Here is a 57,316-nt window from a genome sequence, read left to right on the forward strand (position 1 = left end):
GGATGTGATCCTGATGGATCTGGTCCTACCGGGTATCGACGGGATACAGGTCGGCAGCCTGATCACCGCGCGGTATCCCACCGTGAAGATCCTGATCATGACCAGCTTCAGCGAGACGGGGAACGTCCGGCGGGCCATCGACGCCGGCTTGTCCGGTTACCTCCTCAAAGACGCGGGTTCCGACGAGATCGTCGCGGCGGTTCGAGCCGCGACTCGCGGCGAGCTTTATCTGGACTCCGCGATCACCCGCTGCCTGACCGGCCCGGCCGAACGAGGCGGCACAGGTCTCGACGGGCTGACGCCGCGCGAGCGTGAGGTGCTGATCCACATCGCGACGGGGCTGTCCAACATCCAGATCGCGAACAAGCTGCAGATCAGTGAACGCACGGCCCGCACCCACGTCAGCAACCTGTTCGCCAAGTTGGGCGTCGCCTCACGGACCCAGGCCGCGCTGCTCGCCGTCCGCGAGGGTCTCACCTCGGAGTCGACCTGACCTGACCCGATGGGCTGGGCCGTCCGCTCCGGCGAACCTGAATGTCGGTCACCGTGCCGGCAGTGCACCGGTCGTGCCGGCGTGGGGATTGCGGGCGGCGAGGACGGTGAACACGGTGGCGATGAGGGCCAGGCCGCCGTACCCGAGAGCGATCTGCGGTAGCGACAAGGACGCGGAGAGCCGGCCGGCGATGAGGGCGGGGATCGTCGCGCCGCAGTAGGAGAGGATGTAGACGACCGTGAAGATCGGTGCCCGGTCGGCCACGTCGCTGCCCTCCAGCAGGCCGCGGGTGGCGGAACTGATGGCGATGCCTTGGCTGGCGCCGGCAACGATCGTCGCGGCGAAGAACAGCACCAGCGCACCGGCCGCGATCGCCGTGATGATGCCGATCATCCCCACCAGAAACCCGATCATGCCGACGCGCTGGGCCACCGCCGGCGTGAACCGGCCACCCAGCGGAGCGCCGAGAACACTCGGACCCATGTACGCGGCGAACACCAGCCCCAAAATGAGGGGGCTCTGACTGTGGAGCTGGTCTTCGACCAACGCCGGCACGAAGGCTTGAAAGAAGGCCCCGGTCGCCCAGGTGGCGAGGAGCACCGCCGCCGCGACGGGGAGCAGGTGCCTCACCCTGGCCGGAACGCGGACCCGGGGCCGCAGCGACCGCCAGGCACCCGGCGTCGGAGTGACGGTTTCCGGGCTCACGATGATGAGCGCGGCAGAGACGAGAAGCAGGCCGATCACCACCAGGTAGACGAGATCACGCGGCCACGGACCGAACTGGACCAGCGCGCCGGAACCGATGGCACCGACGGCGAGGCCGAGCATCACTGTCTGGCTGGAGGCGACGGACGCCAACCAAGCGGGCCTGGCCGGTGCGGCGTCGACGATGTAGGACGTGAGGCTGCTGCTGGCCACGCCGGCACCGAAGCCCATCAGGAGCCGACCGGCGATCAAGACGCCGACGTGATGCACGTTCAGCAACAGCACACACCCCAGCAGGAGCAGACCGAGGCTGGCGACGGAAGTGGGCCGTCGCCCCAGGTGGTTCGACACCCGTCCCAGCACCAGCAGTGTGCTGAGGGTGGCGACGGAGTAGGCGACGACGGTGATCGAGATGTCGGCGTTGGTGAACCCGTCCTCGGCCCGGTAGATGTTGAACAGCGGGATCGTCGAGCCCACCGCGGCGAACGACGCCACGAGCGCGACCATCGCGGACAAGAACGCCAGGGTGCGTGTTGTCCCCCGTCGCGCGACGCCGGTCTTTGGTGACACGTTGGACATCGAGCCACGCCTTTCTCTTCGTCTGATGTTCTGAACCACGCCGCGGCTTCACCAGGAGTCTCGCTGTGTCTCGATCCAGGAGGGGACGTGCTTCCGGCAACGTCCGTCCATCACACATTGGACTATACAGTCCTCTTGACTGAGGCGGATCGGGCCGCGATGCGCATGTGGCGCACTGTCCCCGAACTCCATTGCCCGGAGGGAACGCGTGTGGTCGGCCGCGGCCGTGCTCGCACGCCTCGCGTTGGCCGCCGGATTCCTCTCGGCCGTCGCCGATCGGTTCGGCGGGTGGGGCCTGCCGCACACCGGACAGATCGCGTGGGGCAATTTCGCCGCGTACACCGCCTATACGCACAGTCTTTCACCGTACGTGCCCGACGGGCTCACCGGCGCGGCCGCGTGGGGCGCGACGGCCGCGGAATCGGTACTGGGCCTGACGTTGCTGGCCGGCGTCCTCGTGCGCTGGTCCGCCTGGGCGGCAACGGCGCTACTGGCGGTGTTCGGTGTGTCGATGGGGTTGTTCCTGGGCTGGGAAGCTCCGCTGAGCGCCTCGGTCTTCGCCGCCGCGGCGGCTCTGCTGCTGGCTCTCTCCCCCGTCGACACGTTCACCTTCAGCTTCGACCGGCTTTTCCAGCGGAAGCGAACCGATTAGGGGACTATGCAGTCCAGTCATCCTTGGTAGGTTCGGATCGCGGCCGATTCACACACTGAGGGTGGCACCCATGCCTGAGACCAAGACGAACATCTCCGTCGTAGACGACTTCTTTCGAGCAGTCGAACGTGGCGACATCGACACCGCGCGTGCCCTCTACGCCCAGGATGCCGTGATCTGGCACAACGACGGTGCCGGCGAACAAGACCGCGAAGCCAATCTCGCCGTCCTCCGGCTGTTCAGCACGGCCATCCGCGGCCTGCGCTTCGACGTGTCACGCCGTGTCGACGTCGGAGACGGGGTCTTCCAACAGCACGTCCTGCGCGGGCAGCTGCCCAACGGCGAGGAGTCCGCTCTCGACATCGCGATGTACCTCGCCGTCAGCGGCGGCAAGATCACCCGAATCGAAGAGTACTTCGACGTCGCCGGCGTGACCCACATCATCGCTATTGCCGGCGAATCCGGAGGGGCGTGAAACCGGCCTCCTTGGCAGCGCTCCAGAGTGCTCCCCAGCGCACTTGGCCGATGCCCTAGGTGTATTTGGCCAGGACGTTGGTAGCGGAAGGTTCTGGTTGACGTGGGGAGAGCCTCCGGTTGAGGTGTGGCTTGTCTAGGACCCACGTCAACCGGAGGCTCTCGTGTCTCACTGTAACGCCCGGACCACGTTCCTGGGCAGGTTGCTGATCGTCCAACGTCACCACGCGGGATGGCCCCAAGCCCACATCGCCGCCGCGATGGGTATCTCCCGTAAATGCGTGAAGACCTGGCTGGAGCGTTACGCCACCGAAGGCGAACCCGGGCTGCGGGACCGATCCTCACGCCCACACACCTCTCCCCGGCAAACCTCCAGCGAGCTCGAACAGCAGATCATCACCTTGCGGCAGCGTGAACGCCGCGGCCCGGCCTGGCTAGGCCACGAACTCGGTGTCCCGACACGGACGGTGTCACGGGTGCTGGCCCGCCACCAGATCCCGCGGCTGGCCGCATTGGACCCGATCACCGGACTGGTGATCCGGGCCAGCAAGACCACCGCCGTGCGCTACGAACGCGACCGGCCCGGCGAGCTGGTCCACATGGACGTCAAGAAGATCGGCCGCATCCCCGACGGCGGTGGCTGGCGAGCCCACGGCCGCGTGAACCGGGAAGCCACCCGCGACCGCAGCACCAAGATCGGATACGACTACGTCCATTCCCTGGTCGATGACCACTCCCGCCTGGCCTACTCCGAAATCCTCCCGGACGAGAAAGGGCCAACCTGCGCCGGCTTCCTCGACCGGGCGATCACCTACTTCGCCGGCCACGGCATCACCCGCATCGAGCGGCTGATGACCGACAACGCCTGGGCCTACCGCTGGTCCCTGCGCCAGGTCTGCGCCGAGCACAACATCCGGCAGAAGTTCATCAAACCCCACTGCCCCTGGCAGAACGGCAAAGTCGAGCGCCTCAACCGCACCCTGCAAACCGAATGGGCCTACCGCCAGGCCTTCACCAGCAACACCGACCGCACCGCAGCCCTTGCACCCTGGCTCGAGCACTACAACACTCAACGCCGCCACAGCGCACTCGGCGGACACCCACCCACCAGCCGACTGCCACCAACCTAATGGCCAAATACACCTAGGTGGGGCAGATTCTGCTCAACGTCGCTGCGCCCGGTCGAAGCCGGCCGCAGCGACGTTGAGCAGATCCTCCAGTACCCCTGGCCGTCTCGGCGCATGCTCGAAGCAGCATCCACCTCCCGGCCTGCGTTCAGGACAGCAGCGCCCGTACCGCGCCGGCGATGTGCGACGCGGAGATCCCCGCCGCGTCCAGCAGTTCGTGCGCCGCGCCCGAGCCGGGCATTTCCCGCACTGCGAGGTGTTTCATCCGCAGCGGTGCCGGCCCGCTCGCCAAGAGCGCGTCGGCGACGGCGGACCCGAGCCCGCCCTCCGGGTGGTGGTCCTCGGAGACCACGATCCGTCCGCCGGTGACGTCGGCCGCGGCAATCAGGGTCTCGGTGTCCACCGGTTTGACCGAGTAGAGGTCGATCACCCGCGCGGCGATGTTCTCTCGTGCCAGCTCGTCGGCCGCGGCCAGGCATTCGTGCAGGGTCACGCCGGCGCCGATCAACGTCACCACGTCGTCGTCGGTGGAACGCAGCACTTTGGCGCCACCGATCGGAAACTCCTCGTCCTCCGAGTACAGCGTCGGGTATCCGCCGCGCGTCGTGCGCAGGTAGCAGACGCCGGGACGATCGGCCATCTCCTTGGTCAGTGCCACGGTGCTCGGCCCGTCGCTGGGGTACAGGACCGTCGAGCCCTGAACCGCGCGCATCATCGCGAGGTCCTCGAGCCCCATCTGCGAGGGGCCATCGGCGCCGATCTCGACGCCGGCGTGCGAGCCGACCAGCCGGATGTCCGCGGCGGAGATGGCCGCCATCCGGATGAAGTCGTACGCCCTGGTGAAGAACGCGGCGAACGTCGACGCGAACGGCACGTAGTGCCGCACGCTCAGCCCGACAGCTGCCGCGATGAGCTGCTGCTCGGCGATGTACATCTCGAAGTAGCGGTCCGGGTAGGCGTGGGCGAACTCGTCGGTGTGCGTCGAGTTACTGACCTCGCAGTCCATCGCGACGACCCGGGGATGGATGCCGCCCAGCCACTTCAGTGCGTCGCCGTACGCCTTCCGGGTGGCCACCTTCTCGCCCAGTGAGTAAGCAGGTCTCGGTGTAGCAGCGCCCGCCGACCGCAATTCGGGTCCACGGTCGAAGGCCGGCACCGGGCCACGGACCAGCAGATTCCGCTCACCGCCCAGTTCGACGAGCGCGCGCTCGGCCATCTCGGCCGGCAGCGCCTTGCCGTGCCAGCCCTCCTGGTCCTCGACTTCGGAGAAGCCCTTGCCCTTGACGGTCTTGGCAAGGATCACTGTCGGCCGGTCGCCGCCCGCCCCCGCGGCGTGGAGCGCCTGGTCGATCGCCGGCAAGTCGTGGCCGTCCACGGAGATCACCGTCGCGCCGAACGACTCGGCGCGACGGGCGTAGGCGTCGAGGTTCCAGCCGAGTTCCGTAGGCCCGCGCTGGCCGAGCCGGTTGACGTCGACCATCGCCACGAGGTTGCCGAGCCCGTAATGACTCGCCTTGTCCAGCGCTTCCCAGATCGACCCTTCCGCCATCTCGCTGTCGCCGCACAACACCCATACGCGATAAGGCAGCTTGTCCAGGTACTTGCCGGCCAGGGCCACACCGACGGCGTCAGGCAGGCCCTGCCCGAGCGAGCCGGTGGCGACGTCGACCCACGGCAGGATCGGCGTGGGGTGGCCTTGCAGACGTGAGCCGAAGCGCCGGTAACCGGACATCAGCTCGTCGTCGGCGATGGCCCCGACAGCCTTGTACACCGAGTACAGCAGCGGGGAAGCGTGCCCCTTCGAGAAGATCAGGTGGTCGTTGGTGTCCGCTTCGGGACGATCCCAGTCGTAGCGCAGATGCCGGCCCACCAGCACCGCGAGCAGATCCGCCGCGGACATGCTGGAAGTGGGATGGCCGGAGCCCGCACTGGTGCTGCTGCGGATCGAGTCGACTCGCAGCTGCGCGGACAGCTCGGCGACCTCGTCCAGGCTGAGGTCAGTGGCGGGTTGCCGGGTGTCGGTCACGATTCTCTCCCCTCTCCGGGCGGCGACTCGTCACCGACTGTACTGCCGGTCGCCATCCCGTGCTGACACACGAAGTCCTCCGTTAGCCGCACGGAGTGGGCAGATCTTCCTGCCTCTGGCGGCTCGCGTCGGGGCGGCACCGACGCCTACTGGTGGGGATCGTTGGCCTGGAGCGCGTCTCCGGTGGTGGAAACGTAGACGACCAGCAGCTTGGCGGGCTCGGTCGTGCTCGGATTCGCCGCGACGACGTGGTGGGCGCCGGGCAGTTCGAACCAGGTTTGACCCTGGTGGTACGTGGTCGCTGCCTGGTCGTCGACCTGGCTTCGCACATCGCCTTCCAGCACGTAGGCGTACACGAAAGCCTGACCGTGGCGATGAGGCGGAGCGGCCGAGCCCGGCGGGAAGTCCACGATCTGCGACGTGAACGTCTTGCCCTCAGCGTTCGGAAGGGCCTGTTGCAGCAACACACTCACCTGGGGCGACGAAGCTGCCGTGCTTGTCACCGCGGTGGTGCCCGTCACCGCGGCCGGCGTGCTCTGGGCAGCAGAGCTGCAAGCTGTCGCGCCGGCCAGCGCGGCGACAACCAAAAACCGACCTACGATCTGCGAGGGAACCATGAAAAACCTCCTAAGGGATGTCTCGTAACCCGGTGTGGGTCGGTTGCCGGTGATCGTTGATCATGGTGTGGTGCAGGTGATCTCGGCGTCGCGGTCGGAGTGGATTGCCCCGTTCACGGGGTTGGAACCGGGTCAGTTCCGCACGTTGGTGCGGGTCGTGGCGAAACGTGGCGGTGACGAGATCGCCGATGGCCGTCCTGGTCGTCAGTGGCGTCTTGACCTGGCTGATCGTGTGCTGCTGGTGGCGACGTACTGGCGGACGAACCTGACGATGCGCCAGATCGGGCCGCTGTTCGGAGTGTCGCATTCCGCGGCGCATCGAGTGATCGACACGATCGGCCCGCTGCTGGCGCTGGCCCCGGTCCGCAAGCGGCGGATCGACGCGATCGCGATCGTGGACGGCACCTTGGTGCCGACGCGGGATCACCGGTTGGCAGCGCCGTCGAAGAACTACCGGTATTCGGCGAATGTGCAGGTCGCGATCGATGCCGACACCCGGTTGGTGATCGCGACCGGCGACGCGCATCCGGGCAACCGCAACGACTGCACTGTCTACCGCGACTCCGGCATCGAGCAGGAGTTGGCAGGTCGGCCGGTGATGGCCGACGGGGGCTACCAAGGAAATCCCGAGGTGATCATGCCCTACCGCAAGCCTCGTGACGGCAGTGATCTGCCGAACTGGAAGGAAGACCTCAACGCCGGCCATCGCAAAATCCGTGCCCGTGTCGAACACGCCCTGGCGCGGATGAAGTGCTGGAAGATCCTGCGCGACTACCGCCGCGCAGCCAGCACCTTGAACGACACAGTGTCCGGCATCGCGCACCTGCACAACATCCTCCTCGCAGACTGATCCGCAACACCAGCACCATCAACCACAAGACCAGTTACGAGACATCCCTTAGTGCCGAATTTTCTGCTTCCGCGGTTCAGTTGCGCCCGGCCATGACACCGCCGTCGACGTCGACGATCGCGCCGGTCATCCAGCTCGCTTTTTCCGAGAGCAGAAATGACGCCATGTTCGCGACGTCTTCCACGGTTCCGACCCGGCCCAGCGGATGCATGCTCGCGAAACTGTTCACGGGGTCCTCGAGGTGCGCCTCGGGAACCAGCCGGTAGTACGGCGGGGTCCGCACCGCTGCGGGTGAGACCGCGTTGACCCGAATGGCATGCGGTGCCAGCTCGATCGCGAGTGCCTTCGTCAGAGAGTGCAGGCCGCCCTTCTGCACGGAGAAACCGGTGTGCGGCGTTGCCGCGATCCCCTGGTGCGCCCACATCGCGCCGATGTTGACGATCGACCCTCCGTTGCCCGCGGAGAGCATGCCGGCGACGACGGTTTGGGTGATGAAAAACATCGCACGGTTCAGTTCGTTGAATGAGTCGTAGAATTCTTCGTCGTACTCGGTGAAGGGTTTGGGGACGAAGATTCCGGCCCCGTTGACCAGCAAGCTGGCGTCGGCATGTTCATCGGCGATCCGCTTTCGCACTTCGGGAATCCGGGCGCGGTCGGTCAGCTCCGCGGCGATGCCCCATGCCTTACCGTGCTGCGACAGCGCTTCCACCGCCGCTTGCAGCTTCTCCGGATTCCGACCGGTGATCACGGCGCTGCCGCCGCCGGCGATCACCTGTTCGGCCGTGGCGTAACCTATTCCACTACTACCGCCGACAACAACAATCTTGCGGCCTTCGAAGTCGTCGCTCACGAAATTTCTCCTTCATTGTCAAGACGCAGCATTGCGTTTACAGAGAGTCCGAAGCCGACGGTTCGGATGAACCGGAACAAGACCGGCCGACGACTGGGCGGCAGACCTGCACCAAGCGAAATCGAAGGCAACCGTCCACTCGAGACGGAGAAGGTTTCAACGCGGACGGTCATCTCACCGTGCCGGGTACCGCCTGCCCGGAGGTCGACCGACGCCAAAGATGCCCGCACACTGGCGTCGCAGCCATCAATCGTGGTGACGCCGGCACCGAGCCAGGCGGCAAGCACAGCTTCGCAGCTGCGGGCCGGCAGAGGCTGTTGATCACAGTGTGGACTATACAGTCCGCTCTGGCGCGTGTCATCGAGGTTGTTTTTTTCTCACCGGTTCGGATGGCCGGCAGGTCGGCACGCACGTCGAGCGGACGACGTCAACTACCCACAGATCGTTCGCTTCCGCGGTATCCCGTTACCGGCGACTCACACTTCGAGAGTACGGATGTAGTCGATGGCCATGTCGAGCGCGATGCGCATGGACTTGATGTCCCCCTCGGTCTGCGCGAGCAAGTACCCGCCTTCGAGGGCGCCCATCAAGCCGATGGCGAGCCGTTCGGGATCGGCGTCACAGCGCAGTTTGCCCGTGTCACGCATCCGCCGCAGACCATCCGCGATCAGGCCGAGCCAGGTTTCGAAGTGGCCGGCCAGAGCAGATCGAGCCCGCTGGTTCTGATCGGAAAGCTCACACGCCAGCGAGCCGAGTTGGCATCCATAAGCCCTGTTGCGCACAGTGTTCCGCTGGATGATCGCATCACGCCACCGCTCGAGCCCACTGACCGAGTCCAGCCGGCGCAGCTGTTCCCCCTGCGCGGTCAGCAGGTCTTCGGCCTGATGTTCGATCACATCCTGGACCAGCGCGTCCTTGTCGGCATAGTGACGGTAGAGCTGTGACTTGCTGGTACTGCTCGCCGCACGAACATCGTCGAGCGTGGTGGCGGCCACCCCCTTGACCGTCATCACGTCCACGGCAGCGCGGACGATCCGAGCCCGGGTCGCCTCACCCCGCGCCGTCAGCCGGACAGGCTTCATTGTGCTCTCCGGTTCCACCACCGCGACAGATTATCGCACCTGCCTGGGCCTGCGTGCCCCGCGATGCAATTCGGCCATCCGCGCCGAAGTCAATCCACTTCGTCACGCCGCAACCGTTAACCGCCGGAAAACGGACGTGGCGGAGATGTCCTGCATCCGCGACCGACTTACGACATCAGAGTCCGGTCGAGAAGCGCCGCCTGACTGACTCGTCGAGTGAAGACATCGCCGCATTGTCATTTCCACGAGATCGGTCTGACCCGCCGCATCGGAGTCAATCCCCGCTGTCGCCGTCGTCGGAAAGTGCCTTGCGGAGCTGGTTGACCGCCTGGCTCCTGGCCGCATCCGGAATCAGCCGGTCGTCGGCCTCGTGGGCGCGGTAGGCGTAGAGCCACGCCCGCGCTCCGTACACCTTCAGCCCGATGCCACCGCCTTCGTCGCCCGGTCTCCCGGACTCCTCCCGAAGCTGCGGGTCGAGGTGGTACCGAGACCTACTCAGCACGTCGGCCGCGTCGTCGAGCTCGGTGTCTTCCATCTCGGCCCACTCACCTCGGACCAACCCCGGCACTGCCACGACGGCATCAGCGAAATTGATCAGGCCCGGCGGCGACGCCTCGACACCCCACGGTCCCTGGTGGTATCGGCTGCACGCGGCATCGATCGACCGCACGGCCGCCACGGATTCGGCAGACCATTCGAGGTCGTCGGTGCCGGGCACTCGGAACAGGTTGTCAACCAACTGCTGCGCAAGCGGCACGAGCGAAGCCACGAACGCGTCGCCTTGTTCGCGAGTCAGGTACACCCACGCGGGCGTCGACGGACGCCCCGCAGCGGGGAAATCCACGCGTGTCCAGGTGTCGATGAAGAACATCAGTAACTCCGGAATCGGCCGGGTGGCCGCATTCATGGAGTTGATCGGACTCTCGCCGGGGTACTGCGACTTCCAGACCGCGCGATCCTCATCTCCGAGAACGGGCACGTACACCCGCCAGTCAGCGCAGAAAAACGACATCTCACCGGTGCGGACATTGAGCAGGACACGCTGGTAATGCCCCACCCATGAGTCAGCCTGGGTGGGCAGCGGAGGCAAATCCACATCTTCGGGAACCGGGATGTGCACAATCTCCACCGCATCGGCGTTGCGGGGCACGGTGAGTGCAGGGGTGACGCGCATAGTGGGCTTCCTCCTCCCCGCAGCGGCTCGGGCAATGAGCTTGTCGTGGAACCGAAATGGTGCCAATCTGCTTGTCATCGCTCAGGCAAGACGTCAATTTACTTGACATCCACTGCGTGGCGGAGACAATTCCCGACCGCGAGCAGTGCGCCGTGTCGACTGCCGGCGTCGTGGCGCTCCCTGTGCACGACCGACCGCCCCGCGACGCGGACGGCGCCGCGGGCCTGCGGGACGGTCGCCAGTCCGAAGGTGAAGCTGTTCGGCGGAGCCGGCAGGGCCGGTGGGCCGAAGGGGACGTGCAAGAACATCAGCTGCATGTCGGGCCCGGTGAGGCTCGGGTCGCTGCGCCACACCATCGAGGTCTCGGCGTGGTTGGTGTTGCCGGGCGGAATCGGCTGTGCGACCTCGTAGACGACGTTGCACAGCGGGTGGTCGTGGAGGTTGCGGCCGACGCCGGGCAGGCCATGCGCCGGAAATACGGCAGGACCGAGTCGTAGTCCCAGCCCGTGCAGCCCATCCTCGCCCACTCGTCGAAGTCGTCGCGGTGACCTCGCAGGTGCACCATCGCGTTGATGCTGTGCGACCCGCCGAGGGTGTGACCACGCGGCCAGTCGTGTGCGGCCCCGCCGGTGCCGGCCTGCGGGACGGTGCGGTAGCCGTAGTCGACTTCGGTGCCCCGGAGAGAGGGCCACGCGGGTGGGTCGGAGATTTCCGCCTTGGAATCGGGGCTCCCGGACTCGAGCAGCAGCACGCGACTGTCAGTGTCCTCCGACAGACGTGCGGCCACCACACACCCGGCTGTGCCCCCGCCGACGACCACATAGTCGTAGCGAGCACTCATGAGCCGGCCTCGACCGAGCGGCCGGCGGCCGGTTTCGAGCGTGCTCGAACGAAGATGCTGTCCATGCCGGCTCCTTCATCTGTACGGTGCAGCTCCCACACGTAGCCCCACAGGTACGACGTCGCATACGACCGATACGGCCGCCATGGCTCACTGCGCTGCTCCGCGGCCTTCGGCGTGATCCGCCTGTCCAGTCGATCGAATGTCGTGATCGCCGAGCGCACAGCGAGGTCGCCGGCCGGGAAGATGTCCGGTCGACGCAGGTACCGCATCATGAACATCTTCGCTGTCGAAGGACCGATACCCGCCACGGCCACGAGCTTGGTTTGAATTTCGGCATCCGACATCGCCGCGAGCTTGTCCGGGTCCAGCAGGCCGTCATCGGCGTGTTCTGCAACCTCGCGGATTGCCCTGGCTTTCGGGTGGGACAAGCCCGCTCCGCGCAGAGTCCGTTCGTCGGCCGTGACGACCCGCTCCGTGGTGATGGAGCCGCCCAGCTGCATGACAAGCCGGTTGTAGATCGCCAAGGCGGTTGCCCTGCTGAGCTGCCGCGAGGCGATCGCGAACGACAACCATTCGAGCGGGCCGTGGACCTCGACCGGAAGGTGTGACTCGTAGGCATCGATCGGTCCTGTCGACCGCACCCAGAGGGCGAGCGAGTCGCCGCGCGAGCCCAAGTACTCGTACGCGGCGCGCTGTTCCTTGGTTGCGCGCTTCCCCGTGCGAGTCATGGTCACGTCACCAGGGTCCCAAATATGGCCCGCATAGTCCAGGAACAGGTCGCGCGATCCAGACGTTCGCCCGAGCCCGTAATGGTGGCAGGCCAAGTACGCGCCGCAGGTCGACCGCACGAGTGGACTATATGGTTCTCTTCGGTGCATGATGGATAGGCGGGTAGCCGTCCTCTGGCACCTCGCGACACCGGCTGGGCTCGGCGCCATGTCGTCGAGCTGTCGTGTCAAGAGACCAACTACTGTGGAGTGATCACCATGTCGGCACGTGCAGCCCTGATCACCGGCGGCACCAGCGGGATCGGGAAGGCGACCGCGCAGGTACTGCACAGCCGTGGCTATCGCGTCGCGGTCACCGGACAACGTCCGGAAAGCGTCGCCCGGGCGCGCGAGGAGTTCCCCGAAGACGTTCTGGTCTTGCAAGCCGACGCGCGCTCGCTCGCTGACACCGACAAGGTGGTGTCCGAAGTCGGCGAACGATTCGGGAGTCTGACCACGCTGTACCTGAACGCCGGCGTCAGCCGGCCCGTGACTCTGGACGTCTGCGACGAAGCGGCCTTCGACGAGGTGTTCGCCGTCAACACCAAAGGGCAGTTCTTCACCCTGGTCAAGGCGCTGCCGCTGCTGACCGACGGCGCTTCTGTCATTGTCACGGTGGGAATCGGAGCGACGCGAAGCCTGACCGGCAACAGCATCGCGGCCGGGTCGCACGGCGCGTTGCTGGCCATGATCCCGACGCTGGCCTTGGAGCTCGCCCCGCGCCGCATCCGGGTCAACGCCGTGAGCCCGGGATTCACCGACACCCCCATGACGCGGACCGCTCTCGGCACGGGATCTGACGACGTCCCCGCGACGATGGCGGAGATGGCGGAGAAGAACCCGTTCGGTCGCCTGGGCACGCCTGAGGACATCGCCGGGACCGTCGCGTTCCTGGCTTCGGACGAGGCCGCCTACGTCACAGGGCAGGAGATCGTGGTGTCCGGCGGCGCCGGGTTGGCCATCTGACCGAGCGCACGAGAAGACGAACCTTCAACGGTCGGCAGGATTCCGCATCCTGCCGGCCGTCTCATCACTGCAGCTGACTGACGAGTTTGTCGGCGGCGAGGGTGAGGGCTTCCGTGTAGCTGGGGAACTGGACGATGCCGTCGGCGAGATCGTCGATGGTGAGGTGGTGCCGAATGGCGAGGGCGGCGGTGTTGATCCACTCGCCGGCGAGCGGAGCGACGGCCCAGGCACCGACGAGTGTGCGCTGCCGGCGGTCCGCGATCAGTGTGAAGGTTCCGTAGGGGTCCGTCTCGTAGGTGTAGGGGCGCGCGATCTCGTCGGCCAGCTGCAGGGTGGAGGCCACGATGTCGATCCCCTGGCAGCGGGCTGACGCGGGGGTGAGGCCCACGGCGGCGATCTCGGGCTGGGTGAACACCACGCGGGGGACGGCGGTGTAGTCGGCGACGCGCGGGCGGCCCAAGATGTTGTCGGCCACCACGCGGCCCTGGTAAGTGGCCACGTGGGTGAACAGCGCGACTCCTGTCACGTCTCCGACGGCCCACAGCCCGTCCCCGGCCCGGCAGTTTTCGTCTACTTCGATGTGCCCCCGGGACCCGGGCCGCACGCCGACGGCCTCCAGGTTCAGGGAGGCGGTGTGGGGAGTGCGACCGGTGGCGTTGACGAGGACATCGGTGCCCACAGTGGTGCCGTCATCCAGCTCGACGACGATCTCTTCGCCACGCCGGCCGGAAACGCGCCGGACGGTGTGCGCTCGGACGCCGGTCCGCACGTCGATTCCATCCGCAGTCAACAGCTCGGCGATCAAGTCGCCCAGTGCCGGATCTTCGCGGTCCAGCAAGCGCGAGCCGCGCTGCACGATGGTGACCTGGCTGCCCATGCGAGTCAGGAAATGGCCGAGTTCGATGCCGGTGGCGCCGCCGCCGAGGAAGGTCACCCGTTCCGGGATCCGGGTGAGGGTGGTCGTCTGGCGGTTGGTCCACACCGGCACATCGGCCAGACCGGCGATCGACAGGTGGCTCGGAGCCGCGCCGGTGGCGATGACGACGTGGTCGGCGGTCAGCGTGCGGCCCTGGACCTCGACCTTGCCGGGCCCGACCAGGCGCGCGGTCGCCTTGATCACGGTGGCGCCGAGCTTGCGCAAACCGTCGACCTGGCCGGAGTCGTCGAGGTGGCGGACCATGAAGTCGCGGTAGTCACGCAACGTCGTCCACTCCAGACCCGGCCGCGTGAGCCCGGCGGTGCGCTCGGCTTCGGCGCGAGCTTCGGTGGAACGCAGCAGGGTCTTGGACGGGATGCAGGCCCAGTAGGCACATTCCCCGCCGATCAGCTCCTTTTCGATGACCGCGATCCGTTTCCCGCCGGCCAGGAGCCGGTAAGCGGCGGCTTCACCGCCGGTGCCCATGCCGATCACGATCGCGTCGAAGTGTTCACTCATCAAGACCACCATCCGATGGGTCTGTCCTGTCATTCCGGTCGCGGTCGAGGTCGGCTCCCCCGTCGCACGGACCAGGCCCGAAAAGACTCGCGCTGCGGCGAACGCGCGATCCTCCGAGGAAAGGGAAACCGCTCAACGCGGCGAGGTTCGGTCCTGAGAAGTCGGGTTCAGCAGCGCCGCGGGTTCACCGCCGTCGAGGAAAGCGTCGCGAGGGTGCTGCACCGACGCCAGCGAGAGGATGTCCCGGCCGAACAACCCGGCGGTCAGCCAGATCACGAGCACTCGGACCTTGCGTTCCCAGCTGGGCACGGCCAGCACGTGATAGCCACGATGCATCAGCCAGGCGAGTGGCCCCTTGATCACGAATCGCCGATACTGGAAGATCCCGTGACCGATGCCGAGCTCCGCGATGGAGCCGAGGCTGTGGTGACGGTAGTTCTTCGGCTTTCCGCCGCGCATGGTCGCGACGATGTTGCGGGCGAGCAGCTTTCCCTGGCGCACGGCGTGCTGGGCGTTGGGCACCGTGCGGGTGCCGGGGATCGGCGAGGTGAGGTCTTCGATCGCGGCGTCGTCGCCGGCGGCCCATGCGTCGGGTACTGGTTCGGCGTCGGTGCCGACCCGCAGGTCCGGCCGGGCGACGACGAATCCACGCTCGTCCACCGGGAGGTCGGTGTGCTTTTCCACAACCGGATTCGCCGCGTTGCCTGCCGTCCACACGATGAGCTCCGAATCGAACTCCTCGCCGGTGGAGAGCACCACGTGCCCACCGGTCATCGACCTGATCTGCGTGTCCACGTGCACCTGCGCACCACGTCGTCGCAGGAAACGCACGACCCACCGTCCTGGCGAGTCGGTGACCTCGGGCAAGATCCGGCCCGACGCTTCGACGAGGTGGAACCGAAGCTCGTCGCGATGCAGTTCGGGATAGCGCTTCAGCAGCGCGGTCGCCAGCGACAGCAGCTCGGCGAAGCCCTCGACGCCGGAGAACCCACCCCCGACGAAAGTGGCGGTGAGCAGCTTCTGCCGGTGCGGCCCCGGCGGCAGCACGGCCGCGCGGTCGAACGACGTCAGCAGCCGGTCGCGGATCGCGACCGCTTCCTCCACGTGCTTGAGGCCGATGGCCTGTTCGGCGATGCCTGGCACCGGGAACTTGCGGGTGACCGCGCCGGCGGTGACCACGACGACGTCGTAACCCTGTTCGAACGGGTCCCCGCCGGCGCGCCGGATCGTCACCGAACGGCGTTTGTGGTCGATCGCGTCGACCATCCCGGTGATGATCCGCGTGCGGTGGAGGTGGCGGCGCAGCGACACCGCGGCGTGCCGCGCCTCGATCGACCCGGCCACCACCTCGGGCAAGAACGGCTGATAGGTCATGTACGGCCGCGGGTCGACCACCGTCACTTCGGCCTCGTCCCGGCGCAGCTTCTTTTCGAGTTTCCACGCGGCGTAGAAGCCCGCGTATCCGCCGCCGACGATCAAGATCTTGCGCATGAGGCCTCTGTTTCTCAAGTTCGCGGCCGAAGATGCCCTAGTCGAACTCGCTGCCCGACACCGAATCGAGCCATCGCACCCAGGCCGGGCATCGTGCGCACACCGCTCTGTCCGGGCTCAGTCGTGTTGCCCGATCCTCTGCGCCGTGCCGGCGACGGTTCTTACCCCGGATCTTGGATCTTCCAGCCGTCCTGTGGCGGCACCGCCTGCGACACCTCCCACAGCAGGGCCGCGGCATAGGTGCGGAACGGCGCCCACTGCCTGCCGAACCCTTCGTCGGCGCTGCCACACGCCCAGATCCGCCGGACAACCCGGGCGAGCACCGGGTCGTCGACCGGCAGCACGTCCGGCCGGTGCAGGCGGCGGATCAGGAACAGGTCCGTCACATCACGGGGAATCCCGTACCGCGCAAGGATCTGCCGGACTTGGCAGTCGTTGCGCCCGACGAGGAGGTCCAGGTCGATGTCGCCGGCCAGCTGTGCCTGCGAAAGCCGCACCAGCCGGTCGGCGTCCGCCCGCGGCACACCCAGCGCGGTCAGCCGGTCGGCACCGAGGTCGGCGACCATCGCCGGAGACGGGTGGCCGCACGACGCACGGCAGATCTGCGCGTACACCGTGGAAGTCGAAGGCGCGCGGAACTGCCTCGCACCGAAGTAGCGAACCAGCGCCGGGAAATGGCCGCCGAGACCGGCTTCCTCCCGGTGGCTGAACGGCTCCGGCCGGCCGAACCGGTGAACAAGGCAGCGCAAGACCGGGTCGCGCCCCACCAGGTGGTCATAAGCGAGTTCCGACTCCGTGACAGCGGCACCGACCAAGACAGGAATATCCCGCGCGTGCAAACCGACCTTCATCGGACGCCTCCTGCTCACAGTTCAGTCCGTAGCCGGCGGACGTGGCCTTGTCCCACGCCTCGGCATGCCGAGCTCTGCGTTCCAGTCAGCCGCACGAGCGCCCAGAACGGACCTGTACCGTCCCCGGGTCGCGCGGAACCCGTAAGTCACGCGGGGCGCGAAGGAGTCAGCCAGGTCCACATAGGACTTCAGCACGCCGGCATCGACACCGCGCGCCCGGATCCGCGCACGCCGGATCCGGCGCCTCGCTGATCAACCCGTCATCGCCGGGCTAGCTCCGAACGGTGTCCAGAAGCTCCAGCCACGCCCTGATGAACATCTCGAACCCGTCGTCCTCGGCAGCGCGGTGCGCGGCGCCGGCGGCGGGCTCCTCCCCCGTGTCGCCGCAGCCGCCGATCGCGACCGTTTCCCGGCCGGTGAACCTGTCGGTCATAGCTCTCCGTCGCATGCCGAGAGTCGTTGGTCGTTGATCCCAGGAATTGACGGCAGCAGCTCAGGCGCGGCGGCCGTAGATCTGGGGATCCACGGGCCGCTCGGGCTTCGGAAGCCCGCCGACCACGAGACGGTAGGAATCGATCACGAGCTCCTTCACCAGCTTCGCGCCGATGGTGCCCCCGCCTTCCACCGTAATCCAGTGCTTCTTGTTCATGTGGTAGCCGAGGGTGATGTCCGCGTGCTGCTCACGCAGTGCGGTGGCGTTGTCCGGATCCGCTTTCACGACCACAACCGGGTGTCCCGGCAGATCGGTCATGAGCATGAAGACCTTGCCGCGCACCTTGTAGAGGTCCCAATCGGGGCCGGAACGGTGCTCTAGGTCGGCGCCGGGCAGTGCCACACCGCAGTCGCCCGCGATCTTCTGCAGCTTGTCGCCGTCCAAGGTGACCATCTCCTCTGTCGATTCGGCTTCGATCGCCACGTACTCAGCTACCGCGACAGCGGAGGTTCTTACTGCGGAGGCCATCAACCGGGCAGCACCGCGAACTGGATCGGCCCGAGTCGGAGGTGGGCGGATGCGCTCACCTCCGACTCGGGCGCCGGGTGGTGTCCGAGTCACTCCATCACGACGGTGACTGTGACTCAGGGCTACGGGCAGGACAGTGCTGCGCGACCTCTCGGGCTGTATCGTCCTTCACGTCGCGTGGAAGCGAACCTGGCCGAGGGCCATGTCGAGCGAGGCGCGCAATTGATCGGTGTCCTGGGTGGTGTGCGCCAGCAGATAACCTCCTTGCAGGGCAGCGATGACGCCGACGGCAAGGACTTCCGGCGCCACATCGGAATCGAGCTCGCCGGCGGCCTGGATGCGCGACAAGGCCGAGGCGAGCAACCCCTGCCACCGGGAAAACGCTGTGGCGAGAGCGAGCCGGCCACGATCGTGGCGGTGAGCGAGGTGGTAGATGAGCGAGCCGAGAGGGCAACCGCCTTGCGCCGCGCACGAATCGAGCAGTCGCGACTGCCACTGTTCGAGGTCCGTGAGGCGTTCGACTGCGTTCAGGCTGGGACGCTGCGCCCGCAAGACGACCTCGAGCTGGGCCTCGACGATCGCCTCCACGATCCCGCCGGAGTCGGGAAACAGCTGGTTGAGCTCAGCCTGAGTCACGCGAGCGGCAGCATGAACACGCGCCGCGGTGAGCGAGCCGACGCCTTCGCGCAGCAGGAGCGTCGTCGCCGCTGCCACGACGCGCGCACGGGGTCCCGGCTCGGAAGTGTCGCGACTCGGGCAGGGCCTGTCATACCAGTCGGCCGTCATGGTGGCAACAGTAGCCGCACTCGTTCCGGCGGGGGACTTCCCCCTGAGCAATCAGGGTCTATATGGTCCACTTCTTATCCGCTGAGGGCAAGACAGTAGATTCGAACTCAACCTCGGCGGCGCGGCCCGGACCACCCTGCCGAGTCCGGCCGAGTTCCCCATGATGGACCGTGAAGTCCACAGAGCGTGGACGTGATCACCGCACACAGAGAGAAGAGGTTCCGGATGAAGGCGATTGTGGTGACGGACAAGGCCGCGGGAAGGGCCGGGATGACGCTGGTGGACCGGCCCGACCCCGACGCGGCGATGCTCGCCGACCTCGCCGGGGCGAACTACGGCGATGTCGTCGTCGAGGTTCACGCCTCGGGCTTCACCTGGGATGAGCTGTCGTGGCCCTCGACCTGGGTCGATCGCCGTGGCCGGGACCGGACGCCGTCGATCCCCGGACACGAGGTGGCCGGCGTGGTCACCGCCCTGAGCTACGGCACCGCGGGATTGTCGGTCGGTCAACGGGTGTTCGGTCTCACGGACTGGACTCGCGACGGCACGCTGGCGGAGTACGCGGTCGTTGAAGCGCGCAATCTCGCGGCGCTGCCGGGCGACGTCGACTTCACGACCGGCGCGGGCCTCGTCATGGCGGGCCTCACCGCGTGGCAGGGGTTGTTCGTGCACGGCCGGCTCGAGGCGGGACAGCGGATCCTCGTCCACGGCGCAGCCGGAGCGGTCGGGTCGATGGCAACGCAACTCGCGCGCGAGGCCGGTGCTTACGTTGTGGGTACCGGGCGCAAGGCCGACCGTGAGGCGGCGCGGGATTTCGGTGCGAACGAGTTCGTCGATCTGGAGAACGACGCGCTGGAAGAGGTCGGGAGTGTTGACCTGGTGTTCGATGTCTTCGGTGGTGACATCGGGTCGCGGTCCGCGGGGCTGGTTCGGGCCGGCGGGACACTGGTGACGATCGCCGGCCCTCCGGAGACCCGGCTCGCCGACGGCCTCGCGATCGACTTCATCGTCGAGCCGTCCCGTACTCAGCTGGGTGAAATCGTGCAGCGCGTGCGGGACGGCCGGGTGCGCACCAACATCGGCACCGTGGCGAGCCTCGACGACGCCGTGGCCGCGTTCAACCCGACCCAGCGGAAAAAGGGCAAGACGATCATCCGCGTTCGCCCGTAACAAGCGCCGACGAAACCGGTTCCGACTCCCCTCCCGGCACCGTCAGCGACGCGACCTCGACGGTATGGCCCCACCAGCGTTCCGCAGGACGTCCCGGCGACGGCTCGTGGTGAGACTCGCGGATCCGCCGAGCCTCACCACGAGCCCTGGCGTGCCCCGCTGCCCGCGAGCGAACCACTGAGTGCGGCCTTCAGCTTCCTTCTCGAATCAGCATTTCGGTGTAGTCACGCACTCCGGTAGATATCGGTGCACAGCCGCGCCTCGTCAGTGATCGCTACGCCACGGCCCTTGGCACCGCGACGTGTCGGCAACGGCCGGCTCAGCTGGTCGGACCCCACCTGCTGACGCGGATTCGCTGCACGTCGACTCCGACCTCGAGAAGCAGGTTGGTGGCTCCGTCGCAAAAGCCCGCCGAGCCGCACACATAGACCTCGCGGTCGGACTCGACGAGAGGGCGAACGTCCTCGGCCGTGAGGCGCCCCACGGGACGGGAGCTGCCCGCGGGCGCTTCGCGGGTGTAGACGACCGTGGTCTCCGGACCGGAGATCTCGTCCGGGTAGTACAGATCGGCGGGCGATCGAACGGACACGACAAGCCGCATCAGGTCGGGGCGGTTCGCGCGTCGCGCGAGCCGCAACATGGACATGAGCGGGACCACACCCGAGCCCCCGGCGAGGCCCAGGATCGGCGTGGCACCGTCCCACGAGAAGAACCTGCCCACCGGACCGCGGACCTCCAGGACGTCCCCGACTTCGACGACGTTGTGCAGAAACCCCGATACCTCACCGTCGGGCAGCATCTCGACCGTGATCTCGATGTCGTCCCCACCCGGGGAGCTCGCCACGGAGTAATCGCGCTGGGCGTGGTAGCCATCCGGCGCGGTCAGCCGGACGACGTAGAACTGGCCGGGCCGGTGTGTCCGCGGTTCGGTGAGCCGCAACCGGAAGGTCTTCGCGTGGGAAGCCTCCGGACCGATGGCGGCCACGACGGCGGTCTGCCAGGACGAAGGGGAGGCCATCAGTCCCCCTGGTAACGCTGCTCGAGCCACGGGTCACCGTGGTCGTGGTAGCCGTTTCGTTCCCAGAAGCCCTGCTCGTCCTCGGCCATGAACTTCAGTCCCGACACCCATTTGGCGCTCTTCCAGAAGTACAGGTGCGGCACGAGGAGCCGTGCCGGGCCACCGTGGATGTCGTCCAGTGGCGCGCCGTTGACGTCCCACACCACCCAGGCTCGGCCGTCGACGACGTCCTCGATCGGCAGATTGGTGGTGTACCCGGTGTGCGAGCGCGCCATCACGTACGCCGCGTCGTCGCGCACCCCGGTGATCTCGAGCAGGGTGTCGATGGAGACCCCGTCGAAGGTCATCCCGAACTTGGACCACGTCGTGACGCAGTGGATGGCGCCTTCGTACCGGTCCGGTTCGAGTGCGTGGATCTCGTCCCAGGTCCAGCTGGTCGGTGTGTCGACGAGGCCGTCGACCGTGAAAGTCCAGTTCGCGGTGTCGATCGACGGAGTCGCCTCCGCGTGCAGCACCGGCCACTCGTCACCCGTGTCGTATTGACCGGGTGGCAGCCGCGGGTCTCGGCTGGACCGTTGACGCCCGACGAAGCCTCTCGTCGCTACCATGTCTGTCCACCTTTCTGATGCGTTCAGTGCCGGAGAGCTCCAGCACTCATTCCGGGACGATGTGAATGGCCGCTTCTTCGGCGGACGCCGCGGCGCCGTCCACACCCACGTCGGAGGCGAAGAGGTAGGGATACACCTCGTCGGCGTCCGGGTCTTCGACCAGCCGGCCCGCGCGCGCCTCTCCGACCTGGTCGTCGTACAGCTCCCCGTCCGTGTCGGACGCGTCCCCGAGCCCGTCACCCTCATCCGCGACGGGAAAGACGTCCGGCACTTCACGCCGGAGCCGCTTGCCGAGCTCCTCGTGGCCCGCGGCCTCCCGTGCCGTGAGCCCCCAGTCGAAGACCGCGGAGGGCCGTTCCGGCGGCGTGTACCCCTCGTCCAGGACATCGGACACACCACGATCCACGAGGCTGTCCTCGGGATCCAGAACACCGTCATCCAGGTCGACACCACCGTCGTACTCGTCAGTGTCGTCGCTCATCGAGTTCTCCCATCCGATCGGTCGCGCTGGTCGCGCTACCCGTACTGAAGTGGACCATATAGTCCATATTGGCGAAATGGCCGACTAACCCGTGTGGGTTATCCGACAGCGTGTGGCCGCGTCGAGCACGGCGGTCAGGAGATGAAGTCGTTGTCCACCAGGTAGGCGCGAATGTTGCGCCGGGCGTCGAACATCGCCTTGTAGATGGCGTTGCGGTTGGTTTCCAGTTTCGCGGCGAGGGCGTCCATCGGGATGTTGTCGATGGCCACGGCGACGAAGACGCGGCGTTGGCGTTCGGTCAGTGCGTTCTCGATGGCATGGGCAAGGGCGGCCCGGAGTTCGATGGCCTGCACCTGGTGGGGCGGCTCGTCACCGACGGCGGCCCGAGCGCGCTCGGCCTCGTCGTGGTCGAGAGACACCCGGTGGTCGCGCCAGAAGTGCCGGCCGACTTTCGTCGAGACCTCGAGGATGACGAATTTGAAGGCCCAGGTCTTGAACTGCGCGTCGCCGCGGAACTCACCGATCTTGCGGGTGATCCGCATGAGGGCGTCGGCCGCGGCCTGGTGGGCCAGGTCTTCGAGTTCGGGGCCGGTGAGCCGGAGGACCGGCGACCTGCGCGCGGTCTCCCTCCTGGCGATCTTGATGAGCATCGCGTGCAAGCGGCGACAGGCGTCTTCGAATGCCGGGCTGCCAGGACTCAATTCTTGGACCCAGACGGCGGACGCGGGGTCGAAGCTCCGTCCATCGACCAGGACTCGCTCGTCGACCTCCGAGGTGGTCACGTGAACCGGGGTTTCAGTCCGGTGTCAGCGGGGTATGTCGTCTGCACACGGGATACGGCCGGCGTCATGCCGCCCCACCCCCTCTCTCATGACCGTCATCAGCATCTGGAATCCCCTGCCACGCCGTCACCGCTACTTGTCCGACAGCACCGAAACCGACTCGCACACCACGCACGGAGAGTCGGCAAACCGAGCCATGGCCTCGGTGTTCGAACGGCTTGGCGCGATGCCGTCAAGCCGGGCCGACGCCATGAGCGTTCGGGCAGCTCGTGTTTCGAGGCGCAGCAAGGGCCGCTCCACCTACTCGCGAGCTGTCGGGACTGTCGCTACCTTCATAGCAAAACAGGACCATTAAGTCCAGAAGGTCTCCGACCCCGTGCCGAATGTCCATTGAGAACTGCGCGTTGGGCCTCACGCCGTTCGAAGCGACGACTGGCTGTCGGTGTCCCAGCGACGCGGGACACCGCGGACACGGCGCCGTCGGGCCTCGCGCTTCGTGAGGATGCCGGCGGCGGCGAGCGCGCGGACCACCGACGAACGGCCGGCGTTGAGCCGGAACCGGTACCGGGATTCCGGGGTTCGAGCCGTGTCGAGATGTTCCCGAAGGAGTTGCGTCGCCGCCGTGCCGAGCCCGGTGCAGTCGGTCAGGTCGACGGTGACGATCCCGCGACACAACGCGGTCACGACGTCGAGCTCCGCGCAGAGCACCTCGACGGCCGATCGTTCGATCACGCCGCCGCTGACGAAGAGGGTTATCGAGCCGTCGGAGACCACGGTCCTCAGAAGCTCCTTCGGATGATGAACCGCGATCGCGCTCCCCGTCATCAGTGAAGGCTTCTCCACTACCGTTCCCTCCGGAACGCTGTGCTGGCTTGCGAACACGAGGCCCCTCCCCTGTGGGTGATCACCTGTTGGCGGCGACCCCCGATCTCCCCTTACCGCGGCCCTGGGATCACGTCCGGTCGAATGCCCCTCAGAGGAGACCGGCCACCCGAGCCGGTTGCGGTCTCACGGCGGCCGGCCCCGCGGGGTTCGGCCGCGAAACGGGTTCGGATCCCCGCGCGTAGTGGCAGCCACTCTTTTGGGTCCACCCGTGGGGGTAAGACAGGGCCGATCGCTGCCTCGAACACTGCATGAGCTCACTGACCACGCCGACCATGGGCACGGGCGTGCTTGCGAAGCGTCTCGGGCAGGCCGCGGACAACGCAGATCAGCGGTACAAGCTCGCCAAGAGCCTGCGGCACCAGATGAACAAGGTGTTCCCGACCCATTGGTCCTACCTGATCGGCGAAGTCTCGCTGTACAGCTTCATCGTCGTAATCGCGACCGGCGTGTACCTGACGCTGTTCTTCGATCCCTCGATGCAGGAAGTCACGTACCACGGCAGCTTCCAGAACCTGCAGGGCGTCGAGATGTCGCAGGCCTTCAAGACGACCCTGGACCTCTCGTTCGACGTGCGTGGCGGGCTGTTCGTGCGGCAGCTGCACCACTGGGGGGCGCTGATCTTCATCGCCGCGACGCTCCTGCACATGCTGCGGATCTTCTTCACCGGCGCGTTCCGCAAGCCGCGTGAGGCGAACTGGGTGATCGGCGTGATCCTGCTCCTGATCAGCATGTTCGAGGGGTTCTTCGGTTACTCGCTGCCGGACGACCTGCTTTCTGGCACGGGTGTCCGCGCGACCTTGTCGGGTATCGTCTTGTCGGTGCCGGTCATCGGCACCTGGATCCACTGGGCGCTGTTCGGCGGCGAGTTCCCGGGCGACCAGATCATCCCGCGCCTGTACACACTGCACATCCTCGTGCTGCCGGGGGTCCTGTTCGCCCTGATCGGCGTGCACCTGGTGCTGGTGTGGTTCCAGAAGCACACACAGTTCCCGGGCGTCCGCGCGAAGGAAGACAACGTCGTCGGCATCCGGATCGTGCCCGAGTTCGCGCTTCACGGCGGGGCGCTCGCCGTGCTCACCACGGGGGTCATCGCCTTGATGGCCGGTCTTTTCCAGATCAACCCGGTGTGGAACTTCGGGCCGTACAACCCGTCGATGGTGTCGGCCGGTTCGCAGCCGGACTGGTACATGGCCTGGGCCGACGGCATGCTGCGCATCTGGCCCGCGTGGGAGGTGTACCTCGGGAACTACACGATCCCGGCGGTGTTCTTCTCCGGCGCGATGGGCATGGGGCTGCTGATCACCATGCTGACCGTCTACCCCTGGATCGAGGCGAAGCTGACGAAGGACGCCGTGCAGCACCACAACCTGCTGCAGCGGCCGCGCGACGCACCGGTCCGCACCGCGCTGGGCATGATGGCGCTCGGGTTCTTCCTGGTCATCGAGCTGTCGGGCTTCAACGACATCATCGCCGACCAGTTCGACATCTCCCTGAACGCCACCACGTGGGCCGGCCGCATCGGCGTGCTGATCGTGCCGCCGATCGCCTACTACCTCACCTACCGGATCTGCCTGGGTCTGCAGCGGGCCGACCGCGAGGTGCTGGAGCACGGCGTGGAGACGGGCATCATCAAGCGCCTGCCGACCGGCGGGTTCATCGAGGTCCACCAGCCACTGGGCGGCGTGGACAGCCACGGCCACGCAGTGCCGCTCGAGTACCAGGGTGCGCCGGTGCCGAAGAAGATGAACAAGCTCGGTGCCGCGGGGCGCGCCGTCCCGGGCTCGCTCTGGACGCCGGACCCGCCCGAAGAGACCGCCGCCATGGATCGGGCCGCCGAACAGGGGAAAACGACGTGACCGAAGGCGAGGACAACGGCCGGCTTCGCGCCCTCACCGAGGCCGGCGTGTCGATCTGGCTGGATGAGCTCTCCCGCGACATCCTGGAGAACGGCGAATTCGAACGCCTGGTGCGAAGCAGTTCAGTGGTGGGCGTCACCACGAACCCGACGATCTTCGCCAACGCCATCGCCCGGAGCAGTCGCTACGCCCCACAGCTGAAACGCCTGGCCGGGAACGGAATCGACGTAACGGAGTCCGTCCGGGCGTTGACGATCCGGGACGTTCAGCAGGCGGCGGACGTACTCCGTCCGATCTGGGAGAAGACCGACGGCGTTGATGGCAGGGTGTCACTGGAGGTGAGCCCCGAGCTCGCCGGCGACACCGACGCGACCATCGCGGACGCGATCCAGCTGTGGGAGCTCGTCGACCGGCCCAACCTCATGGTGAAGATTCCCGCCACCCGAGCGGGCGTCCGAGCTGTTTCCGGTGCGCTGGCGGCGGGCGTCAACGTGAATGTCACTCTGGTCTTCTCGCCGCGGCGGTGTGCTGAGGTCGGTGAGGCGTTCGTCGACGGGCTCGAGCGAGCTCGTGAGAACGGCCACGACCTCGCGGCGGTCCACTCGGTCTCTTCGCTGTTCGTGTCCAGGGTGGATACCGAAGTGGACAGACGGCTCGACGTCATGGGCGTCCCCGAAATGCGCGGCCGGGCTGCCCTGGCCAACGCGCGGCTCGCTCATGAAGCCCTGGCTGCGGTGTGGGTATCCCCGCGGTGGCAAAGCCTTGCCGCCGACGGAGCCCGCCCCCAGCGGTTGCTGTGGGCTTCGACCGGTGTCAAGGATCCGTCCTTTCCCGACACCAAGTACGTGACCGGCCTCGTCACGCACGGCACCGTGTCCACGATGCCGCCCACGACCCTCTCGGCGTTCGCCGATCACGGCGAGCTTGCCGGGGACCGAGTCGTCGGGCTCGGCAAGGAAGCCGCGGCCGACCTCGCGGCCGTTGCAGCCGCGGGTATCGATCTCGATGACGTGTACGACACGCTCGAGAGAGAGGGCGTCGCCAAGTTCGCGGCCAGCTGGCGAGCCCTCCACGCGTCAGCAAGTGCGTTCCTCGGCTGAGGCCCGCAGTCCTCGCTCACACCCACGGTTGTCTCGAAGGGAATCTCATGCCTCGATCGCTGGAGTCGCTCAGCCCGGCCGATGGCGAGCAGGTGGCCAAGAAGAACCTGGTGGCCGCACTGACTGCCGGACGGATCGTTTACGACGACGGCGCCGAACAGGTCTTCGACCACGACGGTGCGACCACCTACACCGACCGGGGCCACCCGACACGCGGAGAGTGGTACATCGACGCCGACGGCCGTTTCGCCTCGTTCTGGCCGCCCACTTACCGTGCTTCGTACGACCTTCGCTGGGTTGTCGAGGCCGGCTCGATCGTCGGCCTGAGCTTCACGCATTGCGGAGACGGTTCACAGTTCACCGGGCGATACGCCTGACCGGCCGACCATCATGATCAACCGCCGAGCACCGGCGCGCGGAAAGCAATCCAAGTTGCCGTCTGCGCGCTGGTGTCCATTGTGCTGCCCGTTTCCCTGCACACCAAGACCTACGAGTGTCCACACGGGATTTCCACGGGTGCATTCATGGTGGCGGGTGTAGTTCACTTCAGTCCTCGACAACGAAAGGTGTACGCAATGGTGAAAGCCGTCATCGAGGGAACCGTGATCGCCGAGGCCGAACGGAACGACCTGATCTCCCTCGAAGGAAACCTCTACTTCCCCCCTGCGGCGATCCGGCAGGGAAGCCTCCAACCGAGCTCGACTCAATACACCTGTCCGTGGAAGGGCGCGGCCCGCTACTACGACGTCATCACCGACGGATCACAGACCCACGACGCGGCCTGGTGCTACCCCCACCCACACCAGTCCGCGATCGACCGCGTCGGTACGGATTTCTCCGGCTACGTGGCGTTCGACCCGCGAAAGGCGGATATCCTTGACTGATCCGATCCTCGCCGCAATCCGTCTTCGAAACACCTGGCTGCAGCTGAACAACCTGATCGATTGGCAGGCCACCGCGGCCTGCCGATCGGAAGATCCCGAGGTGTTCTTCCCCTCCCCCGCCGCTGCGCCGCAAATCCGGCACGCCACGGCCATCTGAGCATCGCTGGCCGTCGGAGGCGACCGCCCTGCTATCCCTGAACTCGAGTCACGGACCCGGTCAGCCGGCGGCGACGTTGTGGTTCAGCCGGAACAGGTTGGTGGGATCGTAGGCCTTCTCGACCTCGACCAAGCGCGTGTAGCGCTCAGTGCCGAACACCACGAACGGCACGCCGACCATCTGGTGGCCCAACCGCGGGTTCCAGAGCGGCCGAGAGGTTGTAGTGCCGGCATTCATCCATGTAATCGGCCGATCGACAGAATTGACGTGCGGCGGCGCAACGCGAGTACGCCCAGCAGGACAGTGGCCGCGGCGGCAACCAGGTGGAGCGTCACGGAGGCTTCGAAGACTCGCGCCAAGACGGGCACGCCCGAACGCAGCGCGACCCGGATATTGCCGGGCCCACCGAGCACGAAATGCCACAGGACGCCCAGGATGAGCGCACCGGCGGCCGAGACGATGACGAGGCCTGCCCCGTCTCGCGCGGCAACCCTGAGGTGGCGCGCGATACCGATCGCGGTGCCGATGATGCCGAACAAGACGAGGAACAACGGCTCCAGGAGAGGCACGCCTCCGGCGAGCAACCCCAGCAATACGAAGTCCACCAGCACGAGCGCCGCCTGCACAGCGGCCACGGCCGCCATGACCCGGTCGACTCTCGCGACCAGCCGTGGCAGGCGAAGCACCGCTTTGCCGTTGACTGCGTCAGTCACAGGTTCCTCCTCCAAGAGTCCGGACGGTGAGGGATCGAGACGGTCGAAACAACTTTTGCGCCCCGCAGCTATCGGGACAGCGGGTGCGGCAACGAACGGGCGACCAAAGGGTGCCGGTTGCAGGGGGTGTGGTTGCGGAAAACCGCGGCGGCAATCGCGCCGGCGACAAACAGCGCCGCAGCGCAGATCACGCAAGCCAGGCGATAGCCGGGCTGGAACGCCTCGGATCGCGCGTACGAAGCGCCGGTGAGACCGACGAGCGGCGGAAGCGCCGCGATCCACAGCAAGGCGGCACCGCGCGCGACAGCGTTGTTGACCGCGGACGCGACGCCGACGTGGCCGCCCGGTAGCGACGACAGCGCGACAGACGTCAGAGGTGCCACCATCGTGGCGGTACCGAGGCCGAACACGCACTCGAGCGGGATCACCCAACTCCAGTAACCCGTGTCGGGCTTGATCTGCAAGGCCATCAGCGCCGCTACGCCACACAACACAGGACCGGCGGTCAGTTGCCAACCGGGCCCGACCCGCGCAGCGAGTTTACCGCTGGAGGGAGACAGCGCGAGGCTGATGATCGTGATCGGCAGAAGAGTGCTGCCGGCTTCGGCCGGGCTGTACCCGGCGACAGTCTCCAGGGCGATCGTGAAGATCAGGAAGAACACGCCGAACGCACCGTAGACGATGAACGTGATCACGTTGATCGAGACGAACGATCTGGACTTCCTCAGCAGCGCCGGCAACATCGGCGATGTCGTTCGCCGTTCGTAGCGCACGAACCCGATCCCCGCCGCGACAGCCACGAGCGCACTCGCCAGTGCCCCCGGCCCACTCGGGTTCGCCGGTATCGCGGTCAACGCGTAGGTCGCCGCGGCGAGGGTCACAAGGGCCAGCGCCGAGCCACCCCAGTCCATGCCGGACGACTCGTCGTCGCGGGTCTCCGGAATGTGGCGCACGGTCACCACCAGGACGATGACCGCCACGGGCACGTTGATCAGGAAGATCCACCGCCACGAACCCAGCGACAGCAGCCATCCGCCGACGAACGGGGCGAGAACTCCCGCGATCCCGGCGTACCCGGACCAGGTTCCGATCGCCCGCGGCCGATCACCAGGTACGATCGTCGACTGCAGGATGGCCATGCTCGCCGGTGCCATCAACGCTCCACCGATGCCTTGCAGGATTCGCGCACCGATGAGCGTCCCCACGTCGGGGACGGCCGCGCACAGGACCGAGGCGACCGTGAACCCGGCGACGCCGATGAGGAAGATCCGCTTGCGGCCGTACCGGTCTCCGAGCCCACCCGCCAGCAGGATGAGCGAGGCGAGGCTGAGGGTGTATCCGGTCACGGTCCACTGAAGGGACGCGAAGCTCGCACCCAAGTCCCGGCCGAGGTCGGGAAGAGCGACGGTCACGACGCTCGAGTCGATACCCGCGATACTCGCGCCGAGGACCGTCGCGACCAGGATCCGTCGCCCCTGCGCAGACCGAATCGGAAAACCCACCGGTGGCGGTAGAGCGACGTCTGAACCGCCCACGGTGAGTACCCTCCCTGTACTGACAGCCAGAATTTTCCGAACCAGTTCACCCAGCGCCTTTTCCGGAAGAGATCCCGCTTACGGCCTGGTCGCCAGTCGGTCGAGATCGTCGACTTCGTGTGCCGTCAGGGAAATGTCGACTGCAGACACGTTCTCGTTCAGGTGCTGGATGCTCAGCGTGCCGGGAGTGGGGAGGATCGCGGGTGAGCGATTCAAGAGCCAGGCCAGAGCGAGCTGCGCCGGCGAGACATCGCGCGGCCGCGCCATCTCCGCCAACGGCCCATCCTCCCTGGCAAGCGTGCCGGTCGCCAGCGGAAGCCACGGGACGAAGCCGATGTTCGCCGATTCCGCGTAGTTCAGCAACGGTTCGGCCCCGCGATCGATGAGGTTGTACTCAGCTTGGACTGTGGCGATCTCCGCAAACTTCCTTGCTTCTTCCAGATCGGCCAGTGTCACCTCCGCCAAGCCGATCTTCCCGATCTTTCCTTCACGCTGCATATCCGTGAGAAGTCCGAGTTGATCGGCAATGGGAGCGTGCGGGCTGAATCCGTGCAGCTGGAACAAAGGAACGCGATCGAGCTTCAGGTACCACAAGCGCGTCTCGATCTGTTTACGAAGGAACGAGGGCCGCGGTACCGGTTCCCAGTGCCCGTTCGGCGATCGAAGAAGTCCGCCTTTGATCATCAGCAGCAAGTCTTCAGGGAACGGGCTGAGTGCTCGCACAATGAGTTCTTCGTAGTCGAAGGGTCCCGACGATTCGGCGATGTCGATGAGATTCACCCCGAGATCGACCGCTTCTCGGAGCACTCGTGCCGCTTCAGTGGCGTCCTTCGGATGACTCCAGACGCCGGACTCACTTATCTGAGCGGTCCCAAGACCGAGCCGGGTGATCGCGTGCCCTCCGATCGTGAAGGTACCGCATCGATCAGGAAGGGTTCCAGGCATGGTCTCGTCTCTTTCACTGTCTTGTGGATTTGTGCCGACATGAATCGGTCAGATGTCAGTGAGTTCACCCGGCTGCTCTCCTTCCGGCGGCGCCACCCCCGCCGGCACGTCGAGGTCGTAACGCCGCAACCGGAACACGTCGAGCCTCGTGTCGTAGTACTTGTCGGTTTGGCCGACCCACTCCATCCCCATCCGCCGCACGGCGGCCGCGGCGCGTTGGTTCGCCGGGCGCGACACAGCGAAGATCTCGTCCGTACCGGCATCGAAGGCATAGTGAGCGACCGCGTCACCGACTTCACCGGCATAACCGTTCCCCCACCAGCCACGAGCGATCTGGACACCGATCTCGAAATCGATGTCGTCTGGCGGCAAGGGCAGCAACGAGACCGCACCCACGACGCGTCCGCTCGCGAGATCGGTGACCTTCCACCGACCGACCGGAGGCTCGGTTTCCAAGCCGTCCGCGACCCAACCGGCAACCAGATCCTGCATGGCGGAGATGTCCGCGACTCGATCCATGGCCGGCGCCAGCCACCGAGAAACCTCTTCGTCGCCGAAGATGCCCAGAGCCGCTTCGACGTCGGGCATCGTCCACGGAGCAAGCTCCAGCCGGGTGGTCCGGATCAGTTCTCCGTCGATGTCGACCGAATGCGACCCCGGAATCAACTCTGCACTCCTCTTCCTCACCGATTTCCCCGGCTCCGGGGAAGTTCGAGCTTCCGTTGATCAGCGTTCGCGAGGCGCGCGATCCGGCACGGCCGCCCGGCCGGGGAAGCGGCCGTCGACAAGCTCTTTGTATTCGGGGTGGTCGGCAATGTAGTCGGCCACGAAGGTGCAATAATTCGTGAGCTTCAGATCTCGGGTTCGCAGATCATCCAAAGCGTGTTTCACCAGCCGCGTCGCGACACCTTGACCACGATGTCCAGGATCGACGATCGTGTGGCTGAACGTCACTCGCCGGTCACCGTGCGGGGCGTGGTAGACGATCATGCCGACGACCTGCCCGTCGACCACGGCCTCATACGATCCGCTGTCGACGTTGCGCTGTACATCCATCTCGGAACTCACTTCATTTCTCCTGATGTTTTTCTCGAGCAGCACGGTCTGCACCCTCAGTGCATGAAGACCGTTTCCGCAGCGTCAGACCGAGACGCGGGACGTTGAGGTGCGACGCGCGGAAGGTGTCACGACACGTGGCGAGGGAGCGTGGACGGCGTCAAGGCGTGACTGAACGGCACGGTCAGGCGCCACGTGGAGTCTGCGAGTGGCGAACGCGGAACGTCGAACGTCGTGCTCCACGAGCTCTGGGCTGTGCCCCCATCGGAGAAGGTCAACGTCAGCGTGTACGACTGCGCGTCGGCTCCATTCTGGTGCGTGCCGCCACCGCCGCCGGCGAGGTGAAGGACGTCCGGCATCGAACTCAGCAGGATGGCGTTGATGCGGAGCTCGCGCCCCTGTGCCGCCGAGTATCCCGCCACCCGGTCGGCAGCGCGTTCCCCAGGCCCGTGGGTTGTGGCGAGCATGACTTCGAGCTCGCCCAGCACGTGCGCACTGATCGAGAGCTCCAACCGCAACAGGCCGTCGGACTCGTGGTCGCGGGATCGCCTGCCGTCACCTGTGATGGTGGCGGAGGACAGCCTCAGCGGAAGGCCGGCAACCGGCGACCCCGGCATGAAGCCCAGCTGCTCACTCACCGTAGCTGCACCTTTCGCATTCTTACGACGAAGTCCGCACATTCGGCAGCGTTGAGCACCCGACGCAGCTCCGTCCTCCGGTGCGCTCATCATGCACCAAAGAGAACTATTTAGTCCAGTCAAGGAGGGGGAGCTAGCTTCAGGCTCGCCGCCTTTGTCCAGGCCGGCCGCGCGTCGGAACCCGTCCGATGCGCGTCACCCGGAGGTCGAGATGCCACATGGAACTGCAAAAATTGAAACCGGTTTCTCGCTGTTCACCCGAACGACATCTCAGCGACGACAGCGATCGTGTTGTCGATCACGGGGGGCGATCAAGCCCAGCATGGAACCGGACGGTCCACTCCTGGCGAGGTGAACTTCGCCGGACGCTCACGGCGCGAACCGCCGCGGCTGAGGCGCCGGGTCAGGAGCTCGGCCGCACAGCCGATCGGAGCGCCTGGTAGCTGACTCGGCCTCGGTACGCACGTCCGTCGATGAACAACGTCGGCGTGCCTCGGACAGCCAACTCGGCACCGGAGGTGTAGTCGGCCACGACGGCGGGGCGGAACCGCTGCGCGCCCTCACCGGTGACGTCGCCGGCGCCGATGCGAGCCGCGTATGCCCGCAGGTGGACATCCGTCAGCTCACTCTGGTGGGTCAGCAGCAAGTCGTGCATCTCCCAGAACAGGTCGCCCGACGCCTCGGCGGCAAGAGCTGCAGTGAGTGCGTACGGGTGGATCGTGAAGATCGGAAAATGACGGAACACCAGGCGGATCGTGCCGGCCGAGCTGTCGATCAACCTGCGCAGCTCGGGCGCCGCCGCAGCACAGTACGGGCACTCGAAGTCCCCGTATTCCACTACCGTCACCGAAGCCGATGGATCGCCGTACACGTGCCGGTCCAGATCGAACTCACTGCGCGTCGTCACCTGCGATCCCTCCGTGACAGAACGGTCCACTCCGGACAGTGGCACTGCGAACCGTGGATGCCTCCGGGCCAACGCCCGATCTGATGGACGGTACACAACCGGATCGACTGCACGTCAGGCATACTCGGGCCGTGAAGGCCGACTCGAGCCAGTTCAACGACGGGCTCCTCCCGCACCTGCCGTCGACGACCCGTCAGATGAGCCTGCCGCTGCCGTACGTGACCGCCGGCTTCCGCCGGTTCCTGTTCACCGAAGCCGGCAGCGCTGTCCTGCTCCTCGCCGCCACGGTGGCCGCGCTGGTGTGGGCGAACGTGGCGGGCGCGGACTACGACGCGTTCTGGGGACTGCACGCAGGCGTGGAAGCCGGCGGCGCGCACTTCTCACTGGACCTTCGTGAGTGGGTGAACGACGTCGCCATGGTCGTGTTCTTCACTGTGGTGGGACTGGAGATCAGCCGCGAGGTGTCCGTCGGCGAGCTGCACGACGTGCGCTCGATCGTCGTCCCGGCCTGCGGTGCGCTCGGCGGCCTGGCGTTGCCCGCGGTCCTTTACTTCGTGTTCAACAGTTCCGGCGCGGCTGCAGCCGGCTGGGGCATTCCGATGTCGAGTGACACCGCCTTCCTGATCGGCGTGCTGGCTCTGTTCGGTCCCCGCTGCCCTGATCAATTGCGGCTCTTCTTGCTCACCCTCGCGATCGGCGACGACATCGGCGCGATCACGGTGATGGCGGTGTTCTACACACACCACGTTTCCGTGGTGGCGATCGCGGTGGCGGCAGCACTGGTTCTCGTGCTGTTGGGCCTGCGGAGGCTGGGAGTGTGGCGATTGGCGCCATACCTCTTGGTCGGCGCCGGGTTGTGGGCGGCCGTCGACGCGTCCGGGGTCCACCCGACGCTCGCCGGCGTGCTCATCGGCTTGATCGTGCCGGCCGGCGAGGTCGACAGTCACGCCCGCGAGCGACTCCGCCTCTACGGGCGCGCTGTGATCGAGCGCGCGGACACCATGCGCGTGCGACTCGCCACCACCGCGATGAAGGCGACACTGTCGGCGAACGAGCGACTGCAGGGAATTCTGCACCCGATGAGCGCGTTCGTCATCATCCCCGCCTTCGGCCTGGCGAACGCCGGCGTGCAGCTCGACAGCAGCGCGCTGCGGGCCGCGTCGTCCTCCACCGTGACCCTCGGTGTCGCGGTCGGCCTGATCGCGGGCAACACCTTGGGCATCTCGCTCGGAGCCGGAATCGCGCTGCAGACCGGAATCGGCACTCTGCCCGGCCGCGTCCGCTACAGCCACCTCATCGGCGGAGCCATGCTCGCCGGCATCGGTTTCACGATCGCGTTGTTCATCACCGATCTCGCGTTCGCCGACCCCGGCCTCCAGCAGCAGGCCAAGGTGGGGGTTCTCGGCGGATCACTCTGTTCGGCGATCCTCGGGTCCATTGTGTTGCGATTCCTCGGCGACCGTCTCCCGCTGTGCTCCTTCGACGAGCGGTTCTCACTCCCGGAGCTACCCGAAGGCCCGTGGCTGGACCCGAGCTTGGCCTGAGACGAAGGCACACCTCGGTGCCGTCGACCCCCAGCTTGTTGGACCGCATGGTCCATCTAGACTGTGGTCCCCGAAAGCCGGCGGCCCGGCCTTCCCGGCAACGAACCTGGAGTGCGGTTGATCGACGACTTGTGTGCGGTCGTGGACGAGCTGACGTCCGATCCGTCGAACGCGTGGGCACGCGACCTCGGCTACCGTCCCGTGTGGGCCGGGTCGCCGGCCTCGCGGATCGCGATCATCGGCCAGGCGCCGGGCCGGCGCGCCCAGGAGAGCGGGATCCCGTGGGACGACGCCAGCGGCGTCCGGCTGCGCTCTTGGCTCGGCGTCAGCGACGAGGAATTCTACGACCCCTCGCTGTTCGCCATCGTGCCGATGGATTTCTACTTCCCGGGCAAGGGCAAGACGGGTGACTTGCCTCCCCGCAAGGAATTCGCGCCCCGGTGGCATCCGCAGATCTTGTCGAGGATGCCGCACATCACTCTCCGGGTGCTCATCGGCGCGCACGCCCAGCGGTACTACCTCAAGGGCCGATCCAAGACCAACCTCACCCAGACCGTGCGGTCCTACTGCGACTACCTCCCCGCCGAGTTCCCACTGGTGCACCCGTCTCCACTGAATTACCGGTGGCACGGGAAAAACTCCTGGTTCACCGCCGAGGTCGTCCCTGAGCTGGCGCGCCGAGTGTCGATCGCACTAGGACGCGGATGACGGTGACGGGATGGCCGACCTGGGCTCGGCCGGCCGAGTCGCATCGCGTGACACCTCCGCACACGCAGGTACGATAATCTGTCGAAGTGGTGGAACCGGAGAGCACAGAGAAGCCCGTCCGGCTGACGGCGCGCGGTGAAGCGACCCGGGCCCGGATCCTGCATGCTGCCGTAGATCTGATGACGGTCAAAGGGGTGGCCGCCACCACGCTCGACGATGTCCGCGCGGCAAGCGGCACCAGCAAGTCACAGCTCTACCATCACTACGCTGACAAGGACGCGCTCGTCCAAGACGTGATCGAATACCAGGCCGAAGACCTGCTGGCCTCGCAGGGGGAACGGCTGCGCCGGCTGAACTCGATCCGTGGACTCGAGCGTTGGCGTGACGCGATCATCCAGAGGAACGCTCTCCGCAACGGGGCTTACGGATGCCAGCTCGGCTCCCTCGCGAGCGAGCTCTCGGACCAGAACGAGCGGGCACGCTCCGCCCTGGCCGGCCACTTCGAAACCTGGCTCGGCCTGATCGCGGACGGTCTGCGGCGGATGCGTGACACGGGCAAACTGCGCCGTGACGCCGATCCCGAACGGCTCGCCATCGGCTTGATGGGCGCCCTCGAAGGCGGGTACCTGCTCGCGCAGACGGGGCACGACATCAAGCCGATGCGCATCGCGCTCGACATGGCCATCGACTACATCCGTACCTTCCAGGCGTGAGTCGCGGGTAGCGGAAGACCAAAGTGGACCGCCTCACCGCGCGCGACTATTGCTCGCCCGAGTTGTCCTTGCCGTGGTCACCCGGCATGGTCGCGTCGACCAGCTTCTGCGACGGCGCGGCCTGGTGGCGCGGTTTGCCGAAGAAGCCGATCTCACCTTCGGTTTGCAGGCGTTCCACCATGTGCGGGTAGTGCAGCTCGAACGCGGGGCGCTCGGAGCGGATCCGGGGCAGCTCGGTGAAGTTGTGCCGCGGCGGCGGGCACGACGTGGCCCATTCGAGGGAGTTGCCGTAGCCCCAGGGGTCGTCGACCGTGACGATCTCGCCGTAGCGGTAGCTCTTGAACACGTTCCAGATGAACGGCAGCGTGGACGCACCGAGGATGTACGCGCCGATCGTGGAGATCGTGTTCAGCGTGGTGAACCCGTCGGAGCTCAGGTAGTCGGCGTAGCGGCGGGGCATGCCCTCGGCGCCGAGCCAGTGCTGGACCAGGAACGTGCCGTGGAAGCCGATGAACGTGGTCCAGAAGTGCCACTTGCCGAGCTTCTCGTCCATCATCCGGCCCGTGATCTTCGGGAACCAGAAGTAGATGCCGGCGAAGGTCGCGAAGGCGATCGTGCCGTAGAGCACGTAGTGGAAGTGCGCCACCACGAAGTAGCTGTCCGACACGTGGAAGTCGATGGCCGGCGCGGCCAGCAGGATGCCGGTCAGGCCGCCGAGGAGGAACGTGACGATGAAGCCCATCGAGAAGATCATCGGCGTCTCGAAGGACAGCTGGCCCTTCCACATCGTGCCGATCCAGTTGAAGAACTTCACCCCGGTCGGGACCGCGATCAGGAAGGTCATGAAGGAGAAGAACGGCAGCAGCACGGCGCCGGTGGCATAGAGGTGGTGTGCCCACACGGAGACACTGAGCGCAGCGATGGCCAGGGTCGCGAAGATCAGCCCCTTGTAACCGTAGAGAGGCTTGCGGCTGAAGACCGGGAAGATCTCGGACACGATCCCGAAGAACGGTAGGGCGATGATGTACACCTCTGGGTGACCGAAGAACCAGAACAGGTGTTGCCAGAGGATCACCCCGCCGTTGGCCGGGTCGAACACGTGCGCACCCAACCGACGATCTGCCTCCAGGCCGAAGAGCGCGGCCGTGAGGATCGGGAAGGCGATGAGGATCAGGATGCTCGTGACGAGGATGTTCCAGGTGAAGATGGGCATCCGGTACATCGTCATGCCCGGCGCGCGCAGGCAGACAACGGTGGTGATCATGTTGACCGCGCCGAGAATCGTGCCCAGACCGGACACGATGAGGCCGACGATCCACATGTCGGTGCCGGGGCCTGGAGTGTGGACGGCCTCCGACAGCGGCGTATAAGCAGTCCAGCCGAACTCAGCCGCACCGCCCGGTGTCAGGAAGCCGGATACGACGATCAGGCTGCCGAAGAGGTAGAGCCAGTACGAGAACGCGTTGAGCCGCGGGAACGCGACGTCCGGGGCACCGATCTGCAGCGGTAGCACGAAGTTCGCGAACCCGAACAGCACCGGGGTCGCATACATCAGCAACATGATCGTGCCGTGCATGGTGAACAGCTGGTTGTACTGCTCCTGCGACAGGAACTGGAGCCCGGGCCGGGCCAACTCCGTACGGATCAGCATGGCCATCGCACCGCCGGCCATGAAGAAGGCGAACGCCGTGACCAGGTACATCACGCCGATCTGCTTGTGGTCCGTCGTCCGCATCAGCCGAAGCAGCGCCGTGCCCTTCGGGGCAATGCGCGCGGGATACGGCCGCGTCGCAATCGGCCTGGGCGCGACGGTCCTCATGGTTTCCTCCGGCTGAATGCTGCACTGGCTGGCTTTTCGATCCTGGGCTCGGGCCGGGCACCGTTCGACGGCACCCGCCCCGCCGGATCTCCCGGGAGAACTCACCTTTGTCGAAATCCGGGCAGTCCGTGAGCCCCGGCGCCACTCAGGCGGACCTGCTTCGTCACCGGGGTCACCACGACCTCGACGAGACCCTACGTGGACTATATAGTCCTAATCAAGTCAGGGAGGCGATTCTCGCAGGCCCGGGTTTCTCAGCAGCTGGGCGCGGGCTCGGTCAGAGCACGTCCTTCAGATCCGACAGCAGAGCTGCCTTTGGCTTCGCGCCGACGATCTGCTTCACCGGCTTGCCACCCTGGAACAGGATCAGCGTCGGGATGGACATCACATGGTAGTCACGCGCCGTCTTCGGGTTTTCGTCGATGTCGAGCTTCGCGACGGTCAGCTTCTCGCCGTTCTCGGCCGCGATCTCCTCGAGCACCGGGGCGACCATCTTACAAGGCCCGCACCAGGTCGCCCAGAAGTCGACCAGGACCGGCTTTTCGCTGGTCAGAACGTCGTCCACGAACGACTTGTCGGTCACCTTCACGGTGTTGTTGCCCATGGTTTCTCCTTCGGGTTGTCGGAAACTGGCGAGAGTCAGAAGGCGCCGGCACCGTAGCGGCCACCGAGAGCGGTTCCGAGACGTTCCGTTGTCGCGGTCCCGTGCCGATCAGCCGATCACGTTCGACGACTGCTTGTTGTTGAACCGCGCGACGCGCCCCCTGTTTCCACAAGCCTGCGAGCACCACCTTCGCCGTCCGTGGCCGGACAGGTAGTAGTTCGCGCAGCTCGGTGCGAGGCAGGCCCGCAGGCGCTTCCGCTCTTCGCCGCCGAAAAGCCGCACGGCTTGGAGCGCCACGAGCGAACTCACGGCGATGCCGCCGGGCAGGTCGCCCTGGAGCGCGATCGTCGGCACGCCCGCACCGGGCCACACGAGGGCGGACGACGCAGCCGCACGGGCCGCGGTGGTGTTGAGCGTGTCCACCGCGGCCTGGCGGCCAGGCAAGTCGGACACCACCCCGGCCGGTCGCTCGTCCACTGTTGCGTCGGCAGCGAGCCGTCTCAGCGCATCGCGGAGCCGACGCAGGTCGAATGCCGTCTCCTTCACGCTCAACGGGCTTGCGCAAGGCAACCAGTGGTCGAGAGACCTCGGACGTTGCTCAAGACGGGGAACGATCTCACGAATCCACTCGCGTGCACCGTCCGCGGTCGCGAGCGCGTCCTCGGTACCCTTGCCGCTCCCCCACACGGTGTTCATCAAGTCGACCGGCGGCTCCTGGCCCACGACCCGTTCGCGGCGCGTCACAGCGCCCCGCGCAACGCCGTGGTCGGAGTGTTCGACCGTGAGAACAGCTGTGACGTCTCCACCTTCCACCGCGACAGCAGTGGGTTTTGACGGAGACTCGCTGCACTCGCTGCGAGCAAAGCCTTGCCGGCGGAGCGCAGTCGCGTGTTCGATTTCGCCATACGACTCTCTCCTCTGCGCTGGTCTTCTTGTCGGCGTCAGCCGATCGTCGGCTCTTACCGCCGGCCGACGCCGACACCGGGCGCCGACCATTCCCCGGCCTCGCCCTGATGTCCTCATTCCCTCCGGGCGAGTGTCAGGAACCGTGCCGCCACGGCGGCGAGCACGGCGGAGGCAAGGACGATCAAACCGGCCGTGAGGAACACCGTCTGCAGGGTTGTCGATGAAACGAGGATCGCGCCGACACCGGATCCCACCGCCAGGGCTATCTGAAGGTTCGTCACATTCACCGCCGACGCGGCCTCCGGGGTTTCCGGGGCAGCGTCGAGCATCCAGACCAGCGTTCCCGGGTTCACAATTCCCCAGAACAGGCCCCACATCACGAACAACAGGCCGGCCAGCCAGGGTAAGGTGCCCGCGTTCGCCAGCGCGATCAGCAATGCGGCCACGACCGTCGCCGCCCCGGCGAAGCTGCCGATCACTCCACGCTTGAACAGCGATCCGGCGACGAGTGAGCCGACGATGCCACCGCAGCCGTAGATGACGTACAGCAGCGAGATCACACCGCTGGACAGATGCGTGTGGTCCATCAGGAACGGGGTGATGTAGGTCCAGGCGGTGAACTGTCCGATGAACACCAATGCGCCCGCCGCCATCCCGAACCGGACGGCGCGCTGCGTCACGACTCCCACAAGATCACGCAGGTGCGTGCGCCCGTCCGGCGGAATACCCGGCAGGACGAACCTCTGCGCGACCACGACCAGCAGTGTCGCCGCCGCGGCGGTGGCGAAAGTGAGACGCCAGCCCACGAGGTTGCCGAGGAACTGTCCCGCCGGCAGCCCCACCACTGTCCCACCGGAAATACCTGCCGCGATAATGGTGATGGCGCGAGTGCCGCCGGCGGGGCCTACCAGCTTGGGGCCGACCGGTGAGACCACGGTCCAGAAGGCTCCGAGGGTGGCACCAAAGAACATGCGGGCTATCAGCACCACGACGAAGTTCGGTGCCACCGCGACGATGGCGTTCGACACCAGCACCGTCAAACCTAGGACGAGGATGACCGAGCGCCGGTCAAATCGGCCGGAGCTGAGGAAGAACAGCGGCGCCGACACTGCGGCGCTGAAACCCGGCACGAGCACCATCAACCCCGCAAGGCCCAGTGAAACATGTAATCCGTCGGCGATCCGCGGCAGCAGCCCCACCGGCATCGTTTCCGTCATCACGACTATGAACGCGCCGAGCGCAATGGCGCCGACTGCGGCCCAGCCTCGCTTGCTCCTTGGCTCTGCAATAGTGACGGCAGCGCGCGCGGCCGCAGGCTGAATCGGGACGGCCGCGGCGCACGACGATGTCGAGACCACACGCACGAGCCTTGCGTGACGCCCCGGCGTCTCCCCTTCGGCATCCGTCATGATGTTCCCCTCACTCCTCAGTAGCTCAGCGCAGCTCGACTCCCTATTGGCAATCCCACCGGCGGACGGTCAACGCAACTCTGGAGCCGCACCTGTGCCGCGATCATGGGCTGCGACCGCGCCGCAGCCCATGAAGGAAAAGAGAGCCGTCGTCCTGACTCGACGCCGGAGCCGTTGCCTGGACCCACGGAGTCCCTGTGCACGAGCCTTAGCCACGCCCGTCGCCCAAGATTGTGGGATCGCCGAGGGCCGCCGTGGTCCACACACGTCATGCACGTTCGTCGTCGACGTTGCTGCACAGGCGCTCAGCGTCGAGCCCAAGTGGGGTCTTACCACTTCGAAGGAGAGTTCCGTCGCGAGCGTTGAATAGCGCTGCCAAGGAACCGAGCGACTCCCCCTCGTGGAAACCGCCCGGTTCATCGCGCGCTGTCGGCGCGGATCAGGCGAGGTCGAAGGTGTCGGGGTCTGGGCCGGTGCGCCCGTCGCGGTCGAGGGCCGAGAGGGCGGCGAGGTCGTCGTCGGTGAGGGTGAAGCCGAAGACGTCGAAGTTCTCGGCCACGCGCGAGGGTGTGACGGACTTCGGGATGACCACGTTGCCCAGCTGCAGGTGCCACCGCAGCACCACCTGGGCGGGCGTGCGCCTGTGCCGTGCGGCCACGTCGGTGACGACGGATTCGGCCAGCAGGTCGCCGCCCTTGGCGAGCGGGCTCCAGGCTTCGGTGGCGATGCCGTGCTCGGCGTGGAAGGCGCGCAGTTCCTGCTGGACGAGGTACGGCGACAGCTCGATCTGGTTCACGGCCGGCACCACGGCGCCCTCGTCGAGCACGCGGCGCAGGTGCGCCGGCTGGAAGTTGGAGACGCCGATGGCTCGGACGCGGCCGTCGGCGTAGAGCTTCTCCAGTGCTTTCCAGGTGGCGATGTACTTGTCGCGCGCGGGCAGCGGCCAGTGGATGAGGTAGAGGTCGAGCTGATCGAGCCCGAGGTCGGAGATGCTGGAGTCGAACGCGCGCAGCGTCTGGTCGTAGCCCTGGTCGCTGTTCCACAGCTTGGTGGTGATGAACAGCTCGTCGGCCGCGATGCCCGACTCGGCGAGCGCCTCGCCGACGGCCGCTTCGTTGCCGTACGCGGTGGCGGTGTCGATGCTGCGGTAGCCGGCGTCGAGTGCGGTTTTCACCGCGGCCTTCGTCTCGGCGGGCGGCACCTGGAAGACGCCGAAGCCGAGCTGTGGCATCTCGACGCCGTTGTTCAACTTGGTGACAGGAACGCTGGTCAACTCGATAACCCTTCTGTAGGAACGAACGAAACTCACGGAACAATCGAACTCGCAACCCCACCGCCGACGCGCAGGGCACCGCCGGTGGTCGCCGGCGGCCTGGTCGGAGGCGACGTAGGTGATGAGGTTCGCGACCTCCGCACGAACGAGCGCATACCTTCGGTCAGCGAGACGCCCGGGCAACACGTCGTCCATGGTGACGCCGCTCCTCGCCATTTCTGGCGCCATGCTGCGCACTCGTTCGTTGAACGATTTCGTGCGACGAACCCACCTGGCGCGGCACCACCCGCTGGTTCGCGCTGGCGGCGCTGCAGTCGCCACCAGCGCGAACCTACCGACGTAGATGGTTCTCGCAGGTTGCCGGGATCGTTGTGGTTCGTCCCTTGGCGGTGAAAGCTACTTCTGCAGGAAGGACTGCAGCATAGCCGTCACTTCCTCCGGCCTCTCCTGCGTCACGAAGTGGCCCGAACCCTTCAGGACTCGTCCCTCGACGTTCACGGCGTACTCACGCCACTGATCGGGGATGAGTGAACCGAAGGAACGCTCACCACCGATCGCGAGGATGGGCATCTTCAACTTGCCCTGAGCCAGGAATTCCTTGTTCTGCTGAACATCTGTACGGATCCCACGGTATATACTCATGAAGGCTGTTGTACGGCCGGGCTCCTTCAGGAAGTGGGCGTAGTAGTCAAAGTCCGACGCCGTGAACGGCGACTCATCGCCCGCCACGTACTCAAGCATCATGTCGTGGACGAGGTCGCGCTCGTGACCGGCGATGAGCTTTTCGGCGAGGGGCATCTGGAACAAGCCGAAGTGCCACGCCGCGGGCTGGACCGGGTCGGCGTTGAGCACGGGGTAGCGGTACCAGCTCTCATCCGGGATGGTGGCTTCCATCACGGCCATGCTCCGCACTTCCGACCGAAATTGCGCCCCGTAGGCGTAGGCGACCCACTCACCAAGATCGTGGGCGATTACCTGGACGCCCTTGTTGAGGTTAAGCTGCGTCAGCAGCTGATGCACGTCCTTCGCCAACTGCGCTGTATCATAACCACTCTTGGTGACCTCGGACTCACCAGCACCACGCATGTCGACTGCGATCACAGTGTGGTTCTTGGAGAGCGGGACCATCTGCTGCCGCCACTCGGACCAATTCTCGGGGAACCCGTGGATCATTACCACAGGAGAACCTTTGCCGCCCCGCACGTAGTGCATACGAAAGCCATTTACTTCCGCGTACTTGGACTGAAAACCGGCAGGCGGTCGAGATTGCGGGTAAGGCGATAGTGACTGCGCTGCCAGGGAGGAATTCCCGTTGTTCTCGTCCCGCGCTGCGGAGCTCGAAGTCGCGGAGATCACGAGCAGTAAGGCCGCCAAAGCCGCAATGAACGTGAAGGGTCTGTTGACCTTTCCTATTTTGATGCCCATCATTCTCCTACTTGGAGTCGATACTCGTTACGCGTCACCAGACGCACGGGACGATGAAGCGACCCAGTCGGCCATGCACGTTCGTGCTCGGAATCGGCCGGATGGAAACGTGCTGTTGGACCATGCTCTCCCCTCCCGTCCGTTCGACTGAAGGCTGGAGCCAGCCGCCAGCCGATACCCCGCTTCAACCCGATCGAGCTACAAGACAGCAACCCGATCGAGTTATGGCTCGGTAGATCGCTTCAGACAGTGAGCGCCTGGGGGTAGCGACTTCTTACCCTCAGACCTCGGGCAGCCGAGCGGGCCCGCCTCGGCCCCCATCAGTGGCTCAGCCCGTCACCGCAAGTAAAAGACCACGCCGCCTCTACGGGGGTCGGTGGGAATGAGCGGGAGTTCTTTCGTGGTGAGGCTAGATGCCTCAGCTCCTGGTGCGACAGCGGGAGTCCGGCGGCAGGAGCAGGAGGCACATGAGCCCGCCCCGCGCTGCCGTGGGGGCAGGGCGCAGCGAGGCGGGGTGGCTTGATGCCGGCGCGGGGTCGCCTCTCGGCGGGCGGCGCGACCCGGGGCCGAAGACTCGGCGATCCGGCAGGGCAGTGCGCGGAGCCTGGCGACACCACCGCACCGGCAATCAAAGTAACGCTGCCCCGCCACGGACATTCCACAGTGGACGTTCCCCCTTTCCACAGTTCGCCGTCCCGACGAGTTCGGTGATCACGTTCGCCGCGTTGTCGAGCGCGTCGACGCCCATGGACTCGACCACCATCTCTCGCAGCCGTTAAGGGCAGTGGGCCCGCTCGCATGGGCAATCGGTGCAGCTCAGAGGTCGTTGGCGTCGGCGAAGACGCAGATCACCGGTGCCCGACGGAAATTTCAGGGCAAGTTTTCGGCGAACCCCGAAAGATTCCCCCATGGGTTGACACCAATCGAGGTGACGACGGCGGGCCGACGGTACAAGCCACGGCCCCATGGTGATGGGAGCGTGCTAAGCCAGTGGAGAGCACCGAACGGCGTTTCGACCCTGACGACCCGGAATACTTCATCGCCCAGCTCGCTCGCGACCGCGAAGCCGCGCCCGCTGAAGCGGCCTCGCCGCGGGTCGAGTCGGACGACGCCGGCATCCCCGCTGACGGCGGCCTTTCCCTGGATGAAAGCCGAGCGAATCCGGGCCCGACCCGGCCATGATCATGTCCGAAAACCAGCAATCACGCGGAAACCCGGCTCGGAACTCGGATCGAGGACGACCGGCGCCGACCGGGGCACCGTCTGTCATGCACAGCATCTTTGAAGACGCCGAGCTGCCCGAACAGCGGCCCGTTACCAACCTGGCTGAACGGCTTCGCGGGAACCAGCTCGACACCGATGCCCTCGTAACGGCGGCATGAGTGCCGGCCACTGACCACGCTCACCCACTCCTTCCACGGAGCACCACCATGAACCAGAACACCGCGGACAGCGAGACGATCCTGCGCGGCGTCCTCGACGGCTGGAAGGCCGCCGTCGACAAGCACCAGCCCGACCAGGTCGCCGCCCACTTCACCGACGACGCCATCTTCCAAGGCCTGCACCCCTACAGCGTCGGACGTCCCGGCATCGCCGCCTACTACGAATCCCAACCCCCCGGCCTGACCGCCGGCTACCAGGTCCTGGAGACCAGGCGCCTCTCCGACGACCTCGTCCTCGGATACCTCAACGTCGACTTCTCCTTCACCGACCGCCCCACAATCAACGTCTACCTCAGCACCCTGCTGAAACAGACCGGAACCGGCTGGACCATCACCTTCTACCAGGTCACCAAGCTCGACCAGAACACCACCAGCGAAGACCCCGGCAGCCACTAACAGACCGGACATCGAGCGAGCGGCTATTCGGGCCGGGTGAAAGGACCCCATGGTGGCGGGTGCGCGGCGGGGACCCAGGCTCGCATCGAACGACCGGTCAAACCGCAGAAAGAAGAAAGACCATCACAACGCCTGACACGACGCAACACGCCCGCTACGAACAGTTCCTCGAACTCCATCGCGGCCCCGAGGCGTTCATCATGCCCAACGCCTGGGACGCCCCGTCGGCCCTGCTCTTCAAGGAAGCCGGATTCGCCGCCGTTGCAACCTCCTCGGCGGCCTTCGCGGCGACACTGGGTCGACTCGACGGCATCCACGCCGTCAGCCGCGACAAGCACGTGGCTCATGCCGCGCTCCTCACGTCGGTGAGCGGCCTGCCGATCAACGGTGACTTCGAGGACGGCTACGGCGAGACTCCCGAGGACGTCCGGGCCACCGTTGATGCCGCTATCGCCCGTGGCCTGGCCGGCATCGGTATCGAAGACACCACCGGCGACCCCTCCCAGCCGATTCGCGAATTCGACGACGCGGTTCGCCGCATCGAGGCTGCCGCCGCAGCTGCGCACGGACGGATCGTTCTGACCGGCCGTACGGACAACTTCTTGTGGGGGATTTCCGACATCGGTGACACCATCCGCCCCTCTCCGCCTTCGCGGAGGCGGGAGCGGACGTTCTCTACGCACCGAACCTGCCGGACCGGGCCTCCATCACCGCAGTCATCAAGGCAGTCGCGCCCAAGCCGGTCAACGTCCTCGTCAGCCCCCAGGACACGGCTACCCTCACAGAACTCCAGACGATCGGTGTCCGCCGGATCAGCCTCGGGGTCGACCCCTACACACACGCCCTCGGAGCAACACAGGCGGCTGCGGCGAAGCTAGCGGAGGGAGACCTGACGGCGCTCGCATCGAATCTCAACTTCGGCCACATCATCGACCTCATCAAGGATTGACACGGCCACGCAACCGGGCAGCTGCGCACTTGCCTCATGCGGTCAGATCGCGACGTGACGTGTTCTGACTGCCCGCGTGACTCGCGCGGATACATCCGGGTACCGGGAGAGCAGAGCCCGGTCAGGCGCATTTGATGAGTGGAGAAACACATGACCGAAACCGAGGGGATGTCGACACGCCGCGCACCGCGCACCGCGGACGCATGTGGTCACGGCAACGTCGTGCGCTGCGGCCGTACCAACCCAGCCTGCAGCCGCCCGCGCTCCTGCCGCTGGTGCGGAGCCCGGCAGCAGGCGGGGCCCCGCCTCGCGGACAACCAGCTCGCCGGGCTGCGCCGGGACGCCGCGCGCGTCTCGTCGCCGTTCGCCGATCCCGCCCAGCTGACCCGGGTCCGGAAGTTCGTGGCCGGCCGGTCGAAGTGGGCCGAGCGGTGGCCTGCAACTACTCCGGCCCGCACCACTACGAGCTCCACGTCTCCGGGCTCGGGCCGCATCATCGCGCAGACACCGTTGCACGCCGGCCGTCGCCCAGCACCCGCTCTTCGACCATCACCACGCCCCGACTGCCCGCGTGCCCACCTGCGCGGTGGCTGCGCACCGCCTACCGGATCGCCGGTCTCGAGCCCTCTACATCCTGCTGCACCCCGAGGTCGCGTGATGTCTCGACCACGTCTTGCACGATCAGCAGGCTCCACCGGGCTGTCGCCCCGGCGGCTCGCAACACCGGGCGGATCCGCCGAGCAGGTCGGAGACCATACGTTGCAGACAGTCCACTGGCACACCTTCCCTGACAGTGCCGTAAACCCCTTGATGAGAGACAGTCGTGGCACCTGATCGAATTTCCCATACGCTGCCTGGGCTGACGGCGCCCGCGGAGATCGTGGTCGACCGCTGGGGTGTGCCGCACATCTACGCGGCCAGCACCTACGACGCGTTCCGCGCCCAGGGCTTCAACGCTGCCCGTGACCGGTTGTGGCAGATCGACTTCTGGCGCCGGCGCGGCCTCGGCCGGCTGGCGGAGGTCTTCGGGCCCGAGCACGCCGAGCGGGACCGTGCGGCGCGGCTGTTCCTCTACCGCGGCGACATGCACCGCGAATGGCTCGCGTACGGCTCGGACACGAAACGCGCGACGACGGCGTTCGTCGAAGGCGTCAACGCGTTCGTGGAGCTCACGCGCCAGAACCCCGAGCTGCTGCCCGCCGAGTTCCGGGAGCTCGGTTACGAGCCGGCGCTGTGGGCACCCGAAGACGTGGCTCGCATCCGCAGCCACGGCCTGTTCTACAACGTCCGCGAGGAGGTCGCCCGCGCTCGCACCCTGCGTGACCTGCCGGCGGAGGCCGAGGAGCTGCGAAGGCGGCGCGAACCGTGGCGGCCGGTGGAGATCCCCGAGGGGCTCGACCTCGCCGCGATCCCCGACGACGTGCTGCGCGTCTACGACCTCGCGACGACCGCGCCCGGGTTCGCGCCGCCCGCACCGCAGGACCCGCAGGGCGACGTGTTGCCGGAGGGCAGCAACAACTGGGTCCTCGCCGGTTCGCGGACACGCTCGGGCCGGCCGCTGCTGGCCAACGACCCGCACCGCGCGGCCGCCGCGTTGCCCGGCCTGCGCTACATCGCGCACCTCAACGCGCCGGGCTTCGACGTGATCGGCGGCGGCGAGCCCGCGCTGCCCGGCATTTCGATCGGCCACAACGGCCGGATCGCCTTCGGGCTCACCATCTTCGCGATCGACCAGGAAGACCTCTACGTCTACGACACCGATCCCGCCGACCCGACGAGCTACCGCTACGACGGCCGCTGGGAACCGATGCGGCGCGCCACCGAGACCATCGCCGTACGCGACGGCGAGCCGGTGGAGGCCGAGCTGCTCTTCACCCGCCACGGCCCGGTCGTGTACCAGGATCCGGAGCGGAACACGGCGTACGCGGTCCGCGCGGCCTGGCTCGAGGCCGGCATGGCGCCCTACCTCGGCAGCATGGACTACATGCGCGCCGGGGACTGGGACGAGTTCTCGGCCGCCATGAACCGCTGGGGCGCGCCGCCGGAGAACCAGGTCTACGCCGACCCGTCGGGCCGCATCGCCTGGCAGACCGGCGGTCTCACCCCGATCCGGCCCAACTGGGACGGCACACTGCCCGTGCCGGGCGACGGCCGTTACGAGTGGGCCGGCTTCTACGACACCGACCAGCTGCCCGGCACCCTCGACCCGGAGGCGGGATTCCTGGCCACGGCCAACGAAATGAACCTGCCCGCCGACTACCCGCCCGACCGGCACATCACCTACGACTGGTACGCGCCCTACCGCAAGCACCGCATCGACGAGGTCCTCGCGCAGACCACCGACGCCACCCCGCAGAGCATGGTCGACCTGCAGAGCGACTTCCTGTCCGTGCCCGCGCGCCGGATCGTGGCGCGGCTGCGGGAACTGAGCGTGGCCGTCGACGGGCTGGACCTGCTCACCGGCTGGGACGCCGTGCTCGCCCCCGACAGCGCGGCCGCCGCGCTGTTCGAGGTCTGGTACCGCCGCCACCTGCGGCCCGAGCTGCTGGCACAGGCCCTGGAACCGCTGGTGGGCGCGGAAGCCGCCCACACGACGGCCACCCGCATGTCACCCGCGGACGACCTGCTCGCCGACACCCGCATTACCCTCGAGCTGGTCGAGAACTCCGGCGCATTCGCCGACGTCGTCGCGAAAACCCTGCCCGCCGCCGTCGCCGACCTCGAAGAACTGCTGGGCGCCGACCGGAGTGCGTGGGCGTGGGGCCGGCTGCACGTCGCCCGCGCGCAGCACCCGCTCAAGGCGTTGCTCCCTAACCTGCCCGAAGACCGGCTCGCCACTGAACCGCTTCCGCGCGGCGGCAGCGGCGACACCGTCGGGAGCACCGAGTACGGGCCGAATTTTGTGCAGTCGGCGGGCGCGACGTTCCGGGTCGTCGTCGACGTCGGCGAGTGGGACTCGTCGCTCGCGATGAACGCGCCGGGCCAGTCCGGCCGGCTGGACGACCCGCACCTGACCGACCTGTTCGCACCGTGGGCCCGCGGGGAGGCGTTCCCACTGCTCTACAGCCGGGAACGGATCGACGCCGAGGCCGAAACCGTCATCGAGCTGAACCCGCCCGCCTGACATCCCTACGCGAGGTGCGCGACCCGACAGTCGCAGTTCAGAGGGCAAAGCCCTCCACGCGTTGTGGCACGACGCCGCCCGGCAGTGCGCCCAACTTGCCGCCCCCACGCCGCCAACCTCCACCAACGTGGCCTGCCGGCGCGCGCCGCTACGGCGCTCACGGCCTTCGGCCGGATTGCGCGATCACACCCTCGGACAAGGACGTTCGGCCCACGTGTAGCTAGCTGCCCACAGACCGCAGATCGACCGACACGTCCGCGAAGGCAAGACCAGGCGCGAAGCGATCCACTGCCTCAAACGCTATGTCGCACGCGAGCTCTACGAACTCATCGGCCGCGCCCCACAACGCACCAGACTGCCAACGATCGCTTGACATCCTGTGAGACTGCGCGGGCGGCCTGGTGGTCGCTGTCAGGATGGTCCGGCGGTGCGGGATGACTCGTTGACAAACTGGCCGTTCTTGAACGTGCCTTGCCTATGACTCGTCTCCCAAGCCGTTCGGGCCGGCCTGGCCCACCCAGTGGCTTGATAAGCAGCCCGTCCGCCCGCAGGGCGTGACTCGTCACAGTTTCGCCTGGGTGCCCACCACGGCCGACGCCCATCGACAACGTCGCCTGCTGGAAGGTACCGCGCAACCATGCTGTTCGAGTCGCTCGAAGGCGTCATCGGCGTCGACACCCACCGCGACACGCTTGCTGCTGCCGCAGTCACCGCGGTCGGCGCAACGCTGGAACATGCCGATGCCCCGGCGAGCGCCGAGGGCTATCAGCAACTGCTGGACTTCGCTCGAACGCAGGTGCCGGGCCGGCGGTGCTGGGCCATCGAAGGAACCAGCAGCTACGGCGCCGGGCTCACCGCATACCTCAGCGAACAGGGCGAACGGGTCCTCGAAGTCTGCCGCCCCAAGCGTCCACCGCGGCGCGGTGCCCGCAAGAGCGACGCCCTCGACGCCGTTCGAGCCGCCCGGGAAATCCTCAGCAGCGACCGCCTGACCGAACCGCGCAGCCGCGGGCAGCGCGAAGCCCTGCGCGTCCTGCTGAGCACACGGGCCGGCGCGGTCTCCGCCCGCACCGCCGCGATCAACCACCTCAAAGCGTTGATCGTCTCCGCTCCCGAGAACCTCCGCGCAGAACTGCGAGGGCAGACCAGCGACACCCAGATCACCTACTGCGCGAAACTGCGTGACCGTCCTACCCAGAACCTCGAGCACCGCACCACCATCCGGGCGATGCGCTCCACCGCCCACCGCATCCAAGCACTCAAAGCCGAAGCGAACGAGCTCGAACGCGACATCGCACGCCTGGTCGACGAAATTCACCCAGAGCTGGCACAGCTGCCCGGCGTCGGCTCCCTGAGCGCAGCACAAATCCTGATCAGCTGGTCCCACCACGGCAGGCTTCGCTCCGAAGCCGCGTTCGCCAGCCTCGCCGGCGCCGCACCGATCCCCGCTTCCTCAGGTCTGACCAACCGTCACCGCCTCAACCGAGGCGGCGATCGTCAACTCAACCGGGCCCTCCACACCATCGTGCTGACCCGCAGCCGGATCGACCCCGCGACCCGCGCCTACATCACCCGCCGACTGGCCGAAGGCAAAACCCTCCGAGAAATCAAACGCTGCCTCAAACGGATCATCGCACGCCAACTCTTCCGCACCCTCCAGCAACACCACACACCAACCACGCCGGCAACCCTTGACGCCACATAGCAGCGTCATAGGGCATCGAACTTCCCGTCATCTATCGCTGAGAGGTCGTCCACGTCGTGAACACCCGGAACGAGGCTGTGTCCGACTCGCCCTAGCGGAACGCCCTGTCAGGCGGCCGGGATGTTGTGGTTCAGCCGGAACACGTTGGCCGGGTCGTGGGCTTTTTTGATCTCGACCAGGCGGGCGTAGCGTTCAGGACCGAACGCCTTTTCCATTTCGGCCGGACTGGTGGCCTCGTCTGGCGAAAGAAAGTTGGCCATCCGGCGCTCCGCTGACCAGGGAGCCAGCGCGTCGATCACCGCGGCCAGGCTGCCGCGCATCAGTTCGGCCTGATCAGGCCCGCCGACGCCGAAGCCGAACACGACGAACGGCACACCCCGCGTGGAGACACTGTTGGCGACGGCCGGCTCCCGATCGAAGGCACCCCCCAGGTACCGGATTTCGACATTGACCAGCTGCGAACCAGACTCAGGACCGAGGACCCCCACGAAGGCCTCGACAGCCTCGGCGGAGAACTCCCGCAGTGAGGTCGTCCTGTCCCAGTACGGCATCGGGTCTTCGGGGTCGTTGTGAATCCGCCGCGAAGCCGTGTAGGGCAGCTCTGACATCGCGTCGAGGACCGCCGGTGCGACAGCGCGCATCGGGGCGAGCAGACGCTCGGCGTCCTGTTCGGACCCGAGGTGCGCGTAACGGAGGTGGACCACGTTCGCTCCCCTCAGCGGCCCCGGCAGCTCGGGAAGCAGGGGCAATCGCTGCGCGGCGATCGACGAGGTCGCCTCTACTGGCAAGCCGGTGACCCACACGCGCCACGCGTGCAGGATTTCGGCCAGGTGCGCACCCGCGAAATACAGGGAGCCCCCGTAGAAACGGGTCACGGGGAACAGCTCGAACTCCAGCGCCGTGACCACCCCGAAATTACCCTTGCAACCACGCAGTGCCCAGAACAGGTCGGGTTCGCTCTCGGCAGTCACCGTGCGCAGCTGCCCGTCAGCCGTCACTACGTCGAGCGAATGCACGTGGTCGGCCGCGTAGCCCAGGCTCCGGCCGAGGACTGGGCTTTGCCCTCCGCCCAGCGTGTACCCGGTCACGCCCACGTCCGGCGCCGAACCGCTCAGCGGAGCCAGACCGTGCCGCGCCGCCTCGTCGATGACCTCCTGCCAAATCACACCGGCTGCCACGCGAGCCCTTCGGCGCGCTACGTCGATCGAGATGCCTTTCATCTGTCGCGTCGTGACGAGCACAGAGCCACGCGCAGAGGAAACCATCTGATGGCCCGAGTTCTTCACCGCAACAGGCAACCCACGGGCCCCGGCGAACCTCACCGCGGCCGTGACATCCGCCGCGCGGGCCGCGCTGACCACAACCTCGGGCTCCAGGGTGGCCAACAAGTTGTACTGCCGACATTCGTCCGCATAGCGCGGCTGCCCCGGGACGAGTACCTCACCGATGACTTCTCGGCGAAGGACGGCCAGCTCCTCAGCTCGCGCGGACGAAAGGGCAGAATTCCCAAGAGTTTCGCGCATAGTTCTTCCGCTTCGTCGGATATCAGGGCGAACTGAATATTAGGGGATTCATTGCGAAATTTCACTGCACATAAGGGAAGGAATCGAACGTCGATCGGGCATGACATTCCTCGACATTAACGCCGCTTGGGCCAGTCTGGCGCGCCGGTAGTGACGACCAAAAGCTGCGCCGACTGGGGCCGAGCCACCTTCGTGCCTGTACCCGCGGCAGTGGCACGGAACCGATCAGGCACTGATTGAAGATCCGCCAGGAACGCGGTATCGAACCAACAATTCTTCACCGCGCATGATTACCTGCCACGCCGCACCGGCGAGGTCGACCGCCGGTTCATGGTTGTGCGAGCAGCGATCGTTGGCCACAGCACAGCCACTACGTCTGCAGGGATGTCTATGTACCGCTCGCCGCCGTAGTAGTTCGCGAAGTAGGCTCCAAAGCACAACGTCGAGATGGTGTGGACGTCGATACCGGCCCGGACCGCACGACGCTCCTGCAGCTGTGTCAACGCCCTCTCGATGAATCCCACGCGGGGCCGGACCGCGTGCTCGCGCAAGATCTCCATCAGCTCCGGCGTGCGGATGGCCTCGGCGGCGAAGTTTCCCATCAGCACCATGGCGTCGGGGCTGTAGCGAGCGGGGTCGACATGGCGGACGGCTTCTACGAGCGCGTCGCGTGGCTCCAGGTCGTTCAGATCAACGGTGTACAAGTCACCTTGCTTGCGGAAACCGTAGTCGAGGGCGTCCACCACCAGGTCAAACTTGTTTCCCCACCGTCGACGCAGCGTGGAGCGGCCGACCTTGGCATCGTCCACGATGTCTTTGATGGTCATCTTGGAGAAGCCGTCCATGACCAGCCGCCTGCGGGTGGCGAGGATGATTGCCTCGTCCAAGGCCGTGTCACGAGGGCGGCCGCCAGCGCCACTATGTTCTAGTTCGCCCGCGGAGTTCGTCATACGATTGCGCGCTCCAGCTTGCTCGCGTGTGGTCGACCGTTAAGACATTCGGCGGGTTCGTGTGGGACGTACGCTCCCGGGCCTCACCACACAGCCGCCTTCGTCGGTCTCGACCTGGCCGCACCCCAGAGTGGTGCGCGGGTCGCGGCCGATCACGAGATGAAGCCAGTTACGCCCCCTCCTCCATGCTCACCTTCTTGTCGGCGTCAGTCGACGATCGGTTCTTACCGCCGGCTGAGGCCAACGCACCGGTTTGATCCAGAAGTAGATCCTCATCCGCACTCGACCAGGCCATACACCCGACCGGGAACCAGTCGACGCACACCAGCGACGGAGTATGCGGGCCGAGAAAAACTCAAGGGCTTGCGGGCCGACGGCAATGTTCGTACCGGCGTGCGGGTGGCCGGCGAGGTGTGGGCCTGCGGCGTTGACGAGCAGGGACGGTCAGCATGCCCGTCAGCGAACTGCTTGCGGCCCTCGAGCCCAAGCAACACCGACTGGATCGCGGGGAGCGAGCGGCCAGGCGCGAACAGTTGCGTTGCGTGGATGGCCGCCAGTTTTTTGGGTCGTTGACCACTCGCGCGGCGATCGGTTCCTGGAAGCCGGCATCGGTGCTTGACGTCCCCTGCTCGATCCTGCCCGTGAGCCGGCCGAGGAACGCGGCTATTCGCTGCGCTCCAGCAACGTCCGCACCGCCGGCCCCGTCAACCGAGCCACGTCCTCCACCGAAGCGCTCGCCAGCGGATCCTTCCGCGTCACCGCGCGGACCAGGCCGATGCCCAGCAGCCACGCCAACGCGAGGTCGGCGCGGAGGGCGGCATCGGGTTCGTCGGTGAGGGAGGCCAGAGCGCGGGCGTATTCCTCGCCGAGCTGGTCGCGCAGGGCGGCGCCCGCGCCGTCGGTGCCGGTGGAGCGCAGGTAGGTCTCCAGGGAGCGGTCACGGCGTTCGGAGTCGTCCTTGAGGAGGCTGCGCAGCGTTTCGGCGAAGAGGTGCTCGGGTGGGGTCGCGTCGAGCTGGGCGAAGCCGCCGCGGGTCATCGCGGCTTCGAAGAGGGCTTCTTTGCTGCCGAAGTAGCGGAATAGCAGCGCTTGGTTCGCGCCGGCGCGGCTGGCGATGTCACGCACGGTGGCGCGGTCGAAACCGCGCGCCGCGAACAGTTCTCGGGCGGCCTCGAGCAGCGCCGCTTTCGTGGCCGCGGCGTCCCGTTTCCGGGCGTGCGATTCTGCGGTCATGGCGACTCCCGTTCGGCAGTGGCGATCACCCGGGCTCCACGCATGGCGGCGAGCTGCACACCCAACCACCCGGTCGTCCCGCCGGCGCCGTGAACGAGCAGCGTCTCGTTCTCCGCACCTTTATTCAGAGAGCACCTGCTCCGCAGTCAGAGCAGGCACAGGGAACGCCGCCGCCGTCTCCCATGCCACCAATTGACAGATTGGAAGCCAACGACGAAACGCAAGTAGAGATAGTTTTCAAGGCAGACCTGTTCGATTCCGTCATACACCTCTCTCGTCTACGCTGGTCGTCTTGTCGGCGTCAGCCGACGGTCGGCTCTTACCGCCTGCCGTCTCCTGGCCTCCTCATCCCCCGCGCGAGTGTCAGGAACCGCGCTGCCACGGCGGCGAGTACGGCGGCAAGCACGATGAAGCCCGCCGTGAGGAACACCGTCTGCACGGTCACTGACGACACGAGGATCGCGCCGACGCCGGACCCTGCCGCCAGAGCTACTGGAGTTCGTGACATTCACCGCCGACGCGGCTTCCGCGGTTTCTGGGGCGCGCCGAGTACTTCCAGGTGGTGAACTGCCCGATGAACACCAGCGCGCCCGCCACCATCCCGGACCGGGCGGCCCGCTGCGTCACGGCGCCCAGCAGATCAAGCAGGTGCGAGCGGCCGTCCGGTGGAATGCCCGGGCGGATGACCGTCTGCGCAACCACGACAAGCAGGGTCGCCGCGGCGGAGAACGTGAGCCGCCGGCCGAGGAGGTTGCCGAGGAACTGGCTCGCCGGGAGCCCCACCACCGTCCCACCCGACGGTAGGCCACGGGCTCGCCCCGAAGCAGTCGGTGCTCGCAGGGTTTGCGCCACTTCGCGAGCTGGTACTGGTCGGCTCGGTCGGCACATCCGCTGTGTCAGATCCGATTCAGGTGGTCCCGAATTTTGGCGGCGACGAGTTCGGGACGCTCCTCGGGGAGGTGGTGTCCTGCGTCATCGACCACTTCGACGCGCAGGTCTGCGGCGTGCGGTGTGACAGCACCCAGCATTGCCGGAGGCGTGAACGGGTCGGCGCCGCCGGCGAGCAAGAGCGTGGGTGGCCGAAGCTTGCGGGTCTCCGCATGCCGCAGCATCGGGATGAACTCTTTGTATGCGAACTGGTACATGAGCTGTTCACCGGCGCGCGCGATGTCGGGTCGGCGGAGCACGTCCACGTACGCGGCGACGACGTCGGCCGGCATCGACGCCCGGTCGACGACACCGCGACGCAGCCAGGCACGTGTGAAGGAAGGGATGTGCGCCAGGACGAAGCGGCCGACCAAAGGTGTCTCGACGAACGGTGTCCACAGATAGCGCCAGGCGTTGCGGACCATTCGTCGGACATCGAGGTAGGGGTGGAGTTCGTTCAGGGCGACCACGTGGCTGACGCGGTCCGGATCGTCCAGCGCGAGCTGGAAGGCCAGGGCTGCACCACGGTCGTGCCCGACGAGCGCGATCCGGCCCAGCCCCAAAGCGTCGAGCAGTGCCCGCAGATCGTCGACGAGCTCGGCGGTGCGGTACCCACTCCTCGGCGCGTCCGACCAGCCGGCCCCGCGCAGGTCGACCGCGATGAGCCGGTGCGAGTCACTCAGGAGGGGCATGACGTGCCGCCACATGTACCAGTGCTTCGCCCAGCCGTGCAGCAGGAGGACAGGGGATCCGGCACCTGTCTCGGCGACGTGCATGCGCAGCCGCCCCGTGGCGATGTACCGGTGGCGGACACCCGGGACCTGCAGCGCTTCGGGGACACCTCGTGCCGTCGTGTCAGGCGCTTCGCGCCTTTGTGCGCTCATTCGTGTCCCCTGCCGGCCGGGTCGGCGACCGTGAGCGGATCGCCGCTGTCGCAGACGAACGCGACCGATCCCAGAGCCGTCCGCCCCTGTCCGCCACCGCACACAGCAGCGGACGAAGGACGGATGACAGGCGCCGTTGTGATCATGCCCCCGACTCTAGGAGGGAAACAGCCCAAATGTGGGGCCACTTGCGCCCACTTCTTGGGGACCAATTACCTGACTCCGGTCACCCCAGCCACACTGGCCGGTGGGCGTGTCCAAGCCCGACTCGACACGTGCAGCCGGGTTTCGAGCAGATCGTCCGTGCCGGGGTAGAA

The 57,316-nt window shown here is 66.7% G+C and carries 58 protein-coding genes and 3 pseudogenes (1 of these 61 running past the window's edge); 22 read left to right on the forward strand and 39 right to left on the reverse strand.

Going from position 1 to position 57,316, the window contains the following annotated elements:
• Positions 1–493 carry the 3' portion of a response regulator transcription factor gene (locus K1T34_RS01105; protein WP_255638219.1) on the forward strand. 179 nt of this gene lie to the left of the window's left edge, so the window shows 493 of its 672 coding nt (coding positions 180–672); its start codon lies beyond the left edge, outside the window; its stop codon occupies positions 491–493.
• 48 nt (positions 494–541) lie between these two features.
• On the opposite strand, the gene K1T34_RS01110 is transcribed toward K1T34_RS01105, so the two are convergent.
• The gene (locus tag K1T34_RS01110; RefSeq protein ID WP_255638872.1) at positions 542–1,705 is read right to left on the reverse strand and encodes an MFS transporter; all 1,164 of its coding nucleotides are present in this window, start codon (positions 1,703–1,705) and stop codon (positions 542–544) included.
• A 280-nt stretch (positions 1,706–1,985) separates the two neighbouring features.
• On the opposite strand from K1T34_RS01110, the gene K1T34_RS01115 reads away from it, so the two are divergent.
• From K1T34_RS01115 to K1T34_RS01125, 3 genes are all read left to right on the forward strand, one after another.
• Entirely contained in the window at positions 1,986–2,429 is a 444-nt protein-coding gene (locus K1T34_RS01115; RefSeq protein WP_220242446.1) for a hypothetical protein, read from the forward strand.
• Between the two features lie 70 nt (positions 2,430–2,499).
• Positions 2,500–2,904 carry a nuclear transport factor 2 family protein gene (locus K1T34_RS01120; RefSeq protein WP_220242447.1) on the forward strand — a complete coding sequence of 135 codons (405 nt, stop codon included), beginning with the start codon at positions 2,500–2,502 and terminating at the stop codon, positions 2,902–2,904.
• Between the two features lie 163 nt (positions 2,905–3,067).
• Positions 3,068–4,033 (forward strand): IS481 family transposase, encoded by a 966-nt coding sequence (locus K1T34_RS01125; RefSeq protein WP_220242448.1) that lies wholly within the window; start codon positions 3,068–3,070, stop codon positions 4,031–4,033.
• A gap of 145 nt (positions 4,034–4,178) precedes the next feature.
• Here K1T34_RS01125 and K1T34_RS01130 read toward each other — a convergent pair whose 3' ends face one another.
• Positions 4,179–6,056 (reverse strand): transketolase, encoded by a 1,878-nt coding sequence (locus tag K1T34_RS01130; RefSeq protein WP_220242449.1) that lies wholly within the window; start codon positions 6,054–6,056, stop codon positions 4,179–4,181.
• Positions 6,057–6,202: 146 nt separating this feature from the next.
• A complete protein-coding gene (locus K1T34_RS01135; RefSeq protein WP_220242450.1) occupies positions 6,203–6,673 on the reverse strand; it encodes a cupin domain-containing protein in 471 nt (156 codons plus the stop codon).
• A gap of 70 nt (positions 6,674–6,743) precedes the next feature.
• Here K1T34_RS01135 and K1T34_RS01140 point away from each other — a divergent pair, with 70 nt between their 5' ends.
• Positions 6,744–7,523 carry a transposase family protein gene (locus tag K1T34_RS01140; RefSeq protein WP_220239925.1) on the forward strand — a complete coding sequence of 260 codons (780 nt, stop codon included), beginning with the start codon at positions 6,744–6,746 and terminating at the stop codon, positions 7,521–7,523.
• Positions 7,524–7,599: 76 nt separating this feature from the next.
• Here the strand turns inward: K1T34_RS01140 and K1T34_RS01145 are convergent, their stop codons facing one another.
• The 5 genes from K1T34_RS01145 to K1T34_RS01165 all read right to left on the reverse strand — a co-directional run bounded on the left by K1T34_RS01145 (position 7,600) and on the right by K1T34_RS01165 (position 12,201).
• On the reverse strand, positions 7,600–8,373 hold the full coding sequence (locus tag K1T34_RS01145) for an SDR family NAD(P)-dependent oxidoreductase (RefSeq protein ID WP_220242451.1): 774 nt from the start codon (positions 8,371–8,373) through the stop codon (positions 7,600–7,602).
• A 476-nt stretch (positions 8,374–8,849) separates the two neighbouring features.
• Positions 8,850–9,476: a TetR/AcrR family transcriptional regulator gene (locus K1T34_RS01150; protein WP_220242452.1), complete on the reverse strand. Its 627-nt coding sequence runs from the start codon at positions 9,474–9,476 to the stop codon at positions 8,850–8,852.
• Positions 9,477–9,729: 253 nt separating this feature from the next.
• On the reverse strand, positions 9,730–10,629 hold the full coding sequence (locus K1T34_RS01155) for a hypothetical protein (RefSeq protein ID WP_220242453.1): 900 nt from the start codon (positions 10,627–10,629) through the stop codon (positions 9,730–9,732).
• A gap of 307 nt (positions 10,630–10,936) precedes the next feature.
• Positions 10,937–11,470 carry a GMC family oxidoreductase N-terminal domain-containing protein gene (locus K1T34_RS54540; RefSeq protein ID WP_220242454.1) on the reverse strand — a complete coding sequence of 178 codons (534 nt, stop codon included), beginning with the start codon at positions 11,468–11,470 and terminating at the stop codon, positions 10,937–10,939.
• Positions 11,467–12,201: a DNA-3-methyladenine glycosylase gene (locus K1T34_RS01165; protein ID WP_255638873.1), complete on the reverse strand. Its 735-nt coding sequence runs from the start codon at positions 12,199–12,201 to the stop codon at positions 11,467–11,469. The genes K1T34_RS54540 and K1T34_RS01165 overlap by 4 nt, the downstream gene beginning before the upstream one ends.
• A gap of 258 nt (positions 12,202–12,459) precedes the next feature.
• Between K1T34_RS01165 and K1T34_RS01170 the strand changes: the two genes are divergently transcribed.
• Complete coding sequence (locus tag K1T34_RS01170; protein ID WP_220242456.1) at positions 12,460–13,206, forward strand: SDR family oxidoreductase; 747 nt, start codon at positions 12,460–12,462, stop codon at positions 13,204–13,206.
• A gap of 64 nt (positions 13,207–13,270) precedes the next feature.
• Here the strand turns inward: K1T34_RS01170 and K1T34_RS01175 are convergent, their stop codons facing one another.
• From K1T34_RS01175 to K1T34_RS01200, 6 genes are all read right to left on the reverse strand, one after another.
• A complete protein-coding gene (locus K1T34_RS01175; RefSeq protein ID WP_220242457.1) occupies positions 13,271–14,641 on the reverse strand; it encodes an NAD(P)/FAD-dependent oxidoreductase in 1,371 nt (456 codons plus the stop codon).
• Positions 14,642–14,773: 132 nt separating this feature from the next.
• Positions 14,774–16,132, reverse strand: coding sequence for an NAD(P)/FAD-dependent oxidoreductase (locus tag K1T34_RS01180; RefSeq protein ID WP_220242458.1), 1,359 nt, complete (start codon positions 16,130–16,132; stop codon positions 14,774–14,776).
• Between the two features lie 161 nt (positions 16,133–16,293).
• Positions 16,294–16,983: a hypothetical protein gene (locus tag K1T34_RS01185; protein ID WP_220242459.1), complete on the reverse strand. Its 690-nt coding sequence runs from the start codon at positions 16,981–16,983 to the stop codon at positions 16,294–16,296.
• Positions 16,984–17,254: 271 nt separating this feature from the next.
• On the reverse strand, positions 17,255–17,416 hold the full coding sequence (locus K1T34_RS01190; protein WP_220242460.1) for a hypothetical protein: 162 nt from the start codon (positions 17,414–17,416) through the stop codon (positions 17,255–17,257).
• A gap of 60 nt (positions 17,417–17,476) precedes the next feature.
• Positions 17,477–17,899 (reverse strand): MmcQ/YjbR family DNA-binding protein, encoded by a 423-nt coding sequence (locus K1T34_RS01195; RefSeq protein WP_255638221.1) that lies wholly within the window; start codon positions 17,897–17,899, stop codon positions 17,477–17,479.
• Between the two features lie 213 nt (positions 17,900–18,112).
• A complete protein-coding gene (locus K1T34_RS01200) occupies positions 18,113–18,730 on the reverse strand; it encodes a TetR family transcriptional regulator C-terminal domain-containing protein (RefSeq protein WP_220242461.1) in 618 nt (205 codons plus the stop codon).
• A gap of 225 nt (positions 18,731–18,955) precedes the next feature.
• Here K1T34_RS01200 and K1T34_RS01205 point away from each other — a divergent pair, with 225 nt between their 5' ends.
• Positions 18,956–19,900: an NADP-dependent oxidoreductase gene (locus K1T34_RS01205; protein ID WP_220242462.1), complete on the forward strand. Its 945-nt coding sequence runs from the start codon at positions 18,956–18,958 to the stop codon at positions 19,898–19,900.
• Positions 19,901–20,219: 319 nt separating this feature from the next.
• Here K1T34_RS01205 and K1T34_RS54545 read toward each other — a convergent pair whose 3' ends face one another.
• Positions 20,220–20,585 carry a hypothetical protein gene (locus K1T34_RS54545; RefSeq protein ID WP_370643863.1) on the reverse strand — a complete coding sequence of 122 codons (366 nt, stop codon included), beginning with the start codon at positions 20,583–20,585 and terminating at the stop codon, positions 20,220–20,222.
• Between K1T34_RS54545 and K1T34_RS54550 the strand changes: the two are divergent.
• Positions 20,556–20,642: pseudogene (locus tag K1T34_RS54550) on the forward strand (hypothetical protein); the annotation flags it as partial. The gene K1T34_RS54545 and the pseudogene K1T34_RS54550 sit on opposite strands and share 30 nt — an antisense overlap.
• Here the strand turns inward: K1T34_RS54550 and K1T34_RS54555 are convergent.
• From K1T34_RS54555 to K1T34_RS01230, 5 genes and pseudogenes are all read right to left on the reverse strand, one after another.
• Positions 20,622–20,918: pseudogene (locus tag K1T34_RS54555) on the reverse strand (FAD-binding oxidoreductase); the annotation flags it as partial. The pseudogenes K1T34_RS54550 and K1T34_RS54555 sit on opposite strands and share 21 nt — an antisense overlap.
• A complete protein-coding gene (locus K1T34_RS01215; protein ID WP_220242464.1) occupies positions 20,918–21,526 on the reverse strand; it encodes a sulfite oxidase-like oxidoreductase in 609 nt (202 codons plus the stop codon). The pseudogene K1T34_RS54555 and the gene K1T34_RS01215, both read right to left, overlap by 1 nt.
• 46 nt (positions 21,527–21,572) lie before the next feature.
• Positions 21,573–22,007, reverse strand: coding sequence for a DUF5709 domain-containing protein (locus K1T34_RS01220; RefSeq protein WP_220242465.1), 435 nt, complete (start codon positions 22,005–22,007; stop codon positions 21,573–21,575).
• 134 nt (positions 22,008–22,141) lie between these two features.
• Positions 22,142–22,789, reverse strand: a complete 648-nt coding sequence (locus K1T34_RS01225; protein WP_220242466.1) for an RNA polymerase sigma factor — start codon at positions 22,787–22,789, stop codon at positions 22,142–22,144.
• A gap of 411 nt (positions 22,790–23,200) precedes the next feature.
• A complete protein-coding gene (locus tag K1T34_RS01230) occupies positions 23,201–23,614 on the reverse strand; it encodes a hypothetical protein (protein ID WP_220242467.1) in 414 nt (137 codons plus the stop codon).
• 308 nt (positions 23,615–23,922) lie between these two features.
• Between K1T34_RS01230 and K1T34_RS01235 the strand changes: the two genes are divergently transcribed.
• From K1T34_RS01235 to K1T34_RS01255, 5 genes are all read left to right on the forward strand, one after another.
• Positions 23,923–25,530, forward strand: coding sequence for a ubiquinol-cytochrome c reductase cytochrome b subunit (locus K1T34_RS01235; RefSeq protein WP_220242468.1), 1,608 nt, complete (start codon positions 23,923–23,925; stop codon positions 25,528–25,530).
• Complete coding sequence (tal, locus tag K1T34_RS01240; protein WP_220242469.1) at positions 25,527–26,630, forward strand: transaldolase; 1,104 nt, start codon at positions 25,527–25,529, stop codon at positions 26,628–26,630. The genes K1T34_RS01235 and tal overlap by 4 nt, the downstream gene beginning before the upstream one ends.
• 47 nt (positions 26,631–26,677) lie before the next feature.
• Complete coding sequence (locus tag K1T34_RS01245; RefSeq protein WP_220242470.1) at positions 26,678–27,007, forward strand: hypothetical protein; 330 nt, start codon at positions 26,678–26,680, stop codon at positions 27,005–27,007.
• Between the two features lie 198 nt (positions 27,008–27,205).
• Positions 27,206–27,514 carry a DUF427 domain-containing protein gene (locus K1T34_RS01250; protein ID WP_220242471.1) on the forward strand — a complete coding sequence of 103 codons (309 nt, stop codon included), beginning with the start codon at positions 27,206–27,208 and terminating at the stop codon, positions 27,512–27,514.
• Complete coding sequence (locus tag K1T34_RS01255) at positions 27,507–27,671, forward strand: WhiB family transcriptional regulator (protein ID WP_220242472.1); 165 nt, start codon at positions 27,507–27,509, stop codon at positions 27,669–27,671. Before K1T34_RS01250 ends, K1T34_RS01255 begins: the two co-directional genes overlap by 8 nt.
• A gap of 60 nt (positions 27,672–27,731) precedes the next feature.
• Here the strand turns inward: K1T34_RS01255 and K1T34_RS01260 are convergent, their stop codons facing one another.
• The 8 genes from K1T34_RS01260 to K1T34_RS01295 form a co-directional block, all read right to left on the reverse strand.
• Positions 27,732–27,863 (reverse strand): BBE domain-containing protein, encoded by a 132-nt coding sequence (locus K1T34_RS01260; RefSeq protein ID WP_220242473.1) that lies wholly within the window; start codon positions 27,861–27,863, stop codon positions 27,732–27,734.
• 41 nt (positions 27,864–27,904) lie between these two features.
• A complete protein-coding gene (locus K1T34_RS01265; protein WP_220242474.1) occupies positions 27,905–28,384 on the reverse strand; it encodes a hypothetical protein in 480 nt (159 codons plus the stop codon).
• 68 nt (positions 28,385–28,452) lie between these two features.
• Positions 28,453–29,919, reverse strand: a complete 1,467-nt coding sequence (locus K1T34_RS01270; protein ID WP_370643602.1) for an MFS transporter — start codon at positions 29,917–29,919, stop codon at positions 28,453–28,455.
• A 78-nt stretch (positions 29,920–29,997) separates the two neighbouring features.
• Positions 29,998–30,864 carry an aldo/keto reductase gene (locus K1T34_RS01275; RefSeq protein WP_220242476.1) on the reverse strand — a complete coding sequence of 289 codons (867 nt, stop codon included), beginning with the start codon at positions 30,862–30,864 and terminating at the stop codon, positions 29,998–30,000.
• 48 nt (positions 30,865–30,912) lie between these two features.
• Positions 30,913–31,530 carry a GNAT family N-acetyltransferase gene (locus K1T34_RS01280; protein ID WP_220242477.1) on the reverse strand — a complete coding sequence of 206 codons (618 nt, stop codon included), beginning with the start codon at positions 31,528–31,530 and terminating at the stop codon, positions 30,913–30,915.
• Positions 31,531–31,590: 60 nt separating this feature from the next.
• On the reverse strand, positions 31,591–31,965 hold the full coding sequence (locus K1T34_RS01285) for a GNAT family N-acetyltransferase (protein WP_220242478.1): 375 nt from the start codon (positions 31,963–31,965) through the stop codon (positions 31,591–31,593).
• Between the two features lie 83 nt (positions 31,966–32,048).
• Positions 32,049–32,558 (reverse strand): hypothetical protein, encoded by a 510-nt coding sequence (locus K1T34_RS01290; RefSeq protein WP_220242479.1) that lies wholly within the window; start codon positions 32,556–32,558, stop codon positions 32,049–32,051.
• A gap of 403 nt (positions 32,559–32,961) precedes the next feature.
• Complete coding sequence (locus tag K1T34_RS01295; RefSeq protein ID WP_220242480.1) at positions 32,962–33,465, reverse strand: thioredoxin domain-containing protein; 504 nt, start codon at positions 33,463–33,465, stop codon at positions 32,962–32,964.
• 131 nt (positions 33,466–33,596) lie between these two features.
• Here K1T34_RS01295 and nhaA point away from each other — a divergent pair, with 131 nt between their 5' ends.
• The 3 genes from nhaA to K1T34_RS01310 all read left to right on the forward strand — a co-directional run bounded on the left by nhaA (position 33,597) and on the right by K1T34_RS01310 (position 36,430).
• Positions 33,597–35,009, forward strand: coding sequence for a Na+/H+ antiporter NhaA (nhaA, locus tag K1T34_RS01300; RefSeq protein ID WP_220242481.1), 1,413 nt, complete (start codon positions 33,597–33,599; stop codon positions 35,007–35,009).
• Between the two features lie 117 nt (positions 35,010–35,126).
• Positions 35,127–35,717, forward strand: a complete 591-nt coding sequence (locus K1T34_RS01305; RefSeq protein WP_255638223.1) for a uracil-DNA glycosylase family protein — start codon at positions 35,127–35,129, stop codon at positions 35,715–35,717.
• Positions 35,718–35,803: 86 nt separating this feature from the next.
• The gene (locus K1T34_RS01310) at positions 35,804–36,430 is read left to right on the forward strand and encodes a TetR/AcrR family transcriptional regulator (protein WP_255638224.1); all 627 of its coding nucleotides are present in this window, start codon (positions 35,804–35,806) and stop codon (positions 36,428–36,430) included.
• A 46-nt stretch (positions 36,431–36,476) separates the two neighbouring features.
• Here the strand turns inward: K1T34_RS01310 and ctaD are convergent, their stop codons facing one another.
• From ctaD to K1T34_RS01340, 6 genes are all read right to left on the reverse strand, one after another.
• Entirely contained in the window at positions 36,477–38,249 is a 1,773-nt protein-coding gene (ctaD, locus tag K1T34_RS01315; RefSeq protein WP_220242483.1) for a cytochrome c oxidase subunit I, read from the reverse strand.
• Between the two features lie 277 nt (positions 38,250–38,526).
• On the reverse strand, positions 38,527–38,853 hold the full coding sequence (gene trxA, locus K1T34_RS01320; RefSeq protein ID WP_220242484.1) for a thioredoxin: 327 nt from the start codon (positions 38,851–38,853) through the stop codon (positions 38,527–38,529).
• 108 nt (positions 38,854–38,961) lie between these two features.
• Positions 38,962–39,876: an ABATE domain-containing protein gene (locus tag K1T34_RS01325; protein ID WP_370643603.1), complete on the reverse strand. Its 915-nt coding sequence runs from the start codon at positions 39,874–39,876 to the stop codon at positions 38,962–38,964.
• Positions 39,873–41,168: an MFS transporter gene (locus K1T34_RS01330; RefSeq protein ID WP_220242486.1), complete on the reverse strand. Its 1,296-nt coding sequence runs from the start codon at positions 41,166–41,168 to the stop codon at positions 39,873–39,875. Before K1T34_RS01330 ends, K1T34_RS01325 begins: the two co-directional genes overlap by 4 nt.
• 439 nt (positions 41,169–41,607) lie before the next feature.
• Positions 41,608–42,441: an aldo/keto reductase gene (locus tag K1T34_RS01335; RefSeq protein WP_304504301.1), complete on the reverse strand. Its 834-nt coding sequence runs from the start codon at positions 42,439–42,441 to the stop codon at positions 41,608–41,610.
• 396 nt (positions 42,442–42,837) lie between these two features.
• The gene (locus tag K1T34_RS01340) at positions 42,838–43,869 is read right to left on the reverse strand and encodes an alpha/beta fold hydrolase (RefSeq protein ID WP_220242487.1); all 1,032 of its coding nucleotides are present in this window, start codon (positions 43,867–43,869) and stop codon (positions 42,838–42,840) included.
• A gap of 987 nt (positions 43,870–44,856) precedes the next feature.
• Here K1T34_RS01340 and K1T34_RS01345 point away from each other — a divergent pair.
• The 6 genes and pseudogenes from K1T34_RS01345 (at position 44,857) to K1T34_RS01365 (ending at position 51,482) form a co-directional block, all read left to right on the forward strand.
• Positions 44,857–45,048: a hypothetical protein gene (locus tag K1T34_RS01345; RefSeq protein WP_220242488.1), complete on the forward strand. Its 192-nt coding sequence runs from the start codon at positions 44,857–44,859 to the stop codon at positions 45,046–45,048.
• Positions 45,049–45,296: 248 nt separating this feature from the next.
• Entirely contained in the window at positions 45,297–45,704 is a 408-nt protein-coding gene (locus K1T34_RS01350; RefSeq protein ID WP_220242489.1) for a nuclear transport factor 2 family protein, read from the forward strand.
• A 200-nt stretch (positions 45,705–45,904) separates the two neighbouring features.
• A pseudogene (locus K1T34_RS54560) lies at positions 45,905–46,279 on the forward strand (isocitrate lyase/phosphoenolpyruvate mutase family protein); the annotation flags it as partial.
• 113 nt (positions 46,280–46,392) lie between these two features.
• A complete protein-coding gene (locus K1T34_RS54565) occupies positions 46,393–46,653 on the forward strand; it encodes an isocitrate lyase/phosphoenolpyruvate mutase family protein (RefSeq protein ID WP_370643864.1) in 261 nt (86 codons plus the stop codon).
• An 823-nt stretch (positions 46,654–47,476) separates the two neighbouring features.
• Positions 47,477–49,777 (forward strand): penicillin acylase family protein, encoded by a 2,301-nt coding sequence (locus K1T34_RS01360; RefSeq protein ID WP_220242491.1) that lies wholly within the window; start codon positions 47,477–47,479, stop codon positions 49,775–49,777.
• Between the two features lie 637 nt (positions 49,778–50,414).
• Entirely contained in the window at positions 50,415–51,482 is a 1,068-nt protein-coding gene (locus tag K1T34_RS01365) for an IS110 family transposase (RefSeq protein ID WP_220242492.1), read from the forward strand.
• Positions 51,483–51,589: 107 nt separating this feature from the next.
• On the opposite strand, the gene K1T34_RS01370 is transcribed toward K1T34_RS01365, so the two are convergent.
• The 5 genes from K1T34_RS01370 to K1T34_RS01390 form a co-directional block, all read right to left on the reverse strand.
• Positions 51,590–52,867 carry an FAD-binding oxidoreductase gene (locus K1T34_RS01370; protein ID WP_255638227.1) on the reverse strand — a complete coding sequence of 426 codons (1,278 nt, stop codon included), beginning with the start codon at positions 52,865–52,867 and terminating at the stop codon, positions 51,590–51,592.
• Positions 52,868–53,295: 428 nt separating this feature from the next.
• Positions 53,296–53,892, reverse strand: a complete 597-nt coding sequence (locus K1T34_RS01375) for a TetR/AcrR family transcriptional regulator (protein ID WP_255638228.1) — start codon at positions 53,890–53,892, stop codon at positions 53,296–53,298.
• A 726-nt stretch (positions 53,893–54,618) separates the two neighbouring features.
• On the reverse strand, positions 54,619–55,188 hold the full coding sequence (locus tag K1T34_RS01380; protein ID WP_220242495.1) for a TetR/AcrR family transcriptional regulator: 570 nt from the start codon (positions 55,186–55,188) through the stop codon (positions 54,619–54,621).
• A 489-nt stretch (positions 55,189–55,677) separates the two neighbouring features.
• On the reverse strand, positions 55,678–55,974 hold the full coding sequence (locus tag K1T34_RS01385; protein WP_220242496.1) for a hypothetical protein: 297 nt from the start codon (positions 55,972–55,974) through the stop codon (positions 55,678–55,680).
• Positions 55,975–56,084: 110 nt separating this feature from the next.
• A complete protein-coding gene (locus tag K1T34_RS01390; protein WP_220242497.1) occupies positions 56,085–56,891 on the reverse strand; it encodes an alpha/beta fold hydrolase in 807 nt (268 codons plus the stop codon).
• Positions 56,892–57,316: the final 425 nt, after the last annotated feature.

Origin of the sequence: Amycolatopsis sp. DSM 110486 (assembly GCF_019468465.1) — a bacterium.
In the GTDB taxonomy this organism is placed as follows: Bacteria; Actinomycetota; Actinomycetes; order Mycobacteriales; family Pseudonocardiaceae; genus Amycolatopsis.

Coding starts and splice junctions, on each gene's coding strand:
- K1T34_RS01110 (WP_255638872.1), bottom strand. CDS start 1,705: ATGGTCGCGCTCGTGGCGTCGTTCGCCGCGGTGGGCTCGACGATCCCG.
- K1T34_RS01120 (WP_220242447.1), top strand. CDS start 2,500: ATGCCTGAGACCAAGACGAACATCTCCGTCGTAGACGACTTCTTTCGA.
- K1T34_RS01135 (WP_220242450.1), bottom strand. CDS start 6,673: ATGGTTCCCTCGCAGATCGTAGGTCGGTTTTTGGTTGTCGCCGCGCTG.
- K1T34_RS01155 (WP_220242453.1), bottom strand. CDS start 10,629: ATGCGCGTCACCCCTGCACTCACCGTGCCCCGCAACGCCGATGCGGTG.
- K1T34_RS54540 (WP_220242454.1), bottom strand. CDS start 11,470: ATGAGTGCTCGCTACGACTATGTGGTCGTCGGCGGGGGCACAGCCGGG.
- K1T34_RS01165 (WP_255638873.1), bottom strand. CDS start 12,201: ATGACTCGCACGGGGAAGCGCGCAACCAAGGAACAGCGCGCCGCGTAC.
- K1T34_RS01170 (WP_220242456.1), top strand. CDS start 12,460: ATGTCGGCACGTGCAGCCCTGATCACCGGCGGCACCAGCGGGATCGGG.
- K1T34_RS01175 (WP_220242457.1), bottom strand. CDS start 14,641: ATGAGTGAACACTTCGACGCGATCGTGATCGGCATGGGCACCGGCGGT.
- K1T34_RS01180 (WP_220242458.1), bottom strand. CDS start 16,132: ATGCGCAAGATCTTGATCGTCGGCGGCGGATACGCGGGCTTCTACGCC.
- K1T34_RS01185 (WP_220242459.1), bottom strand. CDS start 16,983: ATGAAGGTCGGTTTGCACGCGCGGGATATTCCTGTCTTGGTCGGTGCC.
- K1T34_RS01190 (WP_220242460.1), bottom strand. CDS start 17,416: ATGACCGACAGGTTCACCGGCCGGGAAACGGTCGCGATCGGCGGCTGC.
- K1T34_RS01200 (WP_220242461.1), bottom strand. CDS start 18,730: ATGACGGCCGACTGGTATGACAGGCCCTGCCCGAGTCGCGACACTTCC.
- K1T34_RS01205 (WP_220242462.1), top strand. CDS start 18,956: ATGAAGGCGATTGTGGTGACGGACAAGGCCGCGGGAAGGGCCGGGATG.
- K1T34_RS01215 (WP_220242464.1), bottom strand. CDS start 21,526: ATGGTAGCGACGAGAGGCTTCGTCGGGCGTCAACGGTCCAGCCGAGAC.
- K1T34_RS01220 (WP_220242465.1), bottom strand. CDS start 22,007: ATGAGCGACGACACTGACGAGTACGACGGTGGTGTCGACCTGGATGAC.
- K1T34_RS01230 (WP_220242467.1), bottom strand. CDS start 23,614: ATGACGGGGAGCGCGATCGCGGTTCATCATCCGAAGGAGCTTCTGAGG.
- K1T34_RS01235 (WP_220242468.1), top strand. CDS start 23,923: ATGAGCTCACTGACCACGCCGACCATGGGCACGGGCGTGCTTGCGAAG.
- K1T34_RS01245 (WP_220242470.1), top strand. CDS start 26,678: ATGCCTCGATCGCTGGAGTCGCTCAGCCCGGCCGATGGCGAGCAGGTG.
- K1T34_RS01250 (WP_220242471.1), top strand. CDS start 27,206: ATGGTGAAAGCCGTCATCGAGGGAACCGTGATCGCCGAGGCCGAACGG.
- K1T34_RS01275 (WP_220242476.1), bottom strand. CDS start 30,864: ATGCCTGGAACCCTTCCTGATCGATGCGGTACCTTCACGATCGGAGGG.
- ctaD (WP_220242483.1), bottom strand. CDS start 38,249: ATGAGGACCGTCGCGCCCAGGCCGATTGCGACGCGGCCGTATCCCGCG.
- trxA (WP_220242484.1), bottom strand. CDS start 38,853: ATGGGCAACAACACCGTGAAGGTGACCGACAAGTCGTTCGTGGACGAC.
- K1T34_RS01325 (WP_370643603.1), bottom strand. CDS start 39,876: ATGAGGACATCAGGGCGAGGCCGGGGAATGGTCGGCGCCCGGTGTCGG.
- K1T34_RS01330 (WP_220242486.1), bottom strand. CDS start 41,168: ATGACGGATGCCGAAGGGGAGACGCCGGGGCGTCACGCAAGGCTCGTG.
- K1T34_RS01340 (WP_220242487.1), bottom strand. CDS start 43,869: ATGATGGGCATCAAAATAGGAAAGGTCAACAGACCCTTCACGTTCATT.
- K1T34_RS01350 (WP_220242489.1), top strand. CDS start 45,297: ATGAACCAGAACACCGCGGACAGCGAGACGATCCTGCGCGGCGTCCTC.
- K1T34_RS01365 (WP_220242492.1), top strand. CDS start 50,415: ATGCTGTTCGAGTCGCTCGAAGGCGTCATCGGCGTCGACACCCACCGC.
- K1T34_RS01380 (WP_220242495.1), bottom strand. CDS start 55,188: ATGACCGCAGAATCGCACGCCCGGAAACGGGACGCCGCGGCCACGAAA.
- K1T34_RS01390 (WP_220242497.1), bottom strand. CDS start 56,891: ATGCACGTCGCCGAGACAGGTGCCGGATCCCCTGTCCTCCTGCTGCAC.